Source organism: Qipengyuania benthica, assembly GCF_030717865.1.
In the GTDB taxonomy this organism is placed as follows: domain Bacteria; phylum Pseudomonadota; class Alphaproteobacteria; order Sphingomonadales; family Sphingomonadaceae; genus Qipengyuania; species Qipengyuania benthica.
Genome location: NZ_JAVAIL010000003.1, coordinates 393,799 through 451,469 on the forward strand (window position 1 = coordinate 393,799; position 57,671 = coordinate 451,469).

The 57,671-nt window shown below is 64.3% G+C and carries 50 protein-coding genes, 1 tRNA gene and 1 pseudogene (1 of these 52 running past the window's edge); 22 read left to right on the forward strand and 30 right to left on the reverse strand.

Annotated features, from left to right (window positions below; all coding sequences use genetic code 11):
* Together Q9K01_RS10830 and Q9K01_RS10835 are read right to left on the reverse strand one after the other, a co-directional pair.
* Positions 1-2,011, reverse strand: partial view of a 3-hydroxyacyl-CoA dehydrogenase NAD-binding domain-containing protein gene (locus Q9K01_RS10830; RefSeq protein WP_305930264.1) — the 5' portion only. It extends 26 nt beyond the left edge of the window; only the first 2,011 of its 2,037 coding nucleotides appear in the window; the start codon lies at positions 2,009-2,011; its stop codon lies off the left edge, out of view.
* A gap of 12 nt (positions 2,012-2,023) precedes the next feature.
* Entirely contained in the window at positions 2,024-3,256 is a 1,233-nt protein-coding gene (locus tag Q9K01_RS10835) for a serine hydrolase domain-containing protein (protein WP_305930486.1), read from the reverse strand.
* Between the two features lie 201 nt (positions 3,257-3,457).
* Here Q9K01_RS10835 and Q9K01_RS10840 point away from each other — a divergent pair, with 201 nt between their 5' ends.
* Positions 3,458-5,209 carry a class I adenylate-forming enzyme family protein gene (locus Q9K01_RS10840; protein ID WP_305930265.1) on the forward strand — a complete coding sequence of 584 codons (1,752 nt, stop codon included), beginning with the start codon at positions 3,458-3,460 and terminating at the stop codon, positions 5,207-5,209.
* Between the two features lie 59 nt (positions 5,210-5,268).
* Positions 5,269-6,534 carry a TetR/AcrR family transcriptional regulator gene (locus tag Q9K01_RS10845; protein WP_305930266.1) on the forward strand — a complete coding sequence of 422 codons (1,266 nt, stop codon included), beginning with the start codon at positions 5,269-5,271 and terminating at the stop codon, positions 6,532-6,534.
* On the opposite strand, the gene Q9K01_RS10850 is transcribed toward Q9K01_RS10845, so the two are convergent.
* From Q9K01_RS10850 to Q9K01_RS10870, 5 genes are all read right to left on the reverse strand, one after another.
* Entirely contained in the window at positions 6,535-7,839 is a 1,305-nt protein-coding gene (locus Q9K01_RS10850; RefSeq protein ID WP_305930267.1) for an MFS transporter, read from the reverse strand.
* A 4-nt stretch (positions 7,840-7,843) separates the two neighbouring features.
* The gene (locus tag Q9K01_RS10855) at positions 7,844-8,914 is read right to left on the reverse strand and encodes an acyl-CoA dehydrogenase family protein (protein ID WP_305930268.1); all 1,071 of its coding nucleotides are present in this window, start codon (positions 8,912-8,914) and stop codon (positions 7,844-7,846) included.
* An 18-nt stretch (positions 8,915-8,932) separates the two neighbouring features.
* Positions 8,933-10,141 (reverse strand): acyl-CoA dehydrogenase family protein, encoded by a 1,209-nt coding sequence (locus tag Q9K01_RS10860; RefSeq protein ID WP_305930269.1) that lies wholly within the window; start codon positions 10,139-10,141, stop codon positions 8,933-8,935.
* 142 nt (positions 10,142-10,283) lie between these two features.
* A complete protein-coding gene (locus tag Q9K01_RS10865) occupies positions 10,284-11,789 on the reverse strand; it encodes an MFS transporter (protein WP_305930270.1) in 1,506 nt (501 codons plus the stop codon).
* Complete coding sequence (locus Q9K01_RS10870) at positions 11,786-13,081, reverse strand: acyl-CoA dehydrogenase family protein (protein WP_305930271.1); 1,296 nt, start codon at positions 13,079-13,081, stop codon at positions 11,786-11,788. Before Q9K01_RS10870 ends, Q9K01_RS10865 begins: the two co-directional genes overlap by 4 nt.
* Before the next feature lie 585 nt (positions 13,082-13,666).
* On the opposite strand from Q9K01_RS10870, the gene Q9K01_RS10875 reads away from it, so the two are divergent.
* On the forward strand, positions 13,667-16,729 hold the full coding sequence (locus Q9K01_RS10875) for a TonB-dependent receptor domain-containing protein (protein WP_305930272.1): 3,063 nt from the start codon (positions 13,667-13,669) through the stop codon (positions 16,727-16,729).
* A 617-nt stretch (positions 16,730-17,346) separates the two neighbouring features.
* Here Q9K01_RS10875 and Q9K01_RS10880 read toward each other — a convergent pair.
* From Q9K01_RS10880 to Q9K01_RS15470, 8 genes are read right to left on the reverse strand one after another with little or no spacing between them, the layout of a single operon-like run.
* The gene (locus Q9K01_RS10880) at positions 17,347-17,514 is read right to left on the reverse strand and encodes a hypothetical protein (protein ID WP_305930273.1); all 168 of its coding nucleotides are present in this window, start codon (positions 17,512-17,514) and stop codon (positions 17,347-17,349) included.
* 4 nt (positions 17,515-17,518) lie between these two features.
* Entirely contained in the window at positions 17,519-17,698 is a 180-nt protein-coding gene (locus Q9K01_RS10885; protein ID WP_305930274.1) for a hypothetical protein, read from the reverse strand.
* A gap of 17 nt (positions 17,699-17,715) precedes the next feature.
* On the reverse strand, positions 17,716-17,952 hold the full coding sequence (locus Q9K01_RS10890; RefSeq protein ID WP_305930275.1) for a hypothetical protein: 237 nt from the start codon (positions 17,950-17,952) through the stop codon (positions 17,716-17,718).
* A complete protein-coding gene (locus Q9K01_RS10895; protein WP_305930276.1) occupies positions 17,949-18,386 on the reverse strand; it encodes a DUF5681 domain-containing protein in 438 nt (145 codons plus the stop codon). The genes Q9K01_RS10890 and Q9K01_RS10895 overlap by 4 nt, the downstream gene beginning before the upstream one ends.
* The gene (locus tag Q9K01_RS10900) at positions 18,386-23,635 is read right to left on the reverse strand and encodes a thermonuclease family protein (RefSeq protein ID WP_305930277.1); all 5,250 of its coding nucleotides are present in this window, start codon (positions 23,633-23,635) and stop codon (positions 18,386-18,388) included. The genes Q9K01_RS10895 and Q9K01_RS10900 overlap by 1 nt, the downstream gene beginning before the upstream one ends.
* Complete coding sequence (locus Q9K01_RS10905) at positions 23,632-24,708, reverse strand: hypothetical protein (protein WP_305930278.1); 1,077 nt, start codon at positions 24,706-24,708, stop codon at positions 23,632-23,634. The genes Q9K01_RS10900 and Q9K01_RS10905 overlap by 4 nt, the downstream gene beginning before the upstream one ends.
* Before the next feature lie 35 nt (positions 24,709-24,743).
* On the reverse strand, positions 24,744-25,157 hold the full coding sequence (locus Q9K01_RS10910; protein ID WP_305930279.1) for a hypothetical protein: 414 nt from the start codon (positions 25,155-25,157) through the stop codon (positions 24,744-24,746).
* A complete protein-coding gene (locus Q9K01_RS15470; RefSeq protein WP_422785308.1) occupies positions 25,154-25,288 on the reverse strand; it encodes a plasmid mobilization protein in 135 nt (44 codons plus the stop codon). The genes Q9K01_RS10910 and Q9K01_RS15470 overlap by 4 nt, the downstream gene beginning before the upstream one ends.
* 140 nt (positions 25,289-25,428) lie before the next feature.
* On the opposite strand from Q9K01_RS15470, the gene Q9K01_RS10915 reads away from it, so the two are divergent.
* Positions 25,429-25,656, forward strand: coding sequence for a hypothetical protein (locus tag Q9K01_RS10915; RefSeq protein WP_305930280.1), 228 nt, complete (start codon positions 25,429-25,431; stop codon positions 25,654-25,656).
* A gap of 51 nt (positions 25,657-25,707) precedes the next feature.
* Positions 25,708-25,974, forward strand: a complete 267-nt coding sequence (locus tag Q9K01_RS10920) for a hypothetical protein (protein WP_305930281.1) — start codon at positions 25,708-25,710, stop codon at positions 25,972-25,974.
* Positions 25,975-25,988: 14 nt separating this feature from the next.
* Here Q9K01_RS10920 and Q9K01_RS10925 read toward each other — a convergent pair whose 3' ends face one another.
* A complete protein-coding gene (locus Q9K01_RS10925) occupies positions 25,989-26,219 on the reverse strand; it encodes a helix-turn-helix domain-containing protein (protein WP_305930282.1) in 231 nt (76 codons plus the stop codon).
* 149 nt (positions 26,220-26,368) lie between these two features.
* Here Q9K01_RS10925 and Q9K01_RS10930 point away from each other — a divergent pair, with 149 nt between their 5' ends.
* Positions 26,369-26,692: a hypothetical protein gene (locus Q9K01_RS10930; RefSeq protein WP_305930283.1), complete on the forward strand. Its 324-nt coding sequence runs from the start codon at positions 26,369-26,371 to the stop codon at positions 26,690-26,692.
* Positions 26,693-26,803: 111 nt separating this feature from the next.
* Here the strand turns inward: Q9K01_RS10930 and Q9K01_RS10935 are convergent, their stop codons facing one another.
* The 8 genes from Q9K01_RS10935 to Q9K01_RS10975 form a co-directional block, all read right to left on the reverse strand.
* Positions 26,804-27,127 (reverse strand): hypothetical protein, encoded by a 324-nt coding sequence (locus tag Q9K01_RS10935; protein ID WP_305930284.1) that lies wholly within the window; start codon positions 27,125-27,127, stop codon positions 26,804-26,806.
* 1,566 nt (positions 27,128-28,693) lie between these two features.
* On the reverse strand, positions 28,694-29,374 hold the full coding sequence (locus Q9K01_RS10945; RefSeq protein WP_305930286.1) for an Abi family protein: 681 nt from the start codon (positions 29,372-29,374) through the stop codon (positions 28,694-28,696).
* A gap of 279 nt (positions 29,375-29,653) precedes the next feature.
* The gene (locus Q9K01_RS10950) at positions 29,654-30,274 is read right to left on the reverse strand and encodes a hypothetical protein (protein ID WP_305930287.1); all 621 of its coding nucleotides are present in this window, start codon (positions 30,272-30,274) and stop codon (positions 29,654-29,656) included.
* Positions 30,275-30,809: 535 nt separating this feature from the next.
* The gene (locus tag Q9K01_RS10955; protein WP_305930288.1) at positions 30,810-31,022 is read right to left on the reverse strand and encodes a hypothetical protein; all 213 of its coding nucleotides are present in this window, start codon (positions 31,020-31,022) and stop codon (positions 30,810-30,812) included.
* A gap of 281 nt (positions 31,023-31,303) precedes the next feature.
* Positions 31,304-31,498, reverse strand: a complete 195-nt coding sequence (locus Q9K01_RS10960; protein ID WP_305930289.1) for a helix-turn-helix transcriptional regulator — start codon at positions 31,496-31,498, stop codon at positions 31,304-31,306.
* Between the two features lie 111 nt (positions 31,499-31,609).
* Entirely contained in the window at positions 31,610-32,269 is a 660-nt protein-coding gene (locus tag Q9K01_RS10965; protein ID WP_305930290.1) for a hypothetical protein, read from the reverse strand.
* Between the two features lie 96 nt (positions 32,270-32,365).
* Complete coding sequence (locus tag Q9K01_RS10970) at positions 32,366-33,559, reverse strand: tyrosine-type recombinase/integrase (RefSeq protein ID WP_305930291.1); 1,194 nt, start codon at positions 33,557-33,559, stop codon at positions 32,366-32,368.
* 139 nt (positions 33,560-33,698) lie between these two features.
* Positions 33,699-33,772: transfer RNA gene (locus Q9K01_RS10975), tRNA-Gln, on the reverse strand.
* 194 nt (positions 33,773-33,966) lie between these two features.
* On the opposite strand from Q9K01_RS10975, the gene Q9K01_RS10980 reads away from it, so the two are divergent.
* Together Q9K01_RS10980 and Q9K01_RS10985 are read left to right on the forward strand one after the other, a co-directional pair.
* Positions 33,967-35,157, forward strand: a complete 1,191-nt coding sequence (locus tag Q9K01_RS10980) for a Ppx/GppA phosphatase family protein (RefSeq protein ID WP_305930292.1) — start codon at positions 33,967-33,969, stop codon at positions 35,155-35,157.
* Positions 35,154-35,819, forward strand: coding sequence for an RlmE family RNA methyltransferase (locus tag Q9K01_RS10985; RefSeq protein ID WP_305930293.1), 666 nt, complete (start codon positions 35,154-35,156; stop codon positions 35,817-35,819). The genes Q9K01_RS10980 and Q9K01_RS10985 overlap by 4 nt, the downstream gene beginning before the upstream one ends.
* A gap of 58 nt (positions 35,820-35,877) precedes the next feature.
* Here Q9K01_RS10985 and Q9K01_RS10990 read toward each other — a convergent pair whose 3' ends face one another.
* On the reverse strand, positions 35,878-36,579 hold the full coding sequence (locus Q9K01_RS10990; RefSeq protein ID WP_305930294.1) for a c-type cytochrome: 702 nt from the start codon (positions 36,577-36,579) through the stop codon (positions 35,878-35,880).
* 153 nt (positions 36,580-36,732) lie between these two features.
* Here Q9K01_RS10990 and Q9K01_RS10995 point away from each other — a divergent pair, with 153 nt between their 5' ends.
* Positions 36,733-37,626 (forward strand): prephenate dehydratase, encoded by an 894-nt coding sequence (locus Q9K01_RS10995; protein ID WP_305930295.1) that lies wholly within the window; start codon positions 36,733-36,735, stop codon positions 37,624-37,626.
* Positions 37,623-38,516, forward strand: coding sequence for a class A beta-lactamase (bla, locus tag Q9K01_RS11000; protein WP_305930296.1), 894 nt, complete (start codon positions 37,623-37,625; stop codon positions 38,514-38,516). Before Q9K01_RS10995 ends, bla begins: the two co-directional genes overlap by 4 nt.
* Positions 38,517-38,522: 6 nt before the next feature.
* On the opposite strand, the gene Q9K01_RS11005 is transcribed toward bla, so the two are convergent.
* Positions 38,523-39,602 carry an isoaspartyl peptidase/L-asparaginase family protein gene (locus Q9K01_RS11005; protein ID WP_305930297.1) on the reverse strand — a complete coding sequence of 360 codons (1,080 nt, stop codon included), beginning with the start codon at positions 39,600-39,602 and terminating at the stop codon, positions 38,523-38,525.
* A gap of 109 nt (positions 39,603-39,711) precedes the next feature.
* Between Q9K01_RS11005 and Q9K01_RS11010 the strand changes: the two genes are divergently transcribed.
* Both Q9K01_RS11010 and Q9K01_RS11015 read left to right on the forward strand, forming a co-directional pair.
* Complete coding sequence (locus Q9K01_RS11010) at positions 39,712-40,665, forward strand: SDR family NAD(P)-dependent oxidoreductase (protein WP_305930298.1); 954 nt, start codon at positions 39,712-39,714, stop codon at positions 40,663-40,665.
* A gap of 125 nt (positions 40,666-40,790) precedes the next feature.
* Positions 40,791-42,581, forward strand: coding sequence for a DUF885 domain-containing protein (locus Q9K01_RS11015; protein WP_305930299.1), 1,791 nt, complete (start codon positions 40,791-40,793; stop codon positions 42,579-42,581).
* A gap of 45 nt (positions 42,582-42,626) precedes the next feature.
* On the opposite strand, the gene Q9K01_RS11020 is transcribed toward Q9K01_RS11015, so the two are convergent.
* Positions 42,627-43,646 (reverse strand): zinc transporter ZntB, encoded by a 1,020-nt coding sequence (locus tag Q9K01_RS11020; RefSeq protein ID WP_305930300.1) that lies wholly within the window; start codon positions 43,644-43,646, stop codon positions 42,627-42,629.
* A 70-nt stretch (positions 43,647-43,716) separates the two neighbouring features.
* On the opposite strand from Q9K01_RS11020, the gene ispG reads away from it, so the two are divergent.
* The 3 genes and pseudogenes from ispG to Q9K01_RS11035 all read left to right on the forward strand — a co-directional run bounded on the left by ispG (position 43,717) and on the right by Q9K01_RS11035 (position 46,548).
* Positions 43,717-44,856 carry a flavodoxin-dependent (E)-4-hydroxy-3-methylbut-2-enyl-diphosphate synthase gene (ispG, locus tag Q9K01_RS11025; RefSeq protein WP_305930301.1) on the forward strand — a complete coding sequence of 380 codons (1,140 nt, stop codon included), beginning with the start codon at positions 43,717-43,719 and terminating at the stop codon, positions 44,854-44,856.
* Positions 44,857-44,871: 15 nt separating this feature from the next.
* Positions 44,872-45,812, forward strand: a pseudogene (locus tag Q9K01_RS11030) (histone deacetylase family protein).
* A gap of 1 nt (position 45,813) precedes the next feature.
* Positions 45,814-46,548, forward strand: coding sequence for a murein L,D-transpeptidase catalytic domain-containing protein (locus Q9K01_RS11035; protein WP_340324268.1), 735 nt, complete (start codon positions 45,814-45,816; stop codon positions 46,546-46,548).
* A 57-nt stretch (positions 46,549-46,605) separates the two neighbouring features.
* Here the strand turns inward: Q9K01_RS11035 and Q9K01_RS11040 are convergent, their stop codons facing one another.
* Positions 46,606-48,129 carry a L,D-transpeptidase family protein gene (locus tag Q9K01_RS11040; RefSeq protein WP_305930302.1) on the reverse strand — a complete coding sequence of 508 codons (1,524 nt, stop codon included), beginning with the start codon at positions 48,127-48,129 and terminating at the stop codon, positions 46,606-46,608.
* A 134-nt stretch (positions 48,130-48,263) separates the two neighbouring features.
* Between Q9K01_RS11040 and Q9K01_RS11045 the strand changes: the two genes are divergently transcribed.
* The 4 genes from Q9K01_RS11045 (at position 48,264) to Q9K01_RS11065 (ending at position 53,270) form a co-directional block, all read left to right on the forward strand.
* On the forward strand, positions 48,264-49,169 hold the full coding sequence (locus tag Q9K01_RS11045; RefSeq protein WP_305930303.1) for a DMT family transporter: 906 nt from the start codon (positions 48,264-48,266) through the stop codon (positions 49,167-49,169).
* Positions 49,170-49,289: 120 nt separating this feature from the next.
* Positions 49,290-51,965, forward strand: coding sequence for an aconitate hydratase AcnA (gene acnA / locus Q9K01_RS11050; RefSeq protein ID WP_305930304.1), 2,676 nt, complete (start codon positions 49,290-49,292; stop codon positions 51,963-51,965).
* Positions 51,966-52,073: 108 nt separating this feature from the next.
* Complete coding sequence (locus Q9K01_RS11060) at positions 52,074-52,877, forward strand: hypothetical protein (RefSeq protein WP_422785309.1); 804 nt, start codon at positions 52,074-52,076, stop codon at positions 52,875-52,877.
* A gap of 141 nt (positions 52,878-53,018) precedes the next feature.
* Positions 53,019-53,270 (forward strand): hypothetical protein, encoded by a 252-nt coding sequence (locus Q9K01_RS11065; protein WP_305930305.1) that lies wholly within the window; start codon positions 53,019-53,021, stop codon positions 53,268-53,270.
* A gap of 85 nt (positions 53,271-53,355) precedes the next feature.
* Here Q9K01_RS11065 and ruvB read toward each other — a convergent pair whose 3' ends face one another.
* A complete protein-coding gene (ruvB, locus tag Q9K01_RS11070; RefSeq protein ID WP_305930306.1) occupies positions 53,356-54,387 on the reverse strand; it encodes a Holliday junction branch migration DNA helicase RuvB in 1,032 nt (343 codons plus the stop codon).
* A gap of 130 nt (positions 54,388-54,517) precedes the next feature.
* Between ruvB and Q9K01_RS11075 the strand changes: the two genes are divergently transcribed.
* Positions 54,518-54,853, forward strand: coding sequence for a GIY-YIG nuclease family protein (locus tag Q9K01_RS11075; RefSeq protein WP_305930307.1), 336 nt, complete (start codon positions 54,518-54,520; stop codon positions 54,851-54,853).
* A gap of 41 nt (positions 54,854-54,894) precedes the next feature.
* Here Q9K01_RS11075 and ruvA read toward each other — a convergent pair whose 3' ends face one another.
* On the reverse strand, positions 54,895-55,497 hold the full coding sequence (gene ruvA / locus Q9K01_RS11080) for a Holliday junction branch migration protein RuvA (RefSeq protein ID WP_305930308.1): 603 nt from the start codon (positions 55,495-55,497) through the stop codon (positions 54,895-54,897).
* 270 nt (positions 55,498-55,767) lie between these two features.
* On the opposite strand from ruvA, the gene aroC reads away from it, so the two are divergent.
* Both aroC and Q9K01_RS11090 read left to right on the forward strand, forming a co-directional pair.
* Entirely contained in the window at positions 55,768-56,838 is a 1,071-nt protein-coding gene (gene aroC, locus Q9K01_RS11085; RefSeq protein WP_305930309.1) for a chorismate synthase, read from the forward strand.
* A gap of 58 nt (positions 56,839-56,896) precedes the next feature.
* The gene (locus Q9K01_RS11090) at positions 56,897-57,568 is read left to right on the forward strand and encodes a hypothetical protein (protein WP_305930310.1); all 672 of its coding nucleotides are present in this window, start codon (positions 56,897-56,899) and stop codon (positions 57,566-57,568) included.
* The last annotated feature ends 103 nt before the right edge of the window (positions 57,569-57,671 follow it).

Genomic DNA, 57,671 nt, shown 5'->3' on the forward strand with positions numbered 1-57,671 from the left:
CCCTGCTGCGCAGGTAGTCGCAGACCGGCAGTCCGTACTTCTCGAGCCCGGAGACGACGGTATCGAGCCCGATCGTGTCGGCCCAGAACATCGGACCGCCGGTGTAGAGCGGCCAGCCATAGCCGTTGATCCATACGACATCGATGTCGCTGGCGCGCTGCGCCATGCCCTCTTCCAGGATCTTCGCGCCCTCGTTCACCATCGGATAGAGCAGCCGCTCCTCGATCTCCTGCTTGGAAACATCGCGCTGCGGCGTCCCGCTTCGGGTGGCGAAATCGGCGATGATCTGCTTGACCTCGTCCGAGGGCGTCCGCTGTCGGGCCTCGTCGTAATCATAGAAGCCCTTCCCCGCCTTCTGGCCGAACCGGCCAACCGCGCACAGGGCTTCGCGGACTGTCGTGACCTTCGATGGATCGCGGTGCCAGCCGATGTCGATCCCCGCCAGATCGCCCATCTGGAACGGCCCCATCGGGAAGCCGAATTCGAGCAGCACATCGTCCACCTCCCAGTAATTCGCGCCTTCCATGATCAGCTGGTTGGCCTGTTCCTGGCGCTTGGACAGCATCCTGTTGCCGATGAAGCCCGGACACACGCCCGACACCGCGGCGACCTTGCCGATCGCCTTGGACAGCTTCATCGCGGTGGCCAGCACGTCGTCGCGGGTATTGGCGCCGCGCACCACTTCGAGCAGCTTCATCACATTGGCGGGCGAGAAGAAATGCAGCCCGACCACATAGCCCGGTCGCTTCGTGGCGGTCGCGATCTCGTCGATATCGAGATAGCTGGTGTTGGATGCGAGGATCGCACCCTGCTTCACCGTTTCGTCGAGGGTGCGGAACACCTCCTTCTTCACGTCCATGTTCTCGTAGACCGCTTCGATCACCAGATCGCACTCGGCCAGTTCGCCATATTCCAGCGTCGGCGTCAGCAGACCCATGGCGCTCTCGACCTGCTCGGGGCTCATGCGGCCGCGCTTGGCGGTGTTCTCGTAATTCTTGCGGATCGTGGCGGTGCCGCGGTCGAGCGCATCCTGCTTCATCTCGAGGATGTTGACCGGAATCCCCGCCGAGAGGAAGTTCATCGCGATCCCGCCGCCCATGGTGCCGGCGCCGATGATGCCGACCTTCTCGATAGGAATCGGCTTGGTGTCGGCGGCCAGATCGTCGATCTTGTTGGCAGCCCGTTCGGCGAAGAAATAGTGGCGCATGGCGGCCGATTGCGTCCCGGTCATCAGCTTCGAGAACAGCGCCCTTTCCTTCTTCACACCCTCGGCGAAGGACAGCTCCCCCGCCGCCCTGACCGCTTCGATCCCGGCATTGGGTGCATCGAAGCCGCGCAGCTTGCGGCCATTCTTCGCACGAAACTCGTCGAAGATGTCGGGATTGGCGACGCCGTCGCGATTGTTGTTCATTTCCGAAGTGCGCGGCACGGGTTTGCCGATCTGCGACTTTGCGAATGTCGCGGCCCCGCCAGCCAGATCGGCTTCGTCCAGCAGGGTATCGACCAGTCCGATCTTCTGTGCCTGTTTGGCCGAAACGGGATTGCCGATGACGACCAGCGGCAGCGCCGCTTCGGCTCCGACCAGCCGGGGCAGACGCTGCGTTCCGGCCGCGCCCGGGATCAGCCCCAGCTTCACCTCGGGCAGGCCGAGCTTGGCGCTCGGCACTGCGACGCGGTAATGGCAGGCCAGCGCGATTTCGCAGCCGCCGCCCAGCGCCGTGCCGTGGATCGCCGCGACGACCGGCTTGTCGCTTGCCTCGATGGCAGCGCAGACCTCGGGCAGGCTCGGACCTTGGGGCGGCTTGCCGAATTCGGTGATGTCGGCTCCGGCGAAGAATGTCCGCCCCTCGCAGCGGATCACGATCGCCTTGATTGCATCGTCGGCGGCGGCTTGTTCGATCGCGGCCTTGAGGCCCTCTCGTACCCTCTGGCCCAGCGCGTTCACGGGCGGATTGTCGGAGGTGACGACGAGAATGTCGCCCTGTCTGCTGGTCGAGATCGGTGATGACATAATCTGTCTCCTTTATGCGTGGCTGTCGGTGAGGGCCGAGTAGATCAGCGTCTTGAGCTGTCGGCGGATCGGATAGGTCGAGGAGGGGTAGAGCTGGGTCATGAAGACCATGGTGATCCGCTCTACCGGGTCGACGAAGAAGGCGGTGGAGTAAGCTCCGCCCCAGTAATATTCGCCCTTGGTGGCGGGCATCAGCGTTTTCGCCGGATCGATCACCATGGCGAAGCCGAGCCCGAAGCCGGTACCGGCGTTGTTCGCCTCGCTGAACAGGCTCTGGCTCATCTGCGTCAGGTCCGCACCGCCGGGCAAATGGTTGGTGGTCATCAGGTCGAGCGTCTTGGGGCTGACGATCCGCACGCCATCGAGCGCACCGCAGCCCAACAGCATCGAGCAGAAGCGGTGATAGTCGGCGATCGTGCCGATCAGTCCCCCGCCGCCCGACTGGAACTTGGCAGGCTCGACCAGCCGGCTTTCGGCGCCCTTGTCGATCAGGCGCGGCGGCTTGCCGGGGCGATAGCCGTAGCAATCGGCCAGCCGATCCGCCTTCGCGGACGGAACATGAAAGCCGGTGTCGACCATGCCGAGCGGCTCGAAGATGTGCTTCGCGAAAAAGTCGCCGAGCGGCATCCCCGAGAGGCGTTCGACGCAGACCCCCAACACATCGGTAGCGACCGAATAGTTCCATTGCGCGCCCGGTTCGAACTCCAGCGGGATACGCGCCAGCGTGCCGATGTATTCGTCCGAAGTGATCGCATTGCGCGAGAGGTCGAGCCGGGCATCGCGATAGGCGGCATCCACGCTGCTGCGGTTCTGGAACCCATAGGTGAGACCGGACATATGGTTCATCAGATCGACGAAGCGCATCGGGCGGCCGCGCTTCGCCGGTGCGAAGGGCAACGATCCTCCGCCGCCGGCATAGGCGCCCAGTTCGGCGAATTCCGGGAGCACGCGAGATACCGGATCGTCCAGCGCCACCTTGCACTGTTCGACCAGTTGCATGAAGGCGATCGAGGTGATCGGCTTGGTCATGCTGGCGATGCGGAACAGCGCATCCTCGCGCATCGCAATACCGTCGTCGCGCAAGGTCCCGCCATGGCCATAATGCACCGGTTGTCCGTCGCGCGCGACGAGGATCTGCGTGTTCTTGAGCCGCCCGGTGTCGAGATAGGCCTCTTTCAGAAACGCATCGATCCGCGCCAGCCGCGCGCCGTCGAACCCGAGTTCGTGCGGCTTGCCCAATTCCATCATCCTGCTCCTCTGCGCCCTGTCCGAGGTCCATACCTGGTATTCCGCCCGCGCAGAATACCTGTTTTTGTCGGCGTTTGAACCCTCATACCCTGGTTTTAGACACGAGCGGTTTCGTGCTTGCAACCGCGCGGAGCTTCTGCCTTAATCGCGACAAAATCGAGAATCACGGCCTGAAGCGCCGTTCGAGGAACTTTTATCATGGCAACCAAAGCACAGAATCTTGCGGCCGCGATCGACTGGGCGCCGCCACCCGGGTGGCCAGCGCGCAGCCGCGACGAATGCACCGCCCTGCTGACTGCCCCCGGTCAGCGGTTCGAGATGGAAACGATCGACATCCGCGGCGTGCCGACGCGGGTGTGGAAAAACGCACCACCAAGCCTGCGGGCGATCGCACTGCATGGCCAGACGCACGGGCAACGCGAATTCACCATCTACGAGGACGAGCGCGTCACCTACGATGCGTGGTTTCGCGCCGTCGCGGCGCTGGCTCATGAATTCCAGGCCTGCGGAATAAAGAAGGGGGACCGCGTCGCGCTGGCGATGCGCAACCTTCCCGAATGGCCGGTGGTTTTCTTCGCCGCGACCGCCATTGGCGCGATCTGCGTCCCGCTCAATGCCTGGTGGACCGGACCCGAACTCGCCTATGGACTGGCCAATTCGGGCACCAGCCTGCTGGTCTGCGACGCCGAGCGCTGGGACCGCATCCTTTCCCTTCGGGACGAATGCCCCGAGCTGAACACGGTGTTCGTCTCGCGCTGCGATGGCGAACCCGAGGGGGCGAAGCGGCTCGAGAACGTCATCGGCACCCCGCCGACTTATGCCGAGCTTCCTTCGGCTACCCTGCCCGATGTGGCCATCGGCCCCGACGACGACGCGACGATCTTCTACACCAGCGGCACCACCGGCAAGCCCAAGGGCGCGCTGGGCACGCATCGCAATCTGTGCAGCAATGTCCTCTCCAGCGGTTTCAACGCGGCCTGCGCCGTGTTGCGGCGCGGCGAGACGCTGCCCGACCCCGTGCCCAAGACCGGCCTGAACGTCATTCCGCTGTTTCACGTCACCGCCTGTTCGGCCGGACTGATGGGCAATATTGCGGCGGGCAACACGCTGATCTTCATGCATCGCTGGGATCCCGTCGAAGCGTTCGGGATCATCGAGCGCGAGAAGGTCAACTCCACCGGCGGCGTGCCGACCATCGCCTGGCAATTGATCGAGCATCCCGAGCGCAAGAATTACGACCTCTCTAGCCTCGAGGCGATCGGCTACGGCGGCGCGCCCTCCGCTCCCGAGCTCGTGCGCAAGATCCGCGAAGTCTTCGGCGCGCTTCCCGGCAATGGCTGGGGCATGACCGAGACCATGGCCACCGTGACCGGCCATTCCAGCGAGGATTATCTCAACCGTCCCGACAGCTGCGGCCCGCCCGTCGCGGTCGCCGATCTCAAGATCATGAGCGCGGATGGCACGCGCGAGTTGGGCGTGGGCGAGATCGGCGAATTGTGGGCCAGAGGTCCGATGGTGGTGAAAGGCTACTGGCGCAATCCCGAGGCGACGGCGGAAACCTTCATCGACGGCTGGGTCAGGACCGGCGACCTCGCGCGGCTGGACGAGGAAGGCTTCTGTTACATCGCCGACCGCGCCAAGGACATGATCATCCGCGGCGGCGAGAACATCTATTCCTCCGAGGTAGAGAACGCGCTCTACGACCATCCTGCCGTGACCGACGCCGCGCTGATCGGGCTCCCGCACCAGCAATTGGGCGAGGAACCCGCCGCCGTCGTCCATCTCGCCCCCGGCAGCCACGCCGACGAGGCGGAGTTGCAGCAATGGGTCGCCGAACGGCTGGCGAAATTCAAGGTCCCGGTGCGCATCGCCTTTTGCGCCGAAACATTGCCGCGCAACGCCAACGGCAAGATCCTGAAGAAGGACTTGCTGGCGCTGTTTCAGAACTAATCCCGCCGACGCTTGGCAGGTTTGCAATTGCTGATGTAAAGCCGGCGAAAGGGGGGCAAATGGCAAACGCGGGGGCAAAGAAGGGGGCAGACACGGGCAAGGAGACCAAGCGTTTTGGCGAGAAGCGTCAGGCGGTCATCCATGCCGCGTCGCGCTCGATCAACGAGGTCGGTCTTCAGGCGACCACCCTCTCCGGCGTGGCGCGCGCTATCGGGCTCAATGCGACCAGCGTGACCTACTACTTTCCGCGCAAGGACAGGCTGGCGGTCGCGGTTTATGAAGAGACGCTCGAGCGGCTCGAGGACATGGCGAGCGAGGCGCTGGCGCAAGGCGATCCGGCCGCATGCCTGCGCAAGTACATCGCGCTGCACGTCGCATTGCGGGGGCGTATCCGGCGCGGCGAGAGCGGGCTGATAACCTCGCTCTCGGAGATTCGTACCCTCGACGTGGAGGCTCGGGGACCCCTGCTCACGCGCTATCGGCAAATGGTAGACACCGTCCGGGCGTTCTTCGGTGAGCCGAGGTCGCACCATGAGCGGACCGTCTTTGCGGCGCGTACCTATGTGCTGCTCGAGGCGATGATGTGGTGGCCGGTCTGGTCGCTCCGCTATTCCTATCTCGATTTCCCCAGGGTCGAGGAACGCTTGTTCGACATCCTCGCCAATGGCTTGCCGAGCGCGGTGGGCCGCTGGCAGCCGCCCGGGCTGGCCGACACCGGATGGCGCTCGGACACCGGCTCGCTGCCGAGCCAGAACGACGAATTCCTCCGCGCCGCGACGGTGATGATCAACGAGCGCGGCTATCGCGGCGCCTCGGTCAATCGCATCGCCGAGGTTCTCAATGTCACGAAGGGCAGTTTCTATCACCATCACGAGGGCAAGGACGAGCTGGTCCTCGCCTGCTTTCAGCGCAGCTACGACCGGCTCTCCGCCGTGCAGATGGCGGGGCAGCATAGCGAAGGCGACTATTGGACCCGGCTGAGCGGCACCCTGGCCGAACTGCTCGACCTCCAATTTTTCGACGCCATGCCGCTGCTGCGGACGACAGCGCTGCAGGCGCTGGACAGCGAGCAGAAGGCAGATGTGGTCACCCGGTCCAACCGGCTGGCGCGCCGCTTCGCGGGGTTCCTGATCGACGGCATCGCCGATGGTTCGGTCCGGCCGATCGATCCGCTGGTCGCCAGCCAGGTAATCATGTCGACACTCAACGGGGCCTACGAAGCCCGCAATTGGGCCGCGCGGTTCGGCGATCCAGCCGGCGCGATCGAGACCTACGCCACGACGCTTACCAGCGGCCTGCTCGCTCCGGTCGAAGAGCGGACCTGATCAGTCCGCCTCGCGCGGCTCGCGTACGCGCAGGATGAGCAGCACAAGCGACAGGCTTACCGCCCCCAGCACGATCGCGAACAACGGCGCGAAGCCGTAAAACGCCACCAGCACGCCCGCCAGCACCGGTCCCGCAGCAGCGATGGCGCCCTCGACAGTGGTGACGAAGGCCAGCCGCATCGGCGTGTCCTGCTGCTGCCCGAATTCGAGCACCATCGTGGTCGAGGCGAGCATCCAGCCCGATCCGCCCACGCCCAGCAGCACGAAGGCCGCATAGATCGGCGGCGCGCTGCTGCCGAAGACCAGGCACAGCACGCCGGCGATGCTGCAGGCCAGCGCCCCCGCGTACACGCGCTTGAACCCGTAGCGGTCGCCCATCGGTCCCCAGATCACGTTGGAGACCGTATCGGAGCCGAGGAAAACGAAGCTGAGACCGCCGATCAGAGTGCCATCCAGCCCCAGCACCGATCCGGCATAGACGGTCCAGAACGGTCCGCCGACCCGGGCGAAGGTGGCGAGGCTCTGCACCACGAGGAAATTGGCGAAGCTGCGGTCCTCCAGCAGCTCCGGAAATTGCCGCAGCCGCTCGAACATCGGCATTTGCGGACGGGACACCGGCGCCGGGGGTTCCCGGATCATGGTCTTGAGCACCACCAGCCCGGCGCTGGTCAGCAGGAAGGCGAACAGGAAAGTGGTCGCATAGCCGTTGCCCAGCCACGCATCGGCGATGAAATAATTGCCCGCGACATAGGCAAGCACCGCCGCGATCAGGCCGCCGGCGAAGTTGCGATAGCCCTGCAAGCGCCCGCGTTTGCGGATCGGGATGAGCTTGCTCATCAGCATCTGGAAGGCGACCCGCTGCGCGCCCGTGAAAAAGCCGAGCAGCAGGAAACAGGCGAAGGTCGCCACCAGCAGCGCATTGCCGGTCAGGAACCAGGCCGCCAGCGCCAACCCCAGGATCATAAGCCGCATCATCGAGCCAACGCGGATGGCGTAGGGCAGGATGTGGCTGCGATGCTCGATCCGCGAGCCGCTGGCGATCGGGCTGATCGTCGCCCCCAATTGCAGCAGCGCCGCGCCCAGCCCAACCGCCGCAATGCTGCCGGTGAGCATGATCAGATAGGCCGGGATGATGGTGGGGGCGTAGATCAGGCGGAACCCCGTCATCCCCAGCACACCATGGATGAAGTTCGCGCGAAAATTGCGCTTCAGGTTCTCATCGACGAAGCGCGCATGATCGGCCAGCGCGCGGGTGCGCGCGCTGGCCGGTGTATTCAGCCCCTCGGAATCCCCGAACGGCTCCAAATCCTCAATAGCCGGCTATGGTCGCGAAGCGGTTCTTGAGGAAGGATGTGCTGCCGAAGCTGGCTTCCAGAACGCGGGCGCGCTTGAGATAGAAGCCGACGTCGTATTCGTCGGTCATCCCCATGCCGCCGTGCAGCTGGACGCCTTCGCGGGTGACTGTGTGGAGAACGCGATTGGCTTCCGCCTTGGCGATGGTCGCCGCCCGGGCCACCCCGAACCCGCTGTCGAGCGCCTGCAAGCCGCCTTCGACCGCCGAACGCATCATCGCCAGATCGCCGAACAGATCGGCCATGCGATGCTGCAGCGCCTGGAAGGTCGCGAGCACCTGATTGAACTGCACGCGCTGCTTGAGGTAGTCCAGCGTGGTGTCGAACACCGCCTGCGCCATGCCGAGCATCTCGCAGGCTGTAAGGATCCGCGCCCGGTCGAGCACATCGTCCAGCAGGCTGTCGCCGCCGCCCGCCAGCCTGTCCGCCGCAGCGCCATCGAAGCGCACTTCGGCATGGCTGCGCTGATCGGTCAGCTTGCGGGTCGAGAGCGCAACCCCCTCACCCTTTTCGACCAGATAAAGCCCGTCCTTCGCCGCGACCACGAACAGATCGGCGCCATGCGCCTCGGGGACGAAAGCCTTGGTGCCCGACAGCTTGCCGCCCGACACCGTGGTTTCCAGCTTCGCAGGATCATGCCGCGGCCCTTCGTCGACCGCAAGCGTGCCGATGATTTCGCCGCTCGCGAGCCCCGGCAGCCACTTCGCCTGCTGCTCCTGGCTGCCGCCCAGCAGGATCGCCGCGGCGGCGACCGTGCTCGCCACCAGCGGGCTGGCCGTCAGCGTCTTGCCCAGTTCCTCGACCACCAGCCCGGCCGAGAGCCAGCCGAAATCGGAGCCGCCTTGGGCTTCGGGGATTATCACGCCGACCCAGCCCATTTCGGCCATGGTGGCATAGGCCTTGCGGTCGAACGCCTCGTCCGAGCCCCCGGCGCGCACCTTGCGAAATTCGGTGACCGGGCTTTCGTTGGACGTCCACTCGCGCGCCATGTCGCGCAGCATTTCCTGTTCTTCGTTGAGAACCGCCATGTTCCTGTTCTCTCTTTCTTACTGGTGATCGAGCATGCCAAGCACACGCTTGGCGATGATGTTGTTCTGGATCTCGGTCGAACCGCCGTAGATCGTGGTAGCCTTGCCGAAGAGCCAGGCGCGCACGCCCGACAGCTCGGCTTCGGAAAAGCCTTCGCCTTCCCAACCCAGACCCTGCAGCCCCATGATCTCGATCATCAGCTCGGCGCGTTCCTGACCCAACTTGGTGCCCAGCTTCTTGAGCACCGAGCTGATCTCGGACACGCCGCCGGCCTTGCTTTCCTCGGTGGCGCGACGTGCGGTGAGCAGAAAGGCGCCCCAGCGGATTTCGAAATCGGCGATCCGGTCGCGCAGGACCTTGTCGGCAATTTGTCCGTCTGACTCGGTCTCGACGTATTTCTTCGCGATCTCGGCCAGGCTCGCGCCCATCAGCCGGGCCATGCTTCCGCCGCCCGACAGATTGGTGCGTTCGTGCTGGAGCAGGCGCTTGCCGATGGTCCAGCCTTCGCCTTCCTTGCCGACAAGATTGTCCTTGGGCACCTTCACATCGGTGAAGAAGGTTTCGCAGAACGGGCTCATGCCACTGATCATCTGGATCGGACGGACCTCGACGCCGGGCGCATCCATGTCGATCAGGAGGAAGCTGATGCCCTTGTGCTTGTCGCTGCGATCGGTGCGCACGAGGCAGAAGCACTTGTCCGCCCATTGGCCGCCGCTGGTCCAGGTCTTCTGGCCGTTGACGAGGTAATGGTCGCCCTTGTCTTCGGCCATGGTCTGCAGGTTCGCCAGATCGGACCCGGCATTGGGTTCGCTATAACCCTGGCACCAGCGAATCTCGCCGCGGCAGATCGGCGGGATATGCTCGTGCTTCTGCTCCTCGCTGCCATATTCGAGCAGCGTGGGGCCGAACATCATCACGCCCATGCCGCCGATCGGGTTGAAGGCGCCGACCTTGGCCATTTCCTCGTTGAGAATGGCCGCCTGCTTGCGCGACAACCCGCCGCCGCCGTATTCCCTGGGCCAGGTCGGAGTTCCCCAGCCCCGCTCGCCTACCGCCTTGCGCCAGCTCTCCTGCGCCGGGCTTTCGTCGGCGGGGCCTTCGACGGAAGCGAGCGCATTGCCCTTGCCCTTGAGTTCGGGCGGGAAATTCTCGGCGAGAAACTGGCGCACTTCCTCGCGGAATGCCTCATCCCCGCCATGGGGTTCGATCTGTGGCTGGGTAGCCATACCTCTTCTCCTTACGTTTCTGGCCGCCGGGCGGCGCGATTGAAAACCATGCGGACCTCATTGAGCCAGATGGGCCAATTCGTCCAGATCGAGCCCTTCGTGGCATCTGCGTTCAAGGGGTGTGGTCGATATCGCTGCAGCCTCAGCGAGCCGGCGATCCGAACGCGCCGTCGCGGATCGTCTGTTCTCGGGCTTCGGCCTCGCGCGCCCGCAATCGGTCGATGTTGTCGCGGTGGCTCGCCTCGGTGATCGGGTAAAACAGCAGGAACAGTGCGCCGATGGTCCAGAGTCCGAAAGAAGCGGGAATATAATGGATCAGCAGGCTCTGCTGCATCGCCTCGGTGACCAGATCCGGATCGAGGTTCGCCGGAAATTCCGACAATTCCAGCACTATACCGGCCACCAGAATGCCCAGACCGGTCGAACATTGCTGCATGAAGCTGGAGGCCGCGAAAAATACCCCCGCGGTGTGCTGGCCGGTCCGCACCGCATGGTCCTCCACCACATCGGCCAACATCGACGAAGTGTTGATCAGCGATATGGCGATCATCGCGCCATAAACCGCTCCGATCACGAACAGCGTCGGCAGCAACAGCGGGTGACCCGGCGGGAAGAACGCACCCAGCAATGTCAGGACCAGCGGCGAAAGACCCAGCGTGATGCCCATCAGGGCCATCACCATCGAGGTGTTGCGCTTGCCGAGCCATGCGGAGAAGCGCGATGCCAACGGCGCGGCGATGGTGGCGGCGACGAGGCTGTCGATCGTCAGCAGGGCCAGCTGATCGGCCTGCAGCTTGAACACATAGGTGCCGAAATACAGCGTGGTCGCGGCATAAAGCCCGATCGCGGTGTATTTGAACACGCCGAAGCCGAAGATGGCGAGAAAGCCGCGATTGCGAAACGCGCGTCCCATTTCGCGCAGATGCGATTCCGGCACCGCGCCCTCGCCCGGTGCCGTGCGCTGGCGCAGGTATGGCACCCGCTTCAACGTGCCCAGCCCGCACACCAGGATCGCGGTGAAGATCAGAGCACCGCCCAAAAAGGCGAATTTCACATAGCCTTCGGGATTGAGCTGGCCGCGCGAGATCTCCGGCGTCGCGACGAAGAAGACCGCCAGGCTGAAAGCGGTGAAGCCGAAAGTGCCCGCATATCCGAACCAGTAGCGCAGTCCGAACAGCCTGGTTCGCGCGGCGTAATCGTCGGTCAGTTCCGGATTCATCGCGCTCGACGGAATCTCGAAGGCGCTGATCGAGGTCCGCGTCAGCGAGGCGATGGCGAAAATCCAGAAACCCATCTGCAGATCGGTCAGCCCGGCCGGCGGAAACCAGGCGAGAATGAAGAAGAACGCCGTCGGCAGCGCCGATCCGAGGATGAAGGGGTGCCGGCGACCGATGCGCGAGCGGGTCATGTCCGACCATCGCCCGATGAACGGGTCAGCGAACGCATCGACCAGTAGGGTCAGCGCGATCGCCGTGGAGACGATCGATGCGGGCACGCCGAGCACCTGATTGTAGAAGAGCAGCAGATAGGTCGAAAAGGCGGCGTTCTTGATGCCATTGGCGACCGCACCGAAGCCATAACTCAATCGCTGCGGCCTGGTGATGGGGGGAATGCTCTTGGAGGCGGTGTGCAACGACCGATCGCTCACTCGGCTGCCTCCACGATTTCCTCGATGGGATCGTACATTTCGCGTGCCCTGGCCCGACGATCGAGCAGTGAATGATGGGGGAAAACCGGGTCCGCGACGTCGCGATATTGGCGCAGATGCTGCTTCGCGACGGTGACCTTGTGAACCTCCGTCGGCCCGTCGGCGATCCCCATCACCATCGAGCCGATCAGGCTGCCGACGAAGGGCATTTCGTTCGATACGCCGAGCGACCCGTGGATGTGGATGCAGCGATGCGCGATGTCGTGATAGACCTTGGGCATCAGCGCCTTGATCGCCGCTATGTCCTTGCGCACCTTGCGATAATCCTGGTGCTTGTCGATCATCCAGGCGGTCTTGAGTACGAACAGCTTGAACTGCTCCAGCTCGATATAGCTGTCGGCGATCTGCATCTGGACCGCCTGATAATCGGCGATGGTGCCGGTGCGGGTCTTGCGGCTGACCGCCCGGCGGCTCATCGCGTCGAGCAGACGGCGACAATTGCCGACCGTCCGCATGGTGTGATGCACCCGTCCTCCGCCCAGCCGGGTCTGCGAAATGGCGAAGGCACCGCCCTGCTCGCCGAGCAGGTGATCCGCAGGAACCCGCACGTCGGTATAGCGGATATAGCTTTCCGAGCCGTCCTCCTGCCCGTAGACCCCGACATTGCGGATAATCTCGACACCCGGCGTATCGACCGGCACGATGAACATGCTCATCCGTTCGTGGCGCGGCGCATCGGGATCGGTCACCGCCATGACGATCAGGAAATCGGCCCATTTGCCATTGGTCGAGAACCATTTCTCGCCGTTGATCTTCCAGTGATTGCCGTCGATCTCCGCGCGAGTGATGAAAGCGGTCGGATCGGAACCGCCCTGCGGCTCGGTCATGGAGAAGGCCGATACGATCTCGTTGGTGAGCAGAGGCTGAAGATACCGTTCCTTCTGCTCTGCTGTCCCATAGTGTGCGATGATCTCGGCGTTGCCGGTATCGGGCGCCTGGCAACCGAAGACGATCGGCGCAAAGCTGGAGCCTCCCAGGATCTCGTTCATCAGGCCGAGCTTGACCTGACCGTAGCCCTGCCCGCCGAGTTCGGGACCGAGATGACAGGCCCACAGCCCCTTGGCTCTCACTTCCTCCTGCAGAGGCCGGACAAGCTCGTTTCGGCGCGGGTTTTTCACATCATAGGGGTGAATACCGAGCAGCCCCAGCGGCTCGACTTTCTCGCGCACGAAATCGTCCATCCAGTCGAGCTTCTCCTGAAACTCGGGGTCGGTTTCGAAATCCCACGCCACGCCTGATCCTTCCCGATGAACCGCCGTTTGCCGGCTGGCCCATCAGCCATACCCAATGTTTAGGATTAAGCAAGGCCCAGCGCTCTGGAGATCCGCGGATGATCGCGCTTGCGCTTCGCCCCTCGAATGATCCGATACGCACGTCCGGCATTCTCGTACCGGCCGAACGGGCGACCGCCGCGATCGGATGCCCGCAGCTGCATCCGCAAAGATGGCGCGATTGTCGAAGGGCCAGCGCTACGCAGATGGCGAAGGTACTGCGTCTATGAGCGCGACCGAACTCGCAACTAAATGAATCATCGGTATGTATTCACCCTTCACCCCTCTGGCCGAGGCCGCATAGCCGCGGAACCGGTGCCGATCCGACGGAGCTCATGGCTCAGTCGAGCCAGTTAAGTTTCTAAACGCTACGGAAACTCGGACTTCGGCATCTGGGATATCATGTTCGGAGGCGCACGAAGTCCCAGCTACTCGATCTGGTCGGAGTTATAATTACACACACCGCACCTTGACACGCACGCCGGAGTCGCGTCATTTAAAAAACTCGGTATGCGCGAAAAAGCGCAGCCGCGGGAGGAGAGGGACATGACAGGAAACAGGCTCGACCATAGCTGTGCACTGTGGGCGCTCGCGGCGGGGATCGCCTCGCTCACGCCAACCGTAGCTCTGGGGCAGGAGGCGGTCGAAGGCGCTCAAGGCCCGGTTATCAACGAACCGGGACCGGTGAGCGACGAGGACGACCGTACGATCGTGGTGACCGGTTCGCTCATCCGCGGAACACCCGAAGACAGCGCGCTGAACGTCTCGGTCTTCACGACCGAGGAATTCGCCCAGGAGGGAGTCACTTCGCCGCTCGACTTCATCAAGGATATCCCTGCGGTCGGTCCGGTCCTGGGAGATTCCAACCAGTTTTCCGCAGCCGCGCAGGGTCTCGGGGGGGTCGGCTCGCTAAACCTGCGCAACCTCGGGCCAACCCGGACGTTGGTGCTGCTCAACGGCCATCGCACGATCGTCTCCCCCGGCGACGGGATAGTCGACACCAATTTGCTTCCGCTGTTCGCTCTGGAGCGTGTCGAACTGCTGAAAGACGGTGCGGCCGTCACATACGGCTCGGACGCGGTCGCCGGCGTTGCCAATTTCATAACCCGCAAGAATTTCGAGGGAATCGAACTGCAAGGGGATTATCGCTTCATCCAGGACAGCGATGGCGACTACACCGCCAGCATCCTGGCGGGCCAGAACCTGGGCGAAGATGTGAACCTGCTGCTCGGCTTCGGCTATCGCCACCGTTCGCCGCTCGCCGCGATCGATCGCGACTACGCCAACCTGCCTTACGAGATCAATCCGGCCGGCTATTCGCTGGTCAGCAACCCGGCCACTTACTTCCCCGCCATCCGCACGACCGGACCGATCCGGAACAATCCCGCCGCCGCGCGGCGCCCGACGGTGGTGGCAGGCACTCCCTTCCAGGATGCCGGCTGCGCTGCGCTGGGCGGCACCCAGCTGTTCTCGGGCGGCACCACACCGCTGTGCGCCTACCAGTTCACAGACTACAACAATCTCGTCGAGGAGCAGGACTTCTACCAGGCCTTCGGTCAGTTGAATGTCGACCTCTCCAGCGCCGTGCGCTTCAACGCCGATGTCCTCTGGGCCCGCAGCGTGACGCGCACCGCCCTGTCGCCTTCCTATCCGTCGACGACGGGCCCCGCCGGCCCCGGAACGCAATTCAACTATTTCGTGCCCAGCACCAATCCCGGTTTTGCCGCATTCGCAGCGCAAACGGGGTTCCCGGCGACCACGGCGATCCCTGCCCCCTACGGCGCAGCGATCCTTCTCTATCGGCCCTTTGCGCTCGGCGGCAATCCACTGGCGGATTCGCCGTACGGCAACGAAAGCTTCGGCAAGAACAACAGTTGGCGGGTTTCTTCCGGCCTGGAATTCGATCTCGATTCCGAGCTCGTGGCCTCGCTGCAAGGCACCTATATCCAGTCGAGTTCGGAATCGCTCGTTCCGGACTATCTCCCGGTACGCCTGCAGAATGCGCTCGACGGCCTGGGAGGCCCCGACTGCAATGTCGCGACGGGTACGCCGGGCCAGGGCGGCTGTCGCTTCTACAACCCTTTTTCCAACGCCCTCGCGCTCAACCAGATCACCGGACAGACCAATCCCGGCTACACCGGCCCGGCGGGTCAAGCCAATGCCAACGATCCCGAATTGCTGCGCTTTCTGTTCGGCAACACCGGAACGCTGCAGCAGGAGCAGAACCTGATCGTCGACGGCCTGATCTCCGGCGGTCTGGGGGGACTGGACCTCGGCGCGGGCCCCGTGCAATTCGGGGTTGGAGCGCAGTATCGCTCGACCAATTTCGACACTCGTGGTCGCAACGACGAGGGTCTCTTTCTGAACGATCCCCAGCGCAATCCTTGTCGGATCCCGGGCGACACCACTTGCGCCGTACGGACGGGTCCCTTCGCCTTCCTCGGCCAGTCACGCAATATCGAACTGTTCAGCGACGTCTATGCGGTTTTCGGCGAAGTCCAGATCCCGCTGCTGGACGCGCTCGAGGTCAATCTGGCCTTGCGATACGAAGACTATGGCGGCCAGACCGGCTCGACGCTCGATCCCAAGGGCAGCTTTCGTTTCGAAGCGACCCCCTGGCTGGTTCTGCGCGGCTCCGCCTCGACGACCTTCCGGGGTCCGCTGCCCAGCAACGTCTCGCCGACCACCGTTACCGCGCTTCAGGCGATCGACGCAGCCAACGGCGGCTTTCTCTCCGTCGACATCACAGGCGACCCCGCATTGCGACCCGAGAGCGCCTTTACCTATAATCTCGGTGCTGTGATCCAGAGCCGCAATTTCAACGCCTCGGTCGACTATTGGAGCTACGATTTCGAGGATGCGATCGCGCTGGAGGACGAGAACGCAATCGCCAGCGCGGTTGTACCGGAGCGCGGCGGTCTGGCCGATTGCAGCAATCCGCTTGCAGATCGCCTCACCTTTGCCAACGGCTGCATCCAGGGGGTCACGAGGGGCGCCGATCTCGCACGCGTCCAGACCTTCATCGTCAACAGCGCACCGGTGAAGACGAATGGCTTCGACTTCTCGGCCGACTACACGTTCTTCTTCGGCGAAAGTGCCTTCACATTGGGTGCGGCGGCAACCTGGACCTTGAATTACGACGTCGAGCCGCAAGTCGTCGAGGGGGTCGAAATTTCGGGCGCCTATGACGCCGTCGGCTTCGCCAATTTCGATCGCGCGCCCGGCACGATCTCCGAGGTGAAAGGCAATGCCTTCGCCAATCTCAACGTCGGCAATCTGAACGCCCGATACGTGTTCCGCTATGCGAGCGGCGTGACCGACGACCGGTGCCCCAGCGATGCACCATGCTTCGTGGCGACCGCTGGAACCAGCTTTGGCGATCGGACGACGGAAACCGATTTCGGGCGCGAGATTCCGGCGCTGCAACAACACGACTTCACGCTGCTCTACGATCTCGCGTTCGCCTCTGCCGAAGTGCAGTTGCAGGCCTCGGTCGAGAACATCTTCGACGAGGACCCGCCGGCGGCGCGATTCGAGCTGGGATACAATCCCTTCATCGGCACCCCGCTCGGCCGGACATTCCGTCTCGGAGCCAAGGTCCGCTTCTGAAGCTTCGCTGTCGAGCGGCGACGATCGCCCGGTGCTGCGCAGCACCGGGCATTGTTCTGCGTCGCTGACGGACAGAACCCCACGGGCGGTGATTGTCGCAGGAATAAAATGGATGCCCCGTGAGCATCCATAGAAAGCCTTGGGAATGGCAGAAACAAGGGCCTTTGCTGGGGTTGGCAGATTGCCGCTCCCTCATTTACTCCCCCAGCGTGTTGCTAGACCAGCCGCCAGACCAGATTGCAGGCCATCGCGCTGCACACGATGAAGGCAAGGCCCCAGCCCATCGGATCGCCTTAGCGGTCCCGAGCGCCCCGCCCCTTCCTGCGAACGTGCAGGTTCTCCCAGAGCATCAGCCCAGCACCGACCGCCAAGACCAGCACGGCACCTGCCATCATTCCTAGGATCGCATCGCTCGACATGGGCGAAGGCTACCCCCGAGCGCCCGGCATGCCAGCGCCTATCCCAAAGGCCCTAGGGGACCTTCGCTGGACGAACGCCACGCGGACTGCGCCAGCTAGACAGCCGCGTCCAGATCGTCCCAATCGTCCGCATCGAGCAAGGCCCGCTCATCCTCTAGGAAGGCGGGAGGGGCTGGCACAATAGGCACGATAGGCACATTAGCTCCCATCGACCGCCCGTTGTTCAGGCTTCACGCCCACCAGCTTAATAAACAGCGGCTCGCCATCGTGCTTGCCGTGCTGCGCTTCATGCCGTGCGAGTGCGTCGGGCTGGCTTTCGCCAGCTTCAAGCAGGATCGCCGGGCCGTGGGTTGCATCGCTTGTCATGTCTTCAAGCTGCGACAGGCGACGGGAAAGGTTTGCGGATGATGACATAAAGCAGGTTCTCGCTTTCAGGATCGACCGGGCCACCATGCAGGGCAATGGCTTCGTCCTCGGTCTGGTTTTCATATTGGCGGATGCAGCGATAAGGCCGGAACCCCACCGCCCGCCGGGTTTCGAGCGCGTCCACTCGTTTGCCTAGCTGCCTCATCGAGCAGCCCCCGCGCTTAGCCTGGACGACTGCCACGGACCCCGCGAGGGATCGTGCCACCACTCATCGAAGCGCGCGGCTTCCTCGCTATCCATCGGCTCGACCGGCTCAGCCTCAGCTTGCGCCGCCTCAGCAGCCGTCAGGGGAATGCCAAGCCATCGCTTGATCGCCGGACTGCAGCGCGGGGTGGTAGTGGTTTCGAGCTTGTCCAGCCGCCGTTTCAGTGCGTTCATTTCTTGTCCTCCAGTGCTGCAATCCGGGTTTCCAGATCGCCGGTTTCAACAAGGTTCTTGTGTGCTGTCAGCAGGGCCATCACCCGCCCCGCTTCGTCCGGCGTCACCTCGCCAGCCGCCACCGCCGCCAGCAATGCAGACGATGCCGCAACCGCGTCCGCTGCGCTTTCGATTGTCGGGAGAGTGAAGCAGACGGGGTTGTCTTTACGGGGCGGCGCTATCCGGTCGAGGCACAGCCGCAGGGCCGTGGTGTCACCTTCCAGCGCCTTGTCGATGGCTGCGCGGGTCAGCCCCTCAGCTTCGCCTTCAAGCAGCGCCTCGATTGCCAGCGTCGTCTTATGGCGCGCACCCCGAGGCTTCCCAGCAGGGTTGCCAGAGACACCCGGAGCGAACTGCCCGCCCTGTTTCCTGCGTGTATTTGCAGGCTTCCCCATTACATCGCCATCCCGCCAAGCATCGGCGCGCCGTTCCAATCGGGGAACACGACATGCAGGTGATCGCCTTCGTTCAGCACGGAGGCTTCCGGCTCGAGCCGCCCGACTTGAGCAGCCAGCCAGCCCATCGACCTGCCCGGAGGCGGAGTGAGATCCAGCGCAGAGCCATCTAGGTGCCGGCTGTTCGCGGCTGGCTTGTAGCCCCTGCGCCGCATGTCCGCCTGATACTCTGCAGAGCGGAAGCCGGACGTAATACCCACACCCGGAATCGCTTGCTCTAGGCTTCCCATCACATCGCGTTGCGCGACAGGCTGACCCGGCCAAGACACTTCCGGCGCGGACGACACGGGCGAGGCAGGTTGCCCCGGCCATACATCACCACCAGCCGGAGCGTTGCGAGCGCCGCCCGGCCATGCCGGTTGAGATAGAGCGCCCTTCGCCGGGAGCGTGTAGTTGTCATCGCCCAGATGGCTACGCGCCACCTCCCGAGCATCGCGGATTGCCTTCTTGGCAGCACGACGCTTGCCCGCCTCATCGAGCGCCCGATATTCGTCGGAGCGGATAAGACTGCCTAGCGCGTTGTAGGTCAGCCGCCCGGAAATCTCGTGATAGCGGTCGTAAACGTCCGGAGCGTAGTCGATCCGCTCCCCGTCCTCAGTGTATTGCTTGCCCGGAGCGCTGACGCTCTTGTCGATCCGCAGCATCTCAGCGATGACTGGATCGTTCTTTTCTCGCGATTGCCAGAACGGCGAGAAGAAGTCCGGCCCGAGGCTGTCATTCTCGATTGCCTCTCCGAAGATGTCCCGACGCGGCAGCAGATCATCCGTCATGCCGGGGATTCGCGCCTGGATTGCTTCGCCCACGCTTTCCCGCCTGCGTGAAATGGGATCAATCGCGCGGGCCACGCCAGCGACACCGGCTGGCACCGCGAACGAGCTGGCCACGCGTTCCATCCAGTTGCCCGCGTAGCGCCCCGGGTCATCGAGAGCGGCCACGAAGTCAGACATGCCGGAAAGCCATGTCTTGCTGGCGAGATTGCCCATGATCGAAGCAACAAGCATCGTGGCCTTGTCGTCCGCCTGCTTGTCGCTCAGCCCGCTCGGCAGGGTCGCCATGTCAGCGGCAACGCCAATCGTGGTCGAGAACGGATCAAGCCGCGAATAGCTGACGTAGCGGTCGCCCACCTTGACCGAGTAGGGCTGCCATCCATCGGCATAGAGCAGGCGAGCCTTCGCGGGATCGGGGGGAACCGCGCCCGTAATCACACCCTCTTGCGCAGCCTGATAGATGACCGCCGCGAAGCCAGACCCAAGCACAGACTTAGCAATCGCCAAGTCCCTGCGGTCCCCGCCCGCTGCGAAGTCCTCGCGCCATTCCTTGAGCAGCGGCGCGGCAGGGGAGCGCTCCGTTGCAAACTTCATCAGGTTGATCGGAGTCCGGACGAAGGGGACAACCACCTTCGCGACGATGTTGGACGATGTGACGTTGGAAATGCCCTGCCCGAACTTCCCTAGCTTGCGCTGGAAGGTCAGATAGCGCCCGTAGTCCAGCGCACGATTATACATGTCGTCGGTCGGGTCAGCGAGCAGCTCGGCAATCCGGGTTTCACGCTCAGCGCCCGTCTTGCCCTCGCGGGTCGCAATCCGCACAGCCTGCGCGTTCAACTCCATTCGCCGGGCAATGCCCTTGAACAACTGATCCTCAGCGGTCAGCAGCCGGGTAGGAATGCGCAGTATCTCGCCCTTCATCCCCCGAATGGCCTTGAACTCATCGCCCTCGACCTTGGAAGCGAAGTCGTCAGCCTCGCCAGTGCGCAGGGCCTTGGCGAACAGCCGAGCACCCTCCTTCGTCCCTTGGATAAGTCCGAAGGCCCGCGCCCCGACCTCGCGACCCATGATCCGCTCTTTGGCACCCTTGCCGGCAATGGCCCGGCGAGCAGCACCTATGGCGGACGCGGTTGCATATTCGGGAATTTGAGCAATCGAGGTGGCGGTGTTCGACACCATGTTGACGATATGGGTTGGCGGGTTCGACAACAGGAAGTTGATGTAGAACTCGGAAAGCTTGTTCTGCCACTTGGGCTGGCGCGCCTTCTCAGCGACCGCGTTGAAGACACCGGGGCTGGTTTCCGAGGCTTCGATCAGCACCCTCGCTGCGTCCTGCAATTCCTCGCGGCCACCACCAGCGCGAACGAGGCTGGCGAGAACATCGCCACGAACGGAGCGGCTGGACGCGGCCTGCCTGAATTGAGCCAGCGCCCGGCCAGCCTCTGCAGTCATGCCCGAGACTTGCTCTTGGATGGCAACGTGACGCATCCACTTCTGGCGGAACTCTGCCAGCGCTTCGTCGCCCGGCTCCTCAAGCTGGCGAATGCGCTTGGCCGCGTTGACCAACTCATTGCCCGATTTTGCGAGCATCTGCCGAGCGGCCAAGGCTTCCTCAGCGTTGAAGGCCTGCCCCTTGCGGCGGCTCAGCAGCGACTCCGGCGTCATGTTCAATTCGGACGCCAGCCGTTCGGTCTCTGCCTGGGTAATGCGCCCACGGGTTGCCGCGTCGAAGCCGCCCAGCGTGTCGAAGGAGGATTTCAGCGCCCGGCGAATGTCCTGCGGCGTGTCGAGCTTGGACACATCGACATTGCCCACGCGCGCAATCGCATCAGAGGGCCACTCCACATAGGCTTCGGGCGGAGCGAAGGGCTCGGCGCTATCGCCCGGCGTCGAGCGATCAGCCCAGACCGGGCCACCTTCCGCAAGCTGCTGCTGTTCAAGGTCGAAGCGCTCAGCCTGCGTTGCCTCGAATGCGTCAATCTCGGGCGCATCCTCGGGGCGGAAGCGACGACCCGCGCCACCGTTGTAGGTTTCGCCCAGCGCATCGAGGAAGGTGTTAACGTCCGGGCGATCCGGAAGCTCGGGGAAATAGCCCGCTTCCCATGCAGCCAGCGCCGCGTCGTCCAGCGACATCCCGTCCTGATCGTTCCGGATCGGGCCGAAGCGCATTTCCTGCCCGATATGATCGAGGCCCCGGCGCGCTGCGTTGTTGTCTATCCCGATAGTCGAAAGCTCGCCGCCCTGTTCGCGCAAGCCGCCCTGAGTGCGAAGCCAGCCGACCATATCGACCGGCCCCACCTTGGGAACCTCGCGGCCCATGTAGTTGGTGACCGTGCGCTTACCCAGCATCGTGCGTTCGTTCGGAACCGAGGCGGGAGCAAATCGGCCGGAATCTATCGCTGCAGCTTCCTGCGGCCCCTCGACTATATTGCCCGGCATAGGCAGCACATCGCGCGGCTGGACACCCTGCGCCGCAGCCATCCGCTCCGCATCCGTGGCGGCATCGAGCAGGCGACGCGGACGCTGCGCCCCCATGTCGAGATAATCAGGCCGGCGAGGCGCAGGAGCCGAAAGGCTTTGCCCCGGCTCGGCATCCATCGCCATGTCGCGGCGCACCCCATCGGCCACAGCATCGGCGCGCCCTTGCCACCAGTTGGCGACATGACTGTCCGACGCGTCTCTCGCAGCGGTTACGTCATCCGGGTTGTAGAACAGACCGTCCCGGCCCTGCTGCATATCCGCAGCGCCAAGGTATCCGTCCCGCGCATAGCCCTTGCCCTCGATTGCTTCCTCAAACGTGGCGTCCCACTCGCCCTTCGCATCGGCTTCAAGGTCGGGAGTGGTCATGTCCCAACGGCGGCTAAGCTCAGCCTCAAACGCGGTCGTCGGCTGGTTCTCGTTTGCAGGGGACAAAGCTTCGGCATCGCTCATCTTGCGCCCCGGCCATTCGGGGGGATGGCTCGGCGACCCTGCAGCGCCTGAGCCGCCCGCAAAGCCGCCTTCCGGCATCGCTTCGCCTTCCGCCGGGGTTCCGGGCCACGGTTCCCCCTGCGCACCCTCAGAGGTGCGAACAGGCGCACCACGGAAGGCAGCGACATCGCGAGAGCCGCCGGGACCACGAAGCCCGCTCCACGCCCTCGACAGGACAGGAGCCACCGCCTGGAGCGTCTTGCCCAGCAGCGGGTCGGCAATCGCCCCCATGGTAGCGCCTAGCGGGACATTCTTTGCCCGATCGATCGCAGACCCGTCAGAGCCAAGGAAGGCCTCGGTGCCACCCCATGCCGCACCCACCTTGGCAAGCTGGGGAACCGTGCGAGCGCCAGCACCAAAGGGCAGGGCGAAGCCGGACGTAACCACCCCGGTAATCTCCGCGCCAGTGCTGACCCCCGGATAGGTCGTCTGATCGTAGGACAAGACCCCCGTGTTCTGGCGCTGGTTGTTCGCCCAAATGTCGGCAAGGCGTCGGTCGCTGTTCCAGAGGCTTTCGCGCCCATCGGTTCCGCCCAGCGTATCAACGACTGCGCCCAATTCATCGAGGCCCCCTGCGAGGAAGCCAGAGCCGAACTTGCGAACCCCAGCACCAACCGCCCCATCCCCGGAATCGATCATCAAGGGAGGCGGGGAGGCGTAGCCCACATAGGGCTCCACCGAGCCCCCAGCATCGCGTTTGGCCACCCACGAGCGCAGATCATCGGGCCGTGTCGTCTCATAATTGTTCAGCGCTAGGAAGGCGTTGATTTCGTCCGCCGTGCCAGTCTTCAGCAAACCGAGATATTGCGCCTCCACCTCAGGCGGCAAGCCATCATCCGGCGTCGGTGTGTCCCAGAACTGCGCAATGGTTTCGCGCGGCGCGACATAGCCGGGATTGTCTCGGTGCTGCTCTGGGGTCTGCGCGAACGTGCCGTGCATCCCAAGGCGGTTTTGACGCGCCCGGCGCTCAGCTTCCAGATAGTCACGCTGGCGCTGCGGATCGCTCTCGAGATAGTCGGGAGCCGCCAGCCCGTAGCCTTGCCGCAAGATTGAGCGGCCCGCGTCGTCCTGCCCCGCCGAGATAGGCGCAACCGTGCGCCCCCAGCTTTGACCGAATTGCGGCCCGACCGTGGCAGGCCCATTACCGAGGAACCCCTGCAGATAGTCTTGGGAGTCGGTCCCGATAGGAACCGTGCCGCCCGTGCGATCCCAGCCTTGTTGGCCAATCTCGGGAGCATCGACGCCAACCAGCCGCACACGCGTTTCCCCATCGCGCACCGTGTCGCCATCGGTCGCAACCGGGGCTTCGAGCGTGACGGGTCCAGCCTTCTTGGAACCGAACAGACCCTTGGCCTTGGGCGGAGATCCTTTCGGCTTCGCACCTTGCCCGGAAGCTGGCTGACCCGGCCACTGGACGGGCGCAGGATCGGCAGGCGTTCCCGGCCAGCTCAACGGGTATAGACCTTGCCATCAGGCGTCCGATAGCGAGTGCCGGGCTTGAGCCTCTGAGCCTGCGCAGGGGTTGAGACAGTCTGGATGGCAGCACCCGCCCCGCGTCCAGCCGTGGGAGTCTGGCGCAGCGTCATGCGGTTGCTCTGCCGCGCGCCTTCCATCCCCAGCCGGTTGCCCTGCCGCGCCCGTTCCATAGCCAGGCGGTTTTCCTGCCGGTAGCCTTCCAGCCCCCGGTCGTTGCCGGTGCGATGGTCGTCAAGCTGCACGTCCCGCTCGTATGCCGAGGGTCCGGAGCCGCGCAAAATGAAGTCCTCGACCGCCTGGAAATATTCGTCAGAACCCGGTTCGAGGCCAAGACCTTCGGCGTAAAGCTCGAAATCTTCCGCCCCGTCGAACAGGACCGAGGATTCGCCAGAGCGCGGATCGAACTGGACCCGATCCCGCCCGATGGTGAACGGGTTTGCTGCCTGCAGATCGGCGTCTCGCTGCGCTGCATAGTCGCCCTGCTGCCAATCGAGTATCTGCTTGGCGGCGTCGAACTGGCGCTGCTGATAAGCGTTCTTGCGACCGATGATGTTCTGGACCGCGTAACCCTGCCGACCACTTGCGCCCGCCAGACCATCGCCCAGAATGGCGAGCGCTACCTGCCAATCCTTCGGTTTCTTATACTCGCCCGTCAGCGCCTTCATCGCCGCGTCGTAATCGAACGGCTGGCGCATGGACGCACCCAGCGGACCCGCGTTGCCGGGCATGGCTGGTGCCTGAGACTTGACCGGCAAATCGTTGAACCCGCCCACACTCCAATGACCGGCGTCAGCCTGTTCCGGCTGAGGCTGCATCCGGGCGCCCAAGCCTTGACCGGGAGCAGGCATGCCGCTCGCCGGTCCCGGCTGTTCTGCGGCTGCATTAACAGTCATCGGCGCACCGCCCACCGGGGTAGCCCGCGAACCATCCATATTGAACGTGCCGCCGCCAAAGCCGCCAATCGGCCCCGGCATTGCGGGCTGGTCCGGGTTCTGTGCGGGGTCCGGGTAGAACTTGCCAGACTTGCCGAACAAGCCCTTGGTCTGCATTCCAATCGGAGCGCGGTTTGTCATTAGAGCCTGCATCACTTCCCCTCCATCATCAATTCGCGGTATTGCTTCGCCACCGATACGGAGGCGGGCGTTGACCACTGCGCTACGGCTGTGAGTTGGTTTTCTACGGCATCCACGCCATCATCCGCCAAGATCGACATGAGCGCGAGGCACTCGCCCCCGAGCAGGTCTCGGAATGTTTCCTCGCCCTCAGAGCGGCAGAGGTCGCCAGCGATTGCGAGGATCGACATTAGCCGCCCGGCGTCCGCTACGTTGCCATTCGCAGCCGCCAGCCGCGCAAAACACAAGGCATCAATCGCCGCGAACAGATCGTCATGGAGCAGGGCAAGGCGCGCGCCTTCTTCAGCCAAGGTGCGCTGGGCGCCAATATCTCCGGAACCGGCAGCGGATAGCAGGGAGAATGGATTGAAGGTGTCGGCGCTCATTGCAAGCCCACCTTCTCGCGCACCACGGAGCGCAGATATTCGGAGATCGAGCAGCCTGCCCGTTGAGCACGTTGGGCCAACTCCGCCTGAATGACAGAGTTGGCCCTGAATGAAATTCGCGCGTCTTGCATTCCTTACCCCTCAGTCATCACGACGATGGATTAGCCGACCAAAAACCCGGCGACTGACCACGCCGGTAGCACAGAATGACTTGTAGGTCAAGCGTCGGACGCTCTTTCGCGAATCATTTGTTCCTGCCATGTTCCGGCGGATGGGTAGCAAGAGACTGGAAAGCCTGAGCGACTACGCCCGGCACGGCTACACGCTGCGCCTGGATTGCAAATGTGGGCGGGTGGTGATGCTCGACCCGCACCAGTTGCTGGCGACCATCGTGCATCGCGGCTGGCCATCTCATACCCTCGAAGGGATCGCCACAAAGCTGAAATGCTCCAAGTGCGGACAGCGCCCAGCGAGGATCGGTCCGGGTTTCGGCAAGTAGTGCATAACGCCCAATATGGACGAGCGCGAAAATCTGAGGCAGAATGCGGGCATGAAGCCTATTGACCGCCATGCACCCGCCAGCCGTATTTCCAGCGCGATAGAGCGTTGGAAGCGCGGGCTAGGCGTGACGGCTCTGGTCGCGATCATGGTTCTGGCAGCGATGATCCCAGCCGCGCTGATCGGCTGGCTTTCGTCCTATCTTGGCGCGGACGAATATCTTGTCGGCATTCTCGCGCTCTGCGTCACCGCCCCTTGGATGCTAAGCCAGCCCGAGGTGCTGCGTTCGATAGGTCGAATTACCGACACGAAGAACTAAGCCAGATCCTCACGCTAGGCGGCGGGGGACTCTGGAACCGTCACACCAACCCGACCAGCCCGGCGCGTGAATTGCGCCCCCGCATCGCCCAGCGCCTTTTCCAGCTTCGCCCGCGTCCCATCGGCTACGGACTGCCCCGCCTCGAAACGATGCAGCGAGGGATAGGATACCCCCGCCCGTGCGGCCAATTCCTTGGCCTGCCATCCTAAGCCACTGCGGGCCATCTTGCATTGCTCTGCGTTCATGCTGATAGAAATATATCAGAAGGGGGATTGACGCAAGAACATAGGCGTTGATAGAAAGCTATCACCCAAGGCGTGAAGCCTAGGCGGACCGAGAGGGAACGGGCATTCCCAACTCGGTCCTATTCCAACCTCAACACGCGAGGCTAGACATGACCGCTACTATCTTACAGTTTCCGACCCGCAACAAGGGTCGCATCCGCAAATCCACCGGGGCCAACTCCGAAGGGCTGTTTTCGATGCATCAATTTAAGGTTGAGGCAGGGGGCAGTATCGAAGTGTTCAACCTCTATCGCGAGGATGAGGTTTCGCGCGATGAGTTTGTTGCCTACTTTTTCCAGCAGGTGTTCAACAACCTCCCCAAAGAAGCGCGCGAGGCGGTCAGAAAAAGCGCGAGCTGCGATGCCGCCTTGGGATGCACCGACCGCAAGCGGATCGCAGGGGCGTTGCTGGCCTCTAGCTTCCGCACTATCTAACCGGCCCACCATCGGGAGGGGCCACGCCCCTCCCCTTCGGTATCGTTTGCGTGTTCCGCCAGTTGAACCGCCGCGAGCCTGGACGCCCCCGCCCTGTTATTCGCCACTAAATCAGTGAGTGTGCTTGTTGTAGTGATCCACCAGTGAACTGAACCGAGCATCGCTTCTGTCAGCATGTTCGTTTAGCCGGTCGATATGGTCGGCTTGGATTTCAATCATCTGGCTTTGGAACTCCACATCACTCTCGAGTGTCTGCAGTTCGCTTTCTAGAGCTATGATCCGCGAATTTAGAGATTCTGTCCTGTAAGCTGGGGCTCCGGCATCCACGGAGTCGTCGGCGATGTCCGCTATTTCGTCTCTAGTCCAAATCTTCTGCTCGCACCCGCCCAGCACGACCCCAACGACTAGCGCACAAGCGCCGACCGCTTTACCCATTACAGGCACAGCCCTTTGGCTTGTGGCAGACCTTTTCGCGCGCAATGCAGCTATCCCCGCAGGCTTTGCCCTTGCTACACGTCTTGCAGCAGGATCCAGCGAAGGCAGTGCCACAGATAGGCGCTGCAGCACCCGTCATGCTGGTTACGGTCAGAGCCAGTGCGGCCAGTGCGTATTTCATGAGCATCCCCCCAGAGACTGGAAGTTGATGCCATAGCCGAGCTAGAGAGTCGATTCGGTCAGTAATGGCCAGTCTTTCGTTGCCATTCCGTCGCCGCTGCTAGAGCATAGGCCGATGCTCGCACTTCTAGCCGCCGTCGCAATCATCCCAGCCGGTCAGACCTTCGACTGTACGCCCGTCGCTGTATGGGACGGCGACGGCCCCGTCTGGTGCGAGGAAGGCCCGCGCATTCGTCTTTCAGGAATAGCCGCGCGCGAAATGGACGGCTCATGTAGCCGAGGCCATCCATGCCCGGATGCTACGGCGGAGGACGCGAGAGACGCCTTAGTGGCGCTCGTGGGCAAGCCGACCGGGCGGCTGTCGTATGGCCACGTCACCGTCGAAGGACCGACCATGCGTTGTCTGTCGGTCGGTGGCGCAGGCGGAGACAGAACGGCAGCATGGTGTGTGTCACCCCGAGGTGGGGATCTGTCCTGCGCCATGGTGCAGGGCGGCTGGGCTGCTCGGTGGGATAAGTATTGGCGGGGCCGTCAATGTGGGCCAGCTTCTCCTAAGACGAGGTAATCCTCGAACGTCCGAATGCTGGAAGGCACTGACCAAGTCGAGCCTGTGGCGGGCCATCGCGCAATTGGAACATGGCGCGAAAATCGGTCAATGGTAGCTTTTCGCATCCCTCTCCTGGCGGGCTGGAAACCAAAAGCAATTCCGCGCGTCTCGGCTGTCGATGACACACTATCGCTACATTGCGCGGGGCCGCTGCGGGAAATGGTATCGCAGTTTGAGCGAGGCTCAGCTTCACGCGAACAAGACCGGCGCGGGGTTTCTCGATCCGGCAGGCAGGTTCGTTCCTTATCGCGGGACCATATTGGAGATTGGCGACGATCAGCGTCACCCGGCTTACCTGGAGCCTTGCTAACCTAGGTTATTCTCTGCCATCCCAAATTTGGGCGCGCGTCCTTCGGCTCGCATTGAGGAACGTGCGCCCATCCACGCGAGCACGTTCCTTACAATCCATCCTAGCGGTACGGCGCTAAGGGCCGCCGACTTGCAATCGGGTGAAGGCCAAATGGATCGTGAATTTTTAGCCTACTGCATCATCGCGGCGACGGTCGTGGCGTTCACCGTTTTGGCCTTCTATGCTCGGCACAACTCCAGGCATTATAAAGCAGTGCGGCAGAAAGAGCAGGAGAGGCAGCGGCGCCTCAATCGCAGGATTGATCGAAGCTAGCTGCCGATAAGGCTAAGCAGCGTCTTCACGATCCAATACCCTGCTGGCACCACCATCACGAAAGCGATGATGCCTAACTCCAGCTTGGCCTTGCGCTCATCGTCCATGATGAGATGCTAGGCAGATTGGTCGGTGTAGGAAAGCCGACTTACGCGCGTTATGTGCGTCGCACCTCTTCACGCGCAGCCGGCTTCAACATTTGAGCTGCAATCGTTCGGTAGTAGGTTGAGGCGAACGTTGAATGCGCAGCAGCCCACTCAGCTGCTATCGGCATAAGCCAGTGTGTTACCATCAGAATATTGCGGTGATGTTTAGGCAAGTCGAAATAGAGGATCGGTTCATGATGGGCGATCCTGTTCCGCAGCTGCCGAATGGGAGTAAGGACTCGATTGACGCTCTTCCGGTTGGGCTTTTCGCCCCCTGCCATGAATGCTTTACTAAGCCCTCCTCTGCGCCAGAGACTGTCATCGTAGGTGAATGAAAGACAGCTCGTCCAGAAGCCGAATGTAAGAGAGGCGACGATTCGACCTGGGGTTAGTTGCTTCTGGGACGCGGCAAGATCGACCTGCGCACTTAAAATCTTTTGCCTCTGGAAGAGTTGCGTGATGACGCCATGCTGGTCGTACCAATCTTCGCCATATGCTTCGCTAAGTTGGTGATGAAAGCGATTTCGCAATGTCACCTCGAGAGCCTGCAGCGGTGCATACAGCGAGGCGGAAACGCGCGTGTTAAGGGTGTACAAGTCCATCGCCTTTGAGCGATCGTTGTCACACGAAAGCATATATGCGCCGAACCTTTCCGTGGAAAGTGCGGCTTCAAAATCGGTAAATTCGCTCAATTTGTGCGCTTCAAATTCATTGACCGTACACCACTGGCCCCTTATGTGTCGTCGCGTAGTCCCCGGTTGCGCCTCTGCTTGCAAGCGCCCGGGGCAAATTTCCTAGCTTCGCAGTTTGTGCGCCTCATGATTCGGGGCCCACCCTCTTGTGCACTGCCTTGGGTGCTTTTCCGAGTCTCTGTTCACGGGGCTGTTCGTCACTGTCACGTTCAAATTCGCGGGCGTGTTCCGGTGCCATTATCTGCCACTATTTTGGTGGCCGATTTTTCCCCGAGGCTATCAAGCGGCCATTCGCAGAGGTTTTGCCTGCGACGCCAATACGAGCGCCCAGCATGTTGCAGTCATGCGGGCTCGCTCGGCATTGGACCACCAGCCGACCACCTCCCCCATGGTAACATCTATATACAGCTTGGAATCCACACCGACGACGAACGGCGGAATTGCGCCATTCTCACATTTAGCGGGTGTGGATTTCACATCCGGGTTGACCGTGTTTCGCATCACTTTGACCTCCGTTGGTGTGGATTTCACATCCGGCAAACGACCGCTGGCCTCGTCTTTTCGATATTTGGCCAGCGCCCGAAGCCGCCGATCCGCGCGCTTGTTTGCTTTCGTGCCGCCCTCAGGCCGATACTCCAGCCACGCCCTTGTGGGCGCCCTGCGAGCCCTCACAGGGGATTCAGGCCATGCATGCCACGTCAGCCGCCAGCAGCGAGCCCGCGACGTGTCAGAGGCCTTCACCGCGAAGTGAGCGGCTTTCGCGCATTCGATAAAGCCCCGCTCCTGCAGATCGTTGAACGCACGAAGCGCCACGTTATTATCCGCCAGCCCCAGTCGGGCAGTGAGATCCTTTGCCGACAGGTAGAGGGAGCCGTTATTTTGGCCATTGTAGAGCATCACAATCTCAGTGAGCGCACCCCGCGCCGCTAGATCGAGGCTGGAAAAGGCGGGGGACTCTAGGACTTGATGGGGTAAGGCGACAAAGCGCCCGCTCCTATCGTTCCGCCCCGTTGCATTAGGGCGCTTGGGGCGTTCACGTTTTGCCATCGGCGCCCCCCGTCATATCGCGCTTCACGAGACCAAGGATAAACCCCCGACCCATTACGCCGCCTCGCCTTGGCTAGGTTTCGTGGTCGAATAGGCCATGACGTTGCAGCCCAGCAGACCGGGACGCTTGCCGACTTCATAGAGCAGGACGCGCTTGACCAATTCGCCGGCACGAGGGCGGACCACATGCACAGGCAATTCGAGGTCCGCCGCGACTTGTTCGGGGGTCGCCCCCGACGGGCCGTATATGGCCCATGCGCCAAGGCATTGGCGATGGCGCCGTCCCAAGGCGCTTGAAACACCTTCCGCAGCTTCGCGGCTGTTCTGGCGAGCCTCAGGGCTGTTCCCTTTGTGGCCCGCCTCAGTGCCGCGCCCATAGTGGGTTTCGCTATTGTTCGACATTCTCTAACCCCGCGAATTGGTCCGACAGCCCCGCCCGCTCAGCCAGCTTTTCCAGCCAGGCATATTGCTTAGGGGACAGCGGGTAAGTTTCACCGACAAGCTGGCCGAGGAATTGGCCGCTACGGCGGTTGATGCCCTCGCCTTGCGTGAGCAGCGCCAGCGCCAGAGCGCGGAGCTTTGCAGCGTCAACGTCCGTCATGCCGCACCCCCGCCCATCGATTGGAGAGCGAGGCGCAACGCCCGGTCTGCATCTTGCTTTCTAAGAGGGCGGACACCAAACAAACCGGCGCGGCGCGACAAGTCCCACGAGTTTCTTTCGCGCGTCAGACGCTTGCAAAATCGCCGCAATTGCTCTAAAGATTCACCTTCAACACCAAGGCCCTGCACAAGCCTTTCTACGAGGGGATCGCGGACGCTAGGCGTCTGGCGGCCCCTTTGCTTTTGGAGGGTAGCATTCCCCGTTCTGATGGCTGCCATGGTTCACGCAGCCTCGCCCAGCTTATCGGCAATCCATGCGTCAATCGCCGCGCTATCCCACGCCACCCTGTTTTCTGAAATCGGGACAGGCCGGGGGAACTCGCCAGCGGCAATCTTGTTGTAGATGGTCGCCCGAGAGAACGAGACGCGCCGGATAACATCGCTCAGGCGCAACAGCGAACGGGGGGTGTCTGTCATTTCTTCGCTTCCACTTGGCCGCATACCGGAGCGGGGCGGCTACTGGAGCGAATTATGTCGCATTGGACGCGGTAAGACTGACGGCAACCGACGGAAACCATCAGAAACCCATCAGAGGGGCTTTCCGTCTGTTCCGCTTGTCGGGTTGCCGCTTGTATCGTTCTGGACGGCGGCAGCCCACTTCACCAGCTTGTCAAATGCCGGGAGTGCCGCACCCCTAGACGGGATCTCGACCCCCAGCTTTGCCGCGTAATCCTCGACCTTTGTATAAAGCTGGCCCTTCGTCTCGTTACCAATATCGCGGGCGAGGAAGAACGGGCCGAGGATGCCGACCAAGTTTCCCCACTTCACGGAGTCCAGCGGCCTTCCGCCTTTATCCGACTCTGGCTCGGGAGCCCTCTCTGGCGTCCCCTCCCCCGCGTCGGTGCCTGGAAAGGCTCTCGCAATCCCGTCAGCATCATACTTTAGACCGGTCAGCTTCACAGCCTTGAAGCCTGTTCCCATCGCTCGGGTCGAATAGGTATCACCGTCCAGCGACAAGCGGCTGTTAGTCAGATCGCCCTTCCAAATGTCAGGCGCAATCTCCCAATCAACCTTCGTGGCCTTCATGCCGGAAAAGTCGTTGAGCCATCTTTGCTCGCGGCTTTCAATTTCCGCAATCGCCGCCCGCGCCCGGATCGCCCCTGCCCGCAAATACGGCCTTAGTTTGGCCGCGCTCCCCGCCCGCGCTATCGCATCCTTTGCCGCTATCCACTCTTGGTCTTTATCCATAGCAGCCCCTCCGTAGGGCATCCGCAGTAAAGGAAAGCGAGGCGGCAGGTCGGGCGGAAGCCGACCGTTCGGGAGCTACCCTAGCCGCCCCACCCGTCATGCTCCCAGCCGAAGCGGGAGCTGGACCACTTTGCCGGAAGATCCAGCCACATAGCGTCCCCATGCATCAAGCAGGGTCCGCCGCATTTCTATGAACTTGGCTCGATTGTAGGCCCTTACCACCTTGTCAGGAATGACATGCGCCAGTGCGGCCTCTGCGACCGCCTCAGGGATGGATGGCATACGTTCCGCCGCCCATGTCCGGAACGAGGACCGGAAGCCGTGAACCGTGTAGCCAGTTGGCCGAACGACCTTGGCCATGGTCATGTCCGACATTGCACGGCCACCCGAGCCGGGGAAGATCGGCCCATCAACTCGAGTTGTCCGAAGCGCAGCGGCGCGGGTCAGAACATCGATCGCTTGCGCTGACAGAGTGACGGTATGCGCCTCTCCAGTCTTACGCATCAAATCGGCAGGGCGGTTCCATTCCGCGGCTTCCAGATCGATATGCGACCAGAGAGCTTCTCGCACCTCGCCCGAGCGGGCTGCAGTGTGGATTGTGAACAGCAGGGCCAGCCGCCCCATTGTATCGCGCCCCCGCTCCACATCGGCAACGAAGGCAGGCACCTCGACATAGGGCATGGAGGCGAAGTTGCCCGAGCGGGCTTGCTTCGACAGCATCGGGCGCAGGCTATCACGAGGCGCACCCGTAGAGCGCCAGCCGTGGCCCTTGGCGTAATCGAGGACCAGACCGATTCGCTGGCGCATCTTGCGCGCTGCGGCTGGCTTCGTCGTCCAGAGGGGAGAGAGGACGGAGAGAATTTCCTTTTCGTCCACAGCATCGACCCGCTGCGAACCTATCCGGGGAAAGGCATGGAGCTTGAGCGTAGAGAGGAAGGCCGAGGCGTGACGATCCGACCAGCCCGCCTCTAGGGACTTGTGGCAGGCCGCAGCCGCTTCCCTAAAGGTAGGGGCCACCGCCTCGCGTTCATCACGAGCGGCAACGGGATCGCCACCAGCGCGGGCGATCTTGCGAAGCTGGCGCGCCTTGTCACGGGCTTCCTCCAGTGGGACCAAATCGACAGGCCCCAGACCTATATCGCGGCGGCGCTTGCCGTTGGCCTGGCCGACCATGACACGCAGAACCCACGATTTCGCACCCGCTGGCGATACCAGCAGATAAAGCCCGCCGCCGTCACCATGACGACCGGGCTTTGCGTGCTTCACCTTCAACGCGGTTAGCTTCGCCAATAGCCACTCCCTCAATTGCTCCCACAATATAAGGCAGCTCCGATTGGAATGCAATGGACGCGGCTGGACAGCCCAACAGCTATCCCCCCGAGGGAACCGGGGTTGCTTGGATTGCATCGGACAACATCGGAATGGAGAATGGATGCCCCGTGAGGATTCGAACCTCAATTGACGGAGTCAGAGTCCGTAGTCTTACCATTAGACGACGGGGCATCGACGCTAGGATGGGCGGACTCGCCCGCGATCCCGACGCGAGGCGGCCATCTAGGTGGGAGTTCCAGGCAGGTCAAGACCGTCCGGGCGCACACTGCGCAAGTCCTTGCTCCCGCGCCGCATCGGCTGTAGCAAGCCTGTCAGGTCCCCGCGCCGGCTTTCTCGGAACGCGGGAGGAAACAGAAAGATTTGCCATGGCGGACCAATCTCCGCCGGACTTGCGTACAGCGGCTGGCAAGCGAAGGGGTAAGACGTCCGGCAAGGTAGCCGATTTCCGCTACAAGCGCCCCTCCCGGCCCGACAGAAAAGCCCGCGATTCCAGCGGCCCTCTCCACGCACCGGTTGGTCATGTCCGCCACGAAGGCGGCCCCCGACGCCAAGCCTACGCCGCGCTCGATCTGGGCACGAACAATTGCCGCCTGCTGATCGCGCGGCCTTCGGGCGAGAACTTCACGGTGATCGATGCCTTCAGCCGCGTGGTTCGTCTGGGCGAAGGCCTGGCCGCCTCGGGCAAACTGTCCGATACGGCGATGGAGCGCACGCTCGCCGCGCTGCATGTCTGCGCCGAAAAGCTGCGCCGCCGCAATGTCCATCTCGCACGCTCGGTCGCGACCGAGGCCTGCCGCCGCGCCTCCAACGGCGCGGCCTTCATCGAACGGGTCCGCGAGGAAACCGGGATCGTGCTGGATATCATTTCGGCGCAGGAGGAGGCGCGGCTGGCGGTGCTGGGCTGTCATATCCTGCTCGAAGACGGGGTCGGACCGGCGGTCATCTTCGACATCGGCGGGGGTTCGACCGAACTGGTGCTGATCGAGCCGGGCGGGCCGGTGCCGCGCATCCTCGACTGGCTGAGCGTGCCCTGGGGCGTGGTTTCGCTGACCGATTCGGTGCAGCCGCCCGATGGCACGAAACAGGGCCGCGCGGCCCGCTATCGCGAGATGCGGCGACTGGTGTCCGAAAGCTTCACACCATTCGCCGAGCGCATCGCCGAGACGGCACGCAAATCCGGGACGATCCGCCTGCTGGGCACCAGCGGCACGGTGACCACGCTGGCGAGCATTCATCTCGAGTTGCCGCAATACGACCGGCGCGCGGTCGACGGGCTGATCGTGCCCTCGCACTCGATGCGCGACATTTCGCTGCGTCTCTCGACGATGAGCGAAAAGGATCGTCGGACCCTGCCCTGCATCGGCGACGATCGGGCCAATCTGGTGGTCGCGGGATGCGCGATCCTGGAATCGATCCTCGATATCTGGCCGGCCAAGGAACTCGCGGTGGCCGATCGCGGCATTCGCGAGGGTATCTTGCGCAGCCTGATGGCCGCCGACGAAATTGCCGAGCGGAGCCGCGAAAACCGCGTCCGCGCGCAGGGGCAGGACCTGTGAGCCGCTCGGGCCGCGACTCCGAACGGCGGGTCAAGACGGCGAAGGGCCGCACCGCATCCTCCACCCGCTGGCTCGAGCGCCAGCTCAACGACCCCTACGTCAAGCAGGCCAAGGCCGACGGATACCGCAGCCGCGCGGCCTACAAGCTGCTCGAACTGGACGAGAAGTTCGCGCTGCTCAAAGGCGTGCAGCGGGTGGTCGATCTGGGGATTGCACCAGGCGGCTGGAGCCAGGTGGTACGCAAGATCGCGCCCAGGGCCGCGATCGTCGGGATCGACTTGTTGCCGACCGAACCGATCGAGGGCGTCACCATCTTCGAGATGGATTTCATGGACGACGCCGCGCCTCAGGCACTGGAGGACGCTTTGGAAGGCACCCCCGATCTCGTCCTCAGCGACATGGCCGCGAACACGGTGGGCCACAAGCAGACCGACCACCTGCGCACCATGGGATTGGTCGAAGCCGGCGCCTGGTTCGCGATCGAAACGCTGGCACCGAACGGCAGTTTCGTCGCCAAGGTGCTCGCCGGCGGAACCGATGCGGAACTGCTGACCCTGCTCAAGAAACACTTTCGCACGGTCAAGCACGCCAAGCCCCCGGCCAGCCGCAAGGGCTCGTCGGAATGGTATGTGGTGGCGCAGGGATTCAAGGGGCGCAGCTAGCGCCGCGCCTCGCCCATCGTTTGCCGTACGAGGCTCCGGCTGCCGGAGCCCGCGGGGACTAACCGCCCGGCTTGAGAGGTCCGTCGTTGGTCGTGGCTGGCTGATTGGTCGGAACCGGCTGCTCGTCGCCCATGGCGCCCGCGGCTTCCGGAACGTCGGGAGCCGCTCCCTCGGTCACGCCCGGACCCTCGCCCGCACCGTCGAGGCCTTCGACGCCTTCAACCGCAACGACCGGCTCGGGCTTGGCCGGCGCTCCGCCAAAGGTCGACAAATACTCCATCACATTGGCGCGATCTTCCGGGTCCGACAGACCTGCGAAGCTCATCTTGGTGCCGCTGGCGAATGCGCGCGGGCTGGCGAGCCAGTCGTCCATGTTCTCCCAGGACCATTCGCCGCCATGCTCGCTCAGGGCGCTGGAATAGGCGAAGCCCGGGGCATGCGCACCGATCGCGGCACCCATCACGCCATAGAGGTTGGGACCGATGCCATTTGCCGCACCCTGCTCAATCGTGTGGCAGGCTGTGCATTTGGCGAACACCGCTTCGCCCGCGGCGGCATCGGCGGATGCCAGCAGCGTTCCGAGGTCTGGTCCAGCATCCTCGCCCGCGCCCTCTTCCGGAGCATCGATGAAATAGCCGGGCTCCTCGGGCATTTCCGGGCTATCGGCATGGAAATACATGCCCGAACCGATCGAGGCGCCGAGCGCGATGATCCCGGCAAAGAGAACCCATCCGGAGGCGGTATTGAACTTGTCGTCCATGCGTGAGTCGTCCGCAAACCTGTTTGATTGATGTCCGTTGCGCGCCGCTCTAGGGGCGCAGCGGCCCGCGCGCAAGTGCGAGCGATGCGCCCCGACCTGCATAGGCTGCAATTCGCTTGCGGGGGCGACGGGGCACCGATAGCACCCACCGCCATGCGCAAATTTCCCAAGCCCGCCCTCGCCATGGTCGACACGATGCGCAGCGCCGCGCAGGCCGATCCTGCGCGCAGCATCGCCTTCGGCGGCGCGCCGGGATCCAATTCGCACCAGGCGACGATGCAATTCGCACCCGAGGCGCTGCCGCTACCCTGCTATGGCTTCGAAGACGCGCTCGATGCGGTGAAAGCCGGACAGGCGGGCGCCGCCATGATCCCGATCGAGAATTCGCAGCACGGGCGGGTCTCGGATATCCACTTCCTGCTCCCCGAAAGCGGGCTGGCGATCGTGGCGGAGCATTTCATGCGCATCACCCATGCCTTGATGGCGCTGGGCGAGGGACCGTTCGAGGCTGCCTACAGCCATCCCCAGGCACTCGGGCAATCGCGCGAATTCCTGCTGGCGCGCAATATCGTGCCGATGAGCTATGCGGACACCGCCGGAGCGGCAGCCTACGTTGCGGAGTGCAAGCGACCCGAGCTGGCCGCGCTGGCCCCGCCGATGGCGGCCGAGCTCTACGGGCTCCGAATCGTCGAAAGCGCGGTCGAGGATGCGCACGACAACACCACCCGCTTCGTGCTTCTCGCCAGAGAACCGCGCGATCCTGCGAGCCTGGAGGGAGCGCAGGCGATGACGACCTTCATCTTCGAGGTGAAGAACGTGCCCGCCGCGCTCTATAAGGCGCTTGGCTGTTTCGCCACCAATGGCGTCAACATGACCAAGCTGGAAAGCTATCAGAAGGGCGCCAGCTTCGCCGCGACCCGGTTCTACGCCGATATCGAAGGCGCGCCCGGCGATCCGCGGGTCGACAGTGCGCTGGAAGAGCTGGCTTTCCACTGCAATAGCGTGCGCCTGCTCGGCAGCTACGCCCAGGCGCGCAAGCGCGGATGAATATGCCGACCCGTCGCAACGTTTTGCTCGGTGGTCTCGCCATGGCGGGATCCGCCTGCGTACCGATCGAAGCGAGTACGGCTTCCCGACGGGAAGCCAAGCTCCGCATCGTGGAGGCGGCGGCCGGCGGGGAGCTGGGCGTGTTCGCACTCGATACCCGGACCGGGCTTGGTCATCGACAGACCGAGCGCTTCGGCCATTGCTCCAGCTTCAAGGCCTCGCTCGCGGCGATGGTGCTGCAGCTCGACGCCGAAGGGACGATCTCGGCGGATGAGCATGTTCGCTGGACGCGCGATCAGCTGATGTCGGTTTCGCCCTTCACCACCAGGCGGCTCGAAACCGGCGCAAGCTTGCGCGAACTGGCGGAATTCACGCAGAAATATTCCGACAACGCCGCGGCGAACATCCTGCTGGCGAAGCTGGGCGGACCCCAGGCGCTGACCGCGTTCTGGCGCAGCATGGGCGACGAGATCAGACGCCTCGACCGTACCGAGCCCGCGCTCAACCAGGTGCCGCCGGGCGAATCCCGCGACACCACCACCCCGCAGGCCATGGCGACCACGCTGGCGCGCTTGCTCTACGGCGGCGGGCTGGCCGCAGAGGCGGGCGCCCAGCTAAAAGGCTGGATGCACGACACTCCCACCGGCCTGCGGCGGGTGCGCGCAGGGCTGCCCGACGGCTGGCATGCAGGCGACAAGACCGGCACCTCGACCTGGCCGGGAATGGGAAGCCTCTATGTCGATATCGGCTTCATCGAACCCCCGGGGCGCGCGCCGTTGACCTTCGCGACCTACTACCGCGCGCCGGAAACGCATGACGGGATGGATCCGGTCTCCGAAGCCGCGCTGGCACAGGCAGGGGCCATCATCGCCCGCTGGGCCGCCGGCTGATCGCGCCTATTCCTCCGCGAAGATCGCGACCTCGTTGACGCCTTCGCTGGTCGCGCGGCCGCGGTACATGCCGCTGGTGTTGAAGCTGAACACCGCCGCGCCCGAGGGCGCGACCACGATCACCCCGCCGTCGCCGCCCAGTTCCTCGACCTCGGCGAGCACGGCATCGGCCACGCCTTCGACCAGCTTTTCGGTCAGCATGGTCTCGCCGCCCTCGGGCACGCCGTTGGCGAATTCCGCCAGCGCCGTGTTGCCTGCCAGACGCAGCCTCGTACAGATCTCCTGCGCGACGCCGACGCGGATGAAATATTCGCCCGCGCCGGTGGCGGATACCGCGCAGCTGCGGTTGTCGGCATAGGTGCCTGCGCCGATTACGGGGGCATCCCCGATCCTGCCCCAGCGCTTGCCGGTCATCCCGCCGGTCGAGGTTCCCGCCGCGAGATTTCCAGCCTGATCGAGCGCCACCGCGCCGACCGTGCCGAATTTGCGATCGACATCGTAGGCCGACACCCGATCCGCCTTCATCCGCTCGAGCGCTTCGCGGCGCGCCTCGGTCTGGAACCAGGCGGGCTCCGCAGTTTCGATCTGGCGTTCGCGGGCGAATTCCTCCGCCCCGGCGCCGCTCAGGAAGACGTGGCGCCCGTCGCGCATCACCGCGCGGGCGAGCAGGATCGGGTTCTTGATCGAGGTGACCCCGGTGACCGCACCCGCCGAGCGATCGCGCCCGTCCATCACCGCAGCGTCGAGCTCGTTGGTGCCTTCCCAGGTGAACACCGCGCCGCGCCCGGCGTTGAACTTGGGGTCGTCCTCCATCAGCAGGATCGCGGTCTCGACCGCGTCCATCGCGCTGCCGCCAGCGCGCAAGACGGCTGCACCGGCATCGAGTGCGCCCTGCAGCGCCGCCTCGTATTCGGCTTCTCGTTCGGGAGTCATGTTCTCGCGCGACAGCGTGCCCGCGCCGCCATGGATCGCAAACGACCAGGCCGCCTCTTCGTGCGCGACGGTTTCTGGCGCAGCGGCAGAAGCGGTGACCGGGATCGGCAGCGTCAGCAGGCCGAGGGCGATGGCGGTGAGTGAACGGATCATGGCGCTGCGATAGCACGACAGTTCGGCTGCTCCACCCGAAATTGGCTGATGCCGCCTTGCGCGCCGCGTGGTACCGGACGGTGGGTTCAACGCATTGGGAGATAGGGTGATGGGTACATTCGGCTTCGACAGCACGGCAGACGAGGTCCTCGCCGACAAGGACCTCGGTGGGCGCACCGTCTTCATTACCGGCGCCTATTCGGGGCTCGGCCATGAAACCGCCCGCGCCATGGGGGCCAAGGGTGCGAATCTGATCCTCTCGGGCCGCGACGGGGCCAAGCTGGAAGCGGCGGCGAAGGAGATCGCGCAAGAGACCGGCGCCAGCGTCGAAACGCTGGTCTGCGATCTCGCCTCGCTCGATTCTATTCGTGCCGCAGGGAAAGAGTCGAATGCGAGATTCGACACCATCGACCTCTTGATCAACAACGCCGGGGTGATGGCCTGCCCGCTCGATCGCACCGCCGATGGCTTCGAACTGCAGTTCGGGACCAATCATCTGGGCCATTTCCTGCTGACCAACCTCTTGATCCCACTGCTGGAAAAAGGCGATCGCCCGCGGATCGTCAATCTCTCGAGCCGCGGCCACCATCTCGATCGCGTGCATTTCGACGATCTCAACTATGTCGAACGCGAGTACGACAAATGGGAAGCCTACGGGCAGTCGAAGACCGCGAATATCCTGTTCACCGTGGCGCTGGAGCAGCGGCTCGCGGACAAGGGCATCCATGCCTATGCGGTGCACCCGGGCGGGATCATGACCAATCTCGGGCGCCATCTCCAACCCGACGACCTTGCCAATCTGCGCAAGCGGATGGAAAGCAATGCCGGCGACAAGGGGATGACCTTCAAATCCATCCCCCAGGGCGCGGCGACAACCTGCTGGGTCGCGACTGCCGAAGAGCTGGAAGGCAGCGGCGGTCTCTACGCCGAGGATTGCGCTATCGCCGACCAGAGCGATACCGATCCGACCGGCGGAGTGCGCTCCTACGCGCTCGACCGGGACGCCGCAGAGCGGCTCTGGTCCGTCTCCGAGGAGCTGGTGGGCGCGACATTCGCCTATTGATCGAGCGGCTCCGGCGAGGCGCCGCCTGTCGTCGGTCCGCTTACAGGCGTCCTTCGTCGACTTGCCCTCTTGCGGATCGCCGCCGGCTGCCGCAGGCCGCAGCATCAAATTCACGGGAGTTGCAGATGAAGACCTTCGCCGCCGCCATTGCCCTGGCCACCGCCCCGCTCGCCCTGTCCGCATCTCCCGCCCTCGCGCAGGCCGAGGTTGCCGTAGCGGGCGAGGCGGCCCCCGAGTGGGTCCAGACCAGCAATGCCTACACCACCCAGCTGATCGAGTTCGAGGCGCAGTTCTTCCCCGAGGGCGCCTCGCAATCGGGCTACGAGCAGTATGACGGGCAGACCTTCGACCTGTCGCTCGATCGCGACGAACGCTACCTCGCCGGCGCAGAGGCCCTGCGCCGCCAGTTCGTCGCCGCGCGCGAGACCGAGACCAACGCCAATGTGAAGCAGGATCTCGCGATCCTGATCGATTCGCTCGACCGGAGCATCGAATCGACGCGGCTCAACCAGCGGCTGCTGCTCGAATGGTCCGAAGTGCCGCAGACCATCTTCTACACGATCGGTAGCATGCTGTCGGACCAGACGGCGGAAAACCGCCGCGCTTCGGCGCTGACTCTGCTGCAGCGCTACACCGGAATGGCCGAAGGCACCCAGCCCTACACCGAACTCGCCAAGGCGCGGTTCGAAGCCAGTCGCGGCGCGGACAAGCTCGGGCCCTATGCGGTCGAGGTCGAGGAATCGATCGCCAAGATCCCCACTTTCGTCACCGGCATCCGCGAGCTGTTCGAGCGCTACGAGATCGAGGGCGCCGAGCCTGCGCTAACCGCGCTGGAAACCCAGTTCGCGGATTACGGCGAATGGACCCGCGCCACGGTGCTGCCCACCGCCCGGCCCGAAGCGCGCCTGCCCGAGGAGCTCTACGCGCTCAACCTGCGCAATGTCGGGATCGACATGGAACCGCGCGAGGCGATGGCGCGCGCGCGGCGCGGCTTCTACGAAATCCGCGCGCAGATGGAGGCGCTCGCGCCGCAGATTGCGGAGAAGAACGGCTGGACGGAAACCGATTACGCCTCGGTCATGCGCAAGCTCAAGGAGCGCACGATCCCCAATGACGAGATCGAGGATTTCTATCGCGGCGTGAACGCCCAGCTCGAGGCGAAAATCCGCGAGAACGACATCGTCAGCCTGCCCGATTACGAGCTGTCGATGCGGCTCGCCTCCGAAGCCGAGAGCGCCGCGCAGCCCGCGCCGCACATGCGTCCGCCGCGGCTGATCGGCAACACCGGCGAACAGGGCACCTTCGTGCTGACCGCCGGCAATCCCACCGCCGGCCCAGAAGACGCCTATGACGATTTCAACTTCGCCGCGGCAAGCTGGACGCTGAGCGCCCACGAAGGTCGCCCGGGCCACGAGATGCAATTCGCCGCGCTGGTCGAACAGGGGGTCAGCCTCGCGCGGCTGCTCTATGCCTTCAACAGCGTGAACGTCGAAGGCTGGGCGCTTTATGCCGAAGCCGAAATGCTGCCCTACGAGCCGATCGAGGGCCAGTTCATCGCCCAGCAGTTCCGGCTGCTGCGCGCGGCGCGGGCCTTCCTCGACCCGATGCTCAACCTGGGGCTGATCACCCGCGAGGAAGCGGGCCGTATCCTGCGCGAGGAGGCGCTGTTCTCGCCCGGGATGGTGAAGCAGGAACTCGACCGCTACACTTTCCGCATGCCGGGTCAGGCGGGCAGCTACTACTATGGCTATCGCAAGCTGATCGATCTCAGGATCGAGACCGAGATCGCGCTGGGCGAGGATTTCGAGGAAAAGGCGTTCAACGATTTCCTGCTCAGCCAGGGGATCATCCCGCTCGAACTGATGGCGCAGGCGGTGCGTGAGGAATTCATCCCCTCGCAGCGCTCCGGGCAGTAAATGGGCGGCTGAGCAGGCTCTCGACGATTCCAATCCGGCGGGGCGCTACAGCCAGCGCAGCCGCCGGAACAGCAGCAGCAGTCCGGTCAGCACCGCCGCGCACAGCGCGACCACGGTCCAGAAGGCGCGCGGATCGTCCATCCCGGGCATTCCGCCGACATTGATACCGAGCAGGCCGGTGAGGAAACTCAGCGGCAGGAAGATCCCCGCCACGATCGTCAGCATGTAGGTCGCGTGCTCGCTGCTCGCGAGGCTGCGCGCGCGCAATTCGTCCTGCAGCACCAGCGCGCTTTCCTTGCTGATGTCGATATCGTCGAGATAGCGCCGCAGCCGGGCGATCGATTCGGCGATCTCGCGGCGATCGTGATCCTCGAACCACGCCGGCGCGTCGCGGCTGATCTGCTCGAGCGCCTCGTGCTGCGGACCCATGTGGCGCTTGAGCGCCAGGCAATTGCGGCGGATCACCGAGATGCGGTTGAGCATTTCCTCGGCGTGATCCTCGGGATCGAGTTCCTCGAGCTCGTCCAGCGCCTGGTTCATGTCCACGATCGACTGGCTCATCCGCGTGATCAGCAGTTCGGCCAGCAGCGTGATCGTGGCGCCGGCATCGGGCGGGCCGTGGCCGCGATCGAGCAGCGCCACGATTTCGCGCGGGGTCTGCAGCGGGTGGCGGCGCAGCGTGATCAGGCGGTTGCCATCGCTCCACACCTGCATCGAGATCATGTCCTCGGGCTGCGCGCCGGGGTTGAAATTGATGCCGCGCAAGGTCGCCACCAGAGTCTGGTTCTCGCGGAACGCGCGCGGGCGGGTGGCATCGGAGACCAGCAGTTCGGCGGTCGGCTCGGGAACCCCCAGCGCCTCCTCGAGCCAGGCCTGCACGCCGCTGCGGTTGCGGCACAGATGGAGCCACAGGACCTCGCCCGGCGCGGCGGGGGACCAGTCGCGCGCCTCCTGCCACTCGATCGGACGCGCTCCGCCGCGCCCGTCGAGCACGCGCCCGAACAGCAGCGGGGTTTCGGTTTCGGGGGCGATTGCGCTCGAGCTTGCATCGTTCAGGCCGGTCATGACCACCTCATGGCGCATCCTCCGACCGCTGTCATTGCCCCGTCACCCCGGGCGCTCTATATCGCACCCCATGTCTTCCCTACGCCCCTGGCGCGATATCGAGCGCCGCAAGAGCCGCCAGATCATGATCGGCAAGGTCCCGGTCGGCGGCGATGCGCCGATCAGCGTCCAGACCATGACCAACACCCCGACCGAGGATGTGGCTGCGACGATCGACCAGATCCGCCGCTGCGAGGAAGTGGGTGCCGATATCATCCGCGTCTCCTGCCCGACCGAGGAGGCGACCCGGCATTTCGACAAGATCACGCGCGCCGCCGAGGTGCCGATCGTCGCGGACATCCATTTCCATTACAAGCGCGCGCTGGAAGCCGCCGACAAGGGCGCGGCCTGCCTCAGGATCAATCCGGGCAATATCGGCTCCTCGCAGCGGGTCGCCGAAGTGGTCCGCGCGGCCAAGGCGAATGGCTGCGCGATCCGCATCGGGGTCAACGCCGGGAGCCTGGAAAAGGACCTGCTCGAGAAATACGGCGAGCCCTGCCCCGAAGCGCTGATCGAAAGCGCGCTCGATCATATCAAGCTGCTGCAGGATCACGATTTCCACGAGTTCAAGGTGGCGGTGAAGGCGAGCGACGTGTTCCTCGCGGTGGCCGCCTATCACGGGCTCGCCGAAGCGGTCGATTGCCCGCTGCATCTCGGCATCACCGAAGCCGGCGGGCTGATCGGCGGGACGGTCAAGAGCTCGATCGGGATGGGCAGCCTGCTGTGGGCGGGGATCGGCGACACGATCCGCGTCTCGCTCTCCGCCGAGCCCGAGCAGGAAGTGAAGGTCGGCTTCGAGATGCTCAAGGCGCTGGGGCTGCGCACCCGCGGCGTGCGCGTCGTCTCCTGCCCCTCCTGCTCGCGCCAGGGTTTCGACGTCATCCGCACGGTCGAGGCGCTGGAAAAGCGGCTCGAGCACATCAAGACCCCGATGAGCCTCTCGGTGCTCGGCTGCGTCGTCAACGGTCCGGGCGAAGCGCGCGAGACCGATATCGGCCTCACCGGCGGCGGCAATGGCAAGCACATGGTCTTCCTCTCGGGCGTGACCGACCACACCGTGCAGAGCGAGGACATGCTCGAGCATATCGTCCGCCTGGTCGAGGCCAAGGCGGCGCAGATCGAGGCCGGCGAAGCGGTCGCTTTCGACCCGCACGCGGTGGCGGCGGAGTAGCCGCTTCCGGAACGGATGCTCCACGTCGTCCACCATGTCGATTACATGGCGCGCCACCCGAGCGCGGCACGTTCAAGTTCGACAAATACTATCTGGTGATGGAGGCGCTGCGCGCCAGCGGTGCACCGGTCACCGAACATGCGCCCGAGCCGATGCCGCGCCGCTGGCTCGAGGAAGTCCACGATCCCGCCTATGTCGACGAGGTGTTCCGCGCTGCGGTGCCGCGCGCCAAGGAGCGGCGGATCGGCTTCCCGGTGACCCCGCATATCGCTGCCCGCGTCCGCCACACCAATGGCGGGACCTGGCTCGCGGCGCAGCTCGCGCTCGAACACGGCTACGCCGCGAACAGCGCGGCGGGCAGCCACCACGCGCTGCACGATACCGGGGCGGGCTATTGCGTGTTCAACGATCTGGCGGTTGCCGCCAACCGGCTGATCGCCGAGGGCGATGCGCGCCGCATCCTCATCGTCGATTGCGACGTCCACCAGGGCGACGGCACCGCCAGCCTGACCGCGACCCGCGCCGATATCTTCACGCTGTCGTTCCACGCCGAGAAGAATTTTCCGGTCCGCAAAGCACGCTCGGATCGCGATGTCGCGCTCCCCGACGGGACCGACGATGCCGGCTACCTCGCCGCGCTCGAACGCCATCTGCCGGAGGTGACGGAGCGCTTCGAGCCCGATCTGGTACTCTATCAGGCGGGGGTCGATCCGCATCGCGACGACAGATTGGGGCGGCTGGCGCTCAGCGACGAAGGGCTTGCGGCGCGCGACCGGTTCGTGGTCGGCGAAGCGCGGCGCCGGGGACTGCCGATCGCCAGTGCACTCGGCGGCGGCTATGGCTCCGATCAACGCATAGTGGCTGAGCGCCATGCGGCATCGATGCTAGCGATGGCCGAGACCAACTCGACCTTCGCGCGTTCATCTCGCGCTAGGGTGAATGCTGCTAGAGAATGAGATGATGAAACGTCGCGATCTTATCAAGGCCGGGCTCAGGGCCGGAGTCGGGGCCGGATTGGCCGCCGGCGCAGTGGCCGCGCTGCCGCTGCGCGCCGCTGCACAGGTGGCCGCGCCCTCGCCGCGCGACCGCAAGCTGTTTGCGCTCGCCCGCAACGAACTGGCGCGGGTGGGCAACCAGCTGTGGCGCAGCGACATCGTCGGGATCGCCGATTTCGGGCTGCATTCCGCACAGCGGCGGTTCCATTTCGTCGATCTCCAGCGCGAGCGGGTCGAAAGCTTTCACGTCAGCCATGGCGACGGCTCGGATGCCGAGCACGATGGCTGGCTCAAGCGCTATTCCAATCTCGAGGGATCGCACGCCACCAGTCGCGGCGCCTATATGACCCGCAGCTGGTACGTCGGCCGCTTCGGCACCTCGATCCGGCTCGACGGGCTCGACCCGACCAATTCCAACGCGCTCGATCGCGCGATCGTGATGCACCAGGCGCAATATGCGACGCCCGAGCATGTCGCGCGCTGGGGCCGGCTGGGCCGGTCGAACGGCTGTCTGGCGATGGGCCCCGAACAGTTCGACCGCGCGCTGATCGATCTGGCGGGCGGGCGGCTGGTGCTCGCCGGCAGCTATGGCATCGCCGAGGATGGCAGCACGATCGCACCTCCGGTGGTTCAGACCGAGCTGCTGCGTCCCGAACGCGAGGACACTTTCCAGCGGACCAATCCCGGGGTTTACTGACCCGCCCGCCGCACCCGCCCGCAACAGTGGCGGGCAGGTCAGCTTCCGCAGCCTCCGCTAGGCGCCGGGCGCCTCAAGCGGAATGATCTCTTCGCCCTGAACCCGCGAGCGGTTGGCGATGCGCGGGCGCTCGAACGAGGCCATCACCGCCGCGTCGCGGCCATAGATGTCCTCGAAGGTCGTCAGCTCGCCATCGACGTCGCGGGCCATGGTGAAATAGGCGATGTAGACCGGCCACTGGTTCTTGATTTCATAGGCGGTGTATTCGCCCGAGGCGGTGATCGCCTCGACCTCGCTCTGGATGGCCGGAATGTCGTCCTTGGTGCTCATATTGCCGAGCATCGCCATGGTCATCGCCAGTTCGCGCGCGTTCTCGACGCGAATGCAGCCATGGCTGAGCGCGCGGTCCTCGTTCGCGAACAGCCCGCGCGAAGGCGTGTCGTGGAGGAAGATCGCGTGCCGGTTGGGCATGTGCAGCTTCATCACCCCGAGCGCGTTCCTGGGGCCGGGCTGCTGGACCACCGAGACCCAGCCGTTCTCCCCGCGCGTCGCCGTATAGCCCTGCGCCTTGGCCCAGCCGGGATTGCCGAGCACGCGGGCGCCCAGCCCTTCCCCGACGACGATCGATTGCGGCACCGTCCAGGTCGGGTTGAAGATCACGCCCTCGACCATTTCGGCCAGCTGCGGGGTCGCCGTGCGCCCCGGCTTGCCGACGATCGTGCGATAGCTCTTGATGATCTTGTCGCGCACCGTCAGCCGGACCCGGAACTCGGGCACGTTGGTCATCAGATATTTGCTGCCCAGATCCTGCGGCAGCCAGCGCCAGCGATCCATATTGGCGCGGATCAGCTTGCGCTTCGCGGTCTGGCCCTTCGGCGTGGCCGTCAGTTCCGCCTTGAGCAGCGCATAGTCGGGATGAACGGGTGCCAGCCCCGCGAGCGTTTCGGCGATGGTGCCCTTGGCGAGCGCATCCTTGAGCAGCCGCGCGGTCGGCATCCGGTCGGCATCGGGGTCCATCACGAACCACTGCTTGCGCGCTTCCATCGGGGTGCGCCCGTCGCGCAGATCCTCGACCAGCCAGACAAAGGTGCGGCTGGCGATCTCGTTGAGCGCTGCACCCTCGCCCTGCGCGATGGCCGCGGCGAGCACATCGGGCCCGTAATCCTGCGAATCCAGCCCCTCCGCGGCGATGCCGTCGACGAAGCTGGCAAGCTGCCGCGCGGCAGGCAACGACCACTCGCCGACGAGAACCGGCAGTTCCTGCACCACCTCGCCCGATTCCATCGCGATATCGCCGAAATTCTCGGCGACGCTGGGCTGGCGCGGCTCGGTACGCGGCTCGGGCCGCGGCAGGGTGACAGGCGGCTCGCCCCTCGGTGCCGGCTGCGCCGCGCGCCGTTCCGGCGGCGATACCGGCGCGCCATCGCGGCTCTGCAGCATCGTGTAGTCGGGGAGCGGTTCGGTCACCTTGGCCGGTTCGGGCGGGAGCAGGTTCTGCGGATCGGTCTGCTGCGCCTGCGCGCCGACCGCCAGCATCGCCGTGCCCGCCGCCAAACCCAACATCGTCTTGAAATTTTTCATAAGTCCCACCGGAAGCGCCGTTCGGCGACTGTTTACGCGATATCGGTCCACCTTCCAACAATGCAGCTTAGCTGCAGGTGAACTGGCGGTGGATTTGCGTGACGCTGCCGCGACCTTGGCATTATAGCGCGATCATGGTGCGATCCCGGATCCTGTTCCCGATCGGCGCGGCTTTGCTCGGCGTGGCATGCCTGTCGTTGATGGACGCTTTCATGAAAAGCGCCGCGCTTGCGGCGGGCACTTATAGCGCCACGCTGCTGCGTTCGGCGATCGGAGCCTTGATTGCCGCGCCGCTGTGGCTGCTGCTGGGCGGGCGCTGGCCGGCATGGCGGGTGCTCAAGCTGCATCTGGAGCGTGGGCTGGTGTCGGCTTTCATGGCGCTGTCGTTCTTCTACGCGCTGACCAAGCTGGCGATTGCCGAGGCCATCGCGATCAGCTTCGTCGCTCCGCTGCTCGCGCTCTATTTCGCGCGGGTACTGCTGGGCGAGACGATCCGCCGGCAGGCGGTGCTGGCCTCGGTGCTGGGGTTCGCGGGCACGCTGGTGATCGTCGGCGGCAAATTGGGAGACGGTGAATTCGACCGCGACGCCGCGCTCGGGCTGGCGGCGATCCTGTTTTCCGCACTACTCTACGCCTACAATTTCATAATCATCCGGCGCCAGTCGCAAGTGGCACGACCGCTCGAGATCGCCGCCTTCCATTCGGGAGTGGCGGCGCTGGTGATGGCGCTGGCCGCGCCGCTGCTGTTCGTCTGGCCGGGCGAGGCGGTGGTGCTCGACACCGCGCTGGCCGCGCTGCTGACCGTCGTCGGCGCGATGGCGATCGCCTGGGCCTATGCAAGGGCCGAGGCGCAGGTGCTGGTGCCGATGGAATATACGGGGTTTCTCTGGGCGGCGCTGTTCGGGTGGCTGTTCTTCCGCGAGGGCGTGACCCTGCCAACCATCGCCGGAGCCGCGATCATCGTTGTGGGATGCTGGCTGGCAGCGCGCACCCCTCGCGCGGACCGCCTGATACCGGCAACCGAGCAGCGGGCGGTCTAGCGCGATCGATCCCTGCTGCCGCCTTGATTTTCGCCCGCGTTCGGCGCAGGTGCGCGGCACAGATCGCCGCGCCGGCCATTGGTTGGATGAAGGCCCCAGATAAGAAGGATTGACGCACGCATGACCCAGGTCGGCCAAGACACGCTCAAAACCCGCTCCACCCTGACCGTGAAGGGGAAGGAATACGCCTATTATTCCCTCGCCAAGGCGGCCGAAACGATCGGCGACGTGTCGAAGCTGCCGTTCAGCCTCAAGGTCCTGCTCGAGAACATGCTGCGTTTCGAGGATGGCGGCTTCACCGTCTCCACCGGCGACGCGCAGGCGATCGCCGACTGGCAGAAGGATCCCACCACCGGCAAGGAAATCCAGTACCGCCCGGCGCGCGTGCTGCTGCAGGATTTCACCGGTGTTCCCTGCGTGGTCGATCTGGCCGCGATGCGCGATGCGATCGGCAAGCTGGGCGGCGACACCGCCAAGATCAATCCGCAGGTCCCCGTGAACCTCGTGATCGATCACTCGGTCATGGTCGATGAATTCGGCCACCCCAAGGCCTTCGAGCAGAACGTCGAACTCGAATACGCCCGCAATGCCGAGCGTTACGACTTTCTCAAATGGGGTTCCAAGAGCTTCAAGAACTTCTCCGCCGTGCCTCCGGGCACCGGCATCTGCCACCAGGTCAATCTGGAATATATCGGCAAGGGCGTGTGGTCGACCCAGGACCCCGATGGCCAGGCGGTCGCCTATCCCGACACCTGCGTCGGCACCGACAGCCACACCACGATGATCAACGGGTTGGGCGTGCTCGGCTGGGGCGTCGGCGGGATCGAGGCCGAAGCCGCCATGCTCGGCCAGCCGATCTCGATGCTGATCCCGCAGGTCGTCGGCTTCAAGCTGACCGGCGCGATCGCCGAGGGCGTCACCGCGACCGATCTGGTGCTCACCTGCGTCCAGATGCTGCGCGAGCGCGGCGTGGTCGGCAGCTTCGTCGAATTCTACGGCCCCGGCGTCTCCACGCTCAGCCTCGCCGACCGCGCGACGATCGCCAATATGGCGCCCGAATACGGCGCCACCTGCGGCTTCTTCGGCATCGACGACAAGACGCTGGAATACATGCGCCTGACCGGCCGCGACGAGGATGCGCTCGAACTGGTCGAAGCCTATGCCAAAGAACAGGGCATGTGGTTCACACCCGACAACGAGCCGGTGTTCAGCGATACGCTCGAGCTCGACATCAGCAAGGTCGTTCCCTCGCTCGCCGGGCCCAAGCGTCCGCAGGACCGGGTGGCGCTGCCGCAGGTGGACGAGCTGTTCAACACCGATCTCAGGACGATCTACAAGAAGGACAGCCCGCACCGCGTCGCGGTCGAGGGCAAGGAGCACGACATCGGCGATGGCGACGTGGTCATCGCCGCGATCACCAGCTGCACCAACACCTCCAACCCCGATGTGATGATCGCCGCCGGTCTGGTCGCGCAGAAGGCCAATGCCCGCGGTCTCAAGCCCAAGCCCTGGGTCAAGACCTCGCTCGCGCCGGGTTCGCAGGTGGTCACCGACTATCTGGTCAAATCGGGCCTGCAGACCGATCTCGATGCGCTGGGCTTCGATCTGGTCGGCTATGGCTGCACCACCTGCATCGGCAATTCGGGCCCGCTGGCCCCGCCGATCAGCCAGGCGATCAACGGCAACGACATCGTCGCCGCCAGCGTCCTTTCGGGCAATCGCAATTTCGAAGGCCGCGTCTCGCCCGACGTGCGCGCCAATTTCCTCGCCTCGCCGCCGCTGGTGGTCGCCTATTCGCTGCTCGGTACGGTGACGCAGGATATCACCGAGACCCCGATCGGGCAGGACCGGGACGGCAAGGACGTGATGCTGGCCGATCTGTGGCCGAGCAATCAGGAAATCGCCGACCACCGCGCCGCCAACATCGACCGCGAGATGTTCGCGCGCCGCTATGCCAACGTCTACGAAGGCGATGCGCACTGGCAAGGGATCAAGGTCGAGGCGTCGGACACCTATCGCTGGAACCCGACCAGCACCTATGTCGCCAGCCCGCCCTATTTCGACGGGATGGAGATGGAACCGGCGCCGATCACCGACATCACCGATGCCAAGCTGCTGGCGATCCTGGGCGATTCGACCACGACCGATCACATCAGCCCGGCCGGTTCGATCAAGGAAGACAGCCCAGCGGGCGAATATCTGAACAGCCATCAGGTCGCCAAGGCGGACTTCAATTCCTACGGCAGCCGCCGCGGCAATCACGAGGTGATGATGCGCGGCACCTTCGCCAATATCCGCATCCGCAACGAGATGGTTCCGGGTGTCGAGGGTGGCTACACCACCTTCGAGGGCGAGCAGATGCCGATCTACGACGCGGCGATGAAGCACAAGGAAAACGGCACCCCGCTGGTGGTCGTCGCCGGCAAGGAATACGGCACCGGCTCGAGCCGCGACTGGGCCGCCAAGGGCACGATCCTGCTGGGCGTGCGCGCGGTCATCGTCGAGAGCTTCGAGCGCATCCACCGTTCCAACCTGATCGGCATGGGCGTGCTGCCGCTGCAGTTCACCGATGGCGAGACGCGCCAGAGCCTGGGGCTGGGTCCGGACGACACCTTCTCGATCAAGGGACTGGCCGATCTTTCGCCGAGCCAGGAGGTCGAGGTCGAGGTGACCCACGCCGACGGCACGGTGAAGAGCTTCACCACCAAGTGCCGGATCGATACCGCCAACGAGATGGAATATTACCGCCACGGCGGCATTCTCCACTACGTGCTGCGCAAGCTCGCCACCGACTGAGGCACCCGGCGAACGGTTGCCGGCTGGGCAAAGAAAGGGCGGCTCCCCGTTTCGGGGAGCCGCCCTTTTCTTATGGGCTCTGCCGGAGTTCGCGCTCAGGCGGTCCGCTTGCCGGCGAACAGCTGGGCCAGCTTGCGGCGGCGCAGCACCGCTGCGGCGGCGAGGCCGAACAGCGCCATCATCGGCGGCGCGGGCACGTCGGTGCCGCTGGTCGAGCCCGATGTGCTCGAGCTCGTGGAACTGGAACTGCTCGTGCTGGAAGAGCTCGAGGTGCTGGAACTCGACGAGGTCGAACTCGAAGTCGAGGAACTCGTGCTCGAAGTGATGTTCCCCGAGGTCGAGGTGCTGGTCGAGACGTCGCCCGAGGTCGAAGTCGAAGTGCTGGACGAGACGTCGCCCGAGCTGCTGCTCGAGACATCGCCCGACGAGCTGGAGGTGGTGGTGCTGCTGACCGCACCGGTCGAGGTGCTAACGGCACCGGTCGAACTGCTCACCGATCCGGTCGAGGTGCTGACTGCGCCCGTGCTGGTCGATGTGCTCACCGCTCCGGTGCTGGTCGAAACCCCGCCGGTGGTGGTCGAAGTCGACGAACCGCCGCTCGAGTTCTCGTTCGAATTGTCGATGTCGACGATGATGTCGCCATCGAACCCGCTGGTCGATGTCGTGGTGGTGGTGGTCGTCGAGCCGGGCGTCCCGCTGGTGGTATCGCCGCTCGTGGTGTTGACCACGACGCTGGTGCTGCCGCCACTGCCACCGCCGAAGAAGCCGCCGAAGAAACCGCCTCCGCCGCCGAAGCCGCTACCGAAGCCGCCTCCGCCCGAGGGAATCGAGCGCGCCGCTCCGCCGCCGCCGGACAAGGGCCGCGCTTCGGGAAGCGGCGGAACCGGAACCGGAGCCAGCGCGGTGCGATAGACCGGCGGGCAGATATTCGCGCTCGCATTGGCGGCCTCGGGAGAGGTCGCCGGGATGCATTCGACCGGCCGTGCGATCGTCCGGGCGCGGACCGGTGCGCGCTGCGGCACCGTGCGCTGCGCCACCGGGCGCGGGGTCGCCTTGATCATCTTGACCTGCCGCGGCTCGGCCTTGGCGGATTTGAAGGACGGGCTGTCGGTGATCGGCTTTTCGGCGACATGCACCGCGCCGCCCGCCAGAAGCGCGCCACCCGCAGCGGTGGCCGACAGTTTTGCGAGAGCTGCTTTTACCGACATCGTTCAAATTCCTGTTTCGACCGGCACTCCGGCCAAGAGGGTCTCTACACCGAAAAAACCTTTGTGCAGATTCGTTTACTATCCGCGTCATCGCTAAAAAGTAAACTTCGGGCCTGAAAGCGAGCGGTTTGGCGGGCTTGTCCCGCAGCGGGACCCGGTTACGGGTAAACCTTACCGCGCTTTCAACGCTCTTCGTCGAACAGGTTCGACTGGACTGCTGGTCCCGGCGGCGCGAGACCGAGATGGCGCCAGCCGCCCTCGTTGAGGCAGCGTCCGCGCGCGGTACGGGCGATCAGCCCGAGCTGGATGAGATAGGGCTCGATCACCTCCTCGACCGTATCGCGCGGCTCGGAAAGCCCCGCCGCGAGCGTCTCGACCCCCACCGGACCGCCCGCATAGGTGGTGGCGATCATGGCGAGATAGCGCCGATCCATCGCGTCGAGCCCGAGCGAATCGACCTCCAGCCGCGTCAGTGCGGCATCGGCCACCTGCGCGGTGACCGTGGCATCGCCCGCCACATGGGCGAAATCGCGCACCCGGCGCATCAACCGCCCGGCAACGCGCGGGGTGCCGCGGCTGCGCCGGGCGATCTCGCGTGCGCCGCCCTCGTCGATCGGCAGTTCGAGCAGCCCGGCGCCGCGGCTGACCACCTTGAGCAGTTCGTCCTCGGTATAGAAGGTGAGCCGCACGGGGATGCCGAACCGGTCGCGCAAGGGCGTGGTCAGCAGCCCCTGCCGCGTGGTCGCGCCGACCAGCGTGAAGGGCGGCAGGTCGATCCGCACGCTGCGCGCCGAGGGCCCCTCGCCGATGATGATGTCGAGCGCGCGGTCCTCCATCGCGGGGTAGAGGATTTCCTCGACCACGGGGTTGAGCCGGTGGATCTCGTCGATGAACAGCACGTCGTGCGGTTCGAGATTGGTCAGCAGCGCGGCGAGATCGCCCGCCCTGGCGATCACCGGCCCGGAAGTGGAGCGAAAGCCGACGCCCAGTTCTTTCGCCACGATCTGCGCTAGCGTGGTCTTGCCCAGCCCCGGCGGGCCGAAGAACAGCACATGATCCATCGCCTCGCCGCGCGCCTTGGCCGCCTCGATGAACACCCGCAGATTCTCGCGCGCAGCCCGCTGGCCGACGAATTCGGCGAGCGACTTCGGGCGAAGCGCCGCGTCGGGGTCGTCCGGCTGGCGGGCGGGGGAGAGGTCGGGACTAGTGGCCACGGTGCGGTCCCTGCGGCGGGTTGGACCCTGAATCAAGTTCAGGGTGACGGGCGTAGAAAACCGTCCGTTTCCAATCCATTTCGTCATGCTGAACTTGTTTCAGCATCCATCGCTCGGCAATCTGCGATCCATGAAATCCGAGCGCCAGCCATGCGTCTACATTCTGGCGAGCAAACCGCGCGGCACGCTCTACATCGGGGTCACGTCCGACCTGATCAAACGCCTCTATCAGCACCGCGAAGGGATTACCGGAGGATTCACTAGCGAATACCAAGTCCACCGGCTCGTCCGCTACGAGATGTTCGGCGACATGGAGCAGGCAATCCTGCGCGAAAAGCAGATCAAGCGCTGGCACCGCCAATGGAAGATCGGCCTGATCGAGAGCGAGAACCCCGACTGGCACGATCTCGCTGTGGGTCTCGGCTTCGACCCGCTTGCTCCGAGTGGGTGGCACGATGGACCCTGAAACGAGTTCAGGGTGACGGGTGGGGATGGCGGCGCAAACCATCACCCCGCCGCCCGCTTCAGCGCCACGCGGATCAACTCGCCCTCGCTCGCGCCCTCGCCCAGCTCGCTCTGCGCGCGCGCGACCGCCTGCGCGGCTACGGCGGGTTTGAAGCCCAGGTTCTGCAGCGCCGAGACCGCGTCGGCGCTGGCTCCGCCCGCCGGCATCACCGCAGACGCGCCGCTCTCGCCGCCGCCGGGCAGTGCGCCGGCCTTGTCCTTCAATTCGTTGACGATCCGCGCCGCCAGCTTGGGGCCCACGCCTTGCGCGCGCGCCAGCGTCGCGGCGTCGATGCGCGCGCAGGCGTCGCGCAGTTCGTTCGGGCCGAGCGCGGAGAGGATCGCCAGCGCCACCTTGCTGCCCACGCCCTGCACCCCGGTCAGCAGCCGGAACCAGTCGCGCTCGCCCGCTTGCGCAAACCCGAGCAGCCGCATGTCGTTCTCGCTCACCTGCAGATCGGTGAACAGCGTGCAGGCCTCGCCCTTGGCACCCAGCGCGGCCAGCGTCTTGGACGAGCAATGGACCAGATAGCCCACGCCCCCGACATCGATCACCGCCCAGTCGGTGCCGGTTTCGTCGAGCAGGCCCTTGAGCTTGGCAATCATGATTTGTTCTTGGCGCAAGCGCACGGCTTTGGCCAGTCGCATAGGCGCTTTGTCCGCAAAGGTCGCGCTGGTTTGGTTTCACACAAAGACACCAAGATGTCGGTCATGCGGCGAAGCCGCCTTGCGATCGCATCCGTTCCGCTGAGCGATGGATTCAGGATGAGTGCGGCTGCGCCGCCGGTACGACATCTTCGTGTCTTCGTGTGAACCAAAAATTCCTTCGCTCGCCACCGTTGGACACGACAATGGACTTGGGCCAGAACCCGGCGGATGAGCTGGAACACATTCGGACGCGTCTTGCGCTTCACCACCTGGGGCGAGAGCCACGGACCCGCGATCGGCGCGGTGGTCGACGGCTGCCCGCCGGGGCTGGAACTGGCGGAGAGCGACATCCAGCCGTTTCTCAATGCACGCAAGCCCGGGCAGTCCAGATACACCACCCAGCGGCGCGAGGCGGACGCAGTGCGGATCCTCTCGGGGGTGTTCGAGGGCCGCACCACCGGCACGCCGATATCGCTGCTGATCGAGAACACCGATCAGCGCTCGAAGGATTACTCCGAGATCGCGAACAGCTATCGGCCCGGTCACGCCGACTACGCCTACGACGCGAAATACGGCTTTCGCGACTATCGCGGCGGCGGGCGCAGTTCGGCGCGCGAAACCGCGATGCGGGTGGCGGCGGGCGCGGTGGCGCGGCTGGTTATGCCCGAGGTGGCGATCACGGCCTATGTCGCGGAAATCGGCGGGGACCGGATCGACCCGGCGGAGTTCGACGCTGGCGAAATCGCGCGCAATCCGTTCTGGTGCCCCGATGCAGGCGCCGCGAAACGCTGGAAGGTGCTGGTGGACGATGCGCGCAAGGTCGGCTCCTCGCTGGGCGCGGTGGTCGAGTGCGTCGCAACCGGTGTGCCCGCCGGCTGGGGCGCGCCGATCTATGCCAAGCTCGACGCCGACCTTGCGGGAGCCATGATGAGCATCAACGCGGTCAAGGGGGTCGAGATCGGCGACGGCTTCGACGCCGCGCGGCTGACCGGCGAGCAAAACGCCGATGCCATGCGCCCGGGCGAGGATGGCTCGCCCGAGTTCGCCGCCAATCACGCAGGCGGCATCGCGGGGGGCATTTCCACCGGTCAGCCGGTGACCTGCCGCGTCGCCTTCAAGCCGACCAGTTCGATCCTCACGCCCGTAGCCAGCGTCGATCGGCAGGGAGAGGCGGTCGAGGTCAGCACCAAGGGGCGCCACGACCCCTGCGTGGGAATCCGCGGCACGCCCGTGGTCGAGGCGATGATGGCGCTGGTGCTGGCCGATCACAAACTGCTGCACTGCGCGCAATGCGGGTAACGGCCGGTCGGCTGACGACCCAATTGCAGGTGTTCGCAGACCATGCTGCCGCCTTCCCATGAAACATCTTTTGACGTTCCTTTCGGTGGGGCTAGTCGCCAGTTCCTGTTCCGACCCGCGAGCGGGCAATCCCGATCCTGATCCCGGCACGGCAATCGCCCTGTGCTTGAACGAGAAGCTGACCGATCAGAAGTCGGAACATACCCGCATCAGGTATGTCTCGCACGATCATGGTCGGATGCGTAGCTACGTTTTCGACGTATTCTCGGGCGACTTCTACCCAGCCGAGATCGATCCGCCCGTGCCGATCACAAACATGGTGGTCGCTGCGGAGCTATCCCCTGAGTACTTTGAAGCACTCCAGGAAGATCCGCCGAAAAACCGAGAGGATTACGAGCCGCTGCGGGAGCGCTTCGAAGCGGTTGATGACCTCCGAATGTCGGACATGACCAGGCGTGGCGCACTCACTTTCTTGGAGGCTGATCTGGCCGTCATAGAAGCTCGCGCAACGAGTATCCTTCCACGGCAGCCCTATCTCGTGCGCGACGGCAAATGGGTATACAAGATCATCAGCGATGGCCCGCCCGATGAAAACCTTCGCTTGAAAGTACGGAAGATTCTCATGGGAATTGATCAGCACGCCACCTCATGCAAGCCCGGCAAAAGGGCCGGGACAAATTCTCGTGCGATGGAAGCTAAACTGGGGCCTGCCTCGTCGTTGTCTGACTAGCGTCCGCTTCCAACGCCATTGGCAGACCTGAAAACCAACTCGGCACCCCGCCCGATTGCATAAAACGCAACGAAATCGGTGATCTGTTGCACTTTCCGAAAGT

Coding starts and splice junctions, on each gene's coding strand:
- ruvA (WP_305930308.1), bottom strand. CDS start 55,497: ATGATTGCCAAGCTCAAGGGCCTGCTCGACGAAACCGGCACCGACTGG.
- Q9K01_RS10925 (WP_305930282.1), bottom strand. CDS start 26,219: ATGAACGCAGAGCAATGCAAGATGGCCCGCAGTGGCTTAGGATGGCAG.
- Q9K01_RS10835 (WP_305930486.1), bottom strand. CDS start 3,256: ATGGAATTGGGCAAGCCGCACGAACTCGGGTTCGACGGCGCGCGGCTG.
- Q9K01_RS11045 (WP_305930303.1), top strand. CDS start 48,264: ATGGTGCGATCCCGGATCCTGTTCCCGATCGGCGCGGCTTTGCTCGGC.
- Q9K01_RS11015 (WP_305930299.1), top strand. CDS start 40,791: ATGAAGACCTTCGCCGCCGCCATTGCCCTGGCCACCGCCCCGCTCGCC.
- Q9K01_RS10965 (WP_305930290.1), bottom strand. CDS start 32,269: ATGGATAAAGACCAAGAGTGGATAGCGGCAAAGGATGCGATAGCGCGG.
- Q9K01_RS10855 (WP_305930268.1), bottom strand. CDS start 8,914: ATGGCGGTTCTCAACGAAGAACAGGAAATGCTGCGCGACATGGCGCGC.
- Q9K01_RS10960 (WP_305930289.1), bottom strand. CDS start 31,498: ATGACAGACACCCCCCGTTCGCTGTTGCGCCTGAGCGATGTTATCCGG.
- ispG (WP_305930301.1), top strand. CDS start 43,717: ATGTCTTCCCTACGCCCCTGGCGCGATATCGAGCGCCGCAAGAGCCGC.
- Q9K01_RS11090 (WP_305930310.1), top strand. CDS start 56,897: ATGAAACATCTTTTGACGTTCCTTTCGGTGGGGCTAGTCGCCAGTTCC.
- Q9K01_RS11040 (WP_305930302.1), bottom strand. CDS start 48,129: ATGAAAAATTTCAAGACGATGTTGGGTTTGGCGGCGGGCACGGCGATG.
- Q9K01_RS11035 (WP_340324268.1), top strand. CDS start 45,814: ATGATGAAACGTCGCGATCTTATCAAGGCCGGGCTCAGGGCCGGAGTC.
- Q9K01_RS10930 (WP_305930283.1), top strand. CDS start 26,369: ATGACCGCTACTATCTTACAGTTTCCGACCCGCAACAAGGGTCGCATC.
- aroC (WP_305930309.1), top strand. CDS start 55,768: ATGAGCTGGAACACATTCGGACGCGTCTTGCGCTTCACCACCTGGGGC.
- Q9K01_RS10840 (WP_305930265.1), top strand. CDS start 3,458: ATGGCAACCAAAGCACAGAATCTTGCGGCCGCGATCGACTGGGCGCCG.
- Q9K01_RS10920 (WP_305930281.1), top strand. CDS start 25,708: ATGAAGCCTATTGACCGCCATGCACCCGCCAGCCGTATTTCCAGCGCG.
- Q9K01_RS10905 (WP_305930278.1), bottom strand. CDS start 24,708: ATGCAGACCAAGGGCTTGTTCGGCAAGTCTGGCAAGTTCTACCCGGAC.
- Q9K01_RS10845 (WP_305930266.1), top strand. CDS start 5,269: ATGGCAAACGCGGGGGCAAAGAAGGGGGCAGACACGGGCAAGGAGACC.
- Q9K01_RS11020 (WP_305930300.1), bottom strand. CDS start 43,646: ATGACCGGCCTGAACGATGCAAGCTCGAGCGCAATCGCCCCCGAAACC.
- Q9K01_RS10915 (WP_305930280.1), top strand. CDS start 25,429: ATGGGTAGCAAGAGACTGGAAAGCCTGAGCGACTACGCCCGGCACGGC.
- Q9K01_RS10875 (WP_305930272.1), top strand. CDS start 13,667: ATGACAGGAAACAGGCTCGACCATAGCTGTGCACTGTGGGCGCTCGCG.
- bla (WP_305930296.1), top strand. CDS start 37,623: ATGAATATGCCGACCCGTCGCAACGTTTTGCTCGGTGGTCTCGCCATG.
- Q9K01_RS10990 (WP_305930294.1), bottom strand. CDS start 36,579: ATGGACGACAAGTTCAATACCGCCTCCGGATGGGTTCTCTTTGCCGGG.
- Q9K01_RS10895 (WP_305930276.1), bottom strand. CDS start 18,386: ATGGGGAAGCCTGCAAATACACGCAGGAAACAGGGCGGGCAGTTCGCT.
- acnA (WP_305930304.1), top strand. CDS start 49,290: ATGACCCAGGTCGGCCAAGACACGCTCAAAACCCGCTCCACCCTGACC.
- Q9K01_RS10995 (WP_305930295.1), top strand. CDS start 36,733: ATGCGCAAATTTCCCAAGCCCGCCCTCGCCATGGTCGACACGATGCGC.
- Q9K01_RS10910 (WP_305930279.1), bottom strand. CDS start 25,157: ATGAGCGCCGACACCTTCAATCCATTCTCCCTGCTATCCGCTGCCGGT.
- Q9K01_RS10955 (WP_305930288.1), bottom strand. CDS start 31,022: ATGACGGACGTTGACGCTGCAAAGCTCCGCGCTCTGGCGCTGGCGCTG.
- Q9K01_RS11005 (WP_305930297.1), bottom strand. CDS start 39,602: ATGATCCGTTCACTCACCGCCATCGCCCTCGGCCTGCTGACGCTGCCG.
- Q9K01_RS10890 (WP_305930275.1), bottom strand. CDS start 17,952: ATGAACGCACTGAAACGGCGGCTGGACAAGCTCGAAACCACTACCACC.
- Q9K01_RS10980 (WP_305930292.1), top strand. CDS start 33,967: ATGGCGGACCAATCTCCGCCGGACTTGCGTACAGCGGCTGGCAAGCGA.
- Q9K01_RS10860 (WP_305930269.1), bottom strand. CDS start 10,141: ATGGCTACCCAGCCACAGATCGAACCCCATGGCGGGGATGAGGCATTC.
- Q9K01_RS11075 (WP_305930307.1), top strand. CDS start 54,518: ATGAAATCCGAGCGCCAGCCATGCGTCTACATTCTGGCGAGCAAACCG.
- Q9K01_RS10880 (WP_305930273.1), bottom strand. CDS start 17,514: ATGACAAGCGATGCAACCCACGGCCCGGCGATCCTGCTTGAAGCTGGC.
- Q9K01_RS11010 (WP_305930298.1), top strand. CDS start 39,712: ATGGGTACATTCGGCTTCGACAGCACGGCAGACGAGGTCCTCGCCGAC.
- Q9K01_RS10935 (WP_305930284.1), bottom strand. CDS start 27,127: ATGGGTAAAGCGGTCGGCGCTTGTGCGCTAGTCGTTGGGGTCGTGCTG.
- Q9K01_RS15470 (WP_422785308.1), bottom strand. CDS start 25,288: ATGCAAGACGCGCGAATTTCATTCAGGGCCAACTCTGTCATTCAGGCG.